The organism is Dokdonia sp., from assembly GCF_039945015.1.
Taxonomy (GTDB): domain Bacteria; phylum Bacteroidota; class Bacteroidia; order Flavobacteriales; family Flavobacteriaceae; genus Dokdonia.
Window position 1 is genome coordinate 57,672 of the sequence record NZ_JBDUXP010000009.1, and the last position, 57,671, is coordinate 115,342.

General features: G+C 33.5%; 47 protein-coding genes and 1 pseudogene (2 of these 48 cut by a window edge). 24 read left to right on the forward strand and 24 right to left on the reverse strand.

All coding sequences use genetic code 11. The annotated features are described in order from the left end of the window. Positions 1-503, forward strand: the 3' portion of a protein-coding gene (locus tag ABJD27_RS07930; protein ID WP_348172438.1) for a rhodanese-like domain-containing protein. 469 nt of this gene lie to the left of the window's left edge; the window shows 503 of its 972 coding nt (coding positions 470-972); its start codon lies beyond the left edge, outside the window; it ends in the stop codon at positions 501-503. A gap of 4 nt (positions 504-507) precedes the next feature. Next, positions 508-1,383, forward strand: coding sequence for a sterol desaturase family protein (locus ABJD27_RS07935; protein ID WP_348172435.1), 876 nt, complete (start codon positions 508-510; stop codon positions 1,381-1,383). 202 nt (positions 1,384-1,585) lie between these two features. Here the strand turns inward: ABJD27_RS07935 and ABJD27_RS07940 are convergent, their stop codons facing one another. After that, positions 1,586-2,077, reverse strand: a complete 492-nt coding sequence (locus ABJD27_RS07940; protein WP_348172433.1) for a hypothetical protein — start codon at positions 2,075-2,077, stop codon at positions 1,586-1,588. Positions 2,078-2,333: 256 nt separating this feature from the next. Beyond that, positions 2,334-3,284, reverse strand: a complete 951-nt coding sequence (locus tag ABJD27_RS07945; protein WP_348172430.1) for a M64 family metallopeptidase — start codon at positions 3,282-3,284, stop codon at positions 2,334-2,336. Between the two features lie 589 nt (positions 3,285-3,873). Between ABJD27_RS07945 and ABJD27_RS07950 the strand changes: the two genes are divergently transcribed. After that, positions 3,874-4,425 (forward strand): hypothetical protein, encoded by a 552-nt coding sequence (locus ABJD27_RS07950; RefSeq protein ID WP_348172427.1) that lies wholly within the window; start codon positions 3,874-3,876, stop codon positions 4,423-4,425. A gap of 173 nt (positions 4,426-4,598) precedes the next feature. On the opposite strand, the gene ABJD27_RS07955 is transcribed toward ABJD27_RS07950, so the two are convergent. From ABJD27_RS07955 to ABJD27_RS07990, 8 genes are all read right to left on the reverse strand, one after another. Continuing rightward, positions 4,599-5,216 carry a hypothetical protein gene (locus ABJD27_RS07955; RefSeq protein ID WP_348172424.1) on the reverse strand — a complete coding sequence of 206 codons (618 nt, stop codon included), beginning with the start codon at positions 5,214-5,216 and terminating at the stop codon, positions 4,599-4,601. A 133-nt stretch (positions 5,217-5,349) separates the two neighbouring features. Continuing rightward, a complete protein-coding gene (locus ABJD27_RS07960; protein WP_348172421.1) occupies positions 5,350-6,015 on the reverse strand; it encodes a hypothetical protein in 666 nt (221 codons plus the stop codon). Positions 6,016-6,604: 589 nt separating this feature from the next. Beyond that, positions 6,605-7,213: a hypothetical protein gene (locus ABJD27_RS07965; protein WP_348172418.1), complete on the reverse strand. Its 609-nt coding sequence runs from the start codon at positions 7,211-7,213 to the stop codon at positions 6,605-6,607. A gap of 11 nt (positions 7,214-7,224) precedes the next feature. Beyond that, positions 7,225-18,531 (reverse strand): RHS repeat-associated core domain-containing protein, encoded by an 11,307-nt coding sequence (locus tag ABJD27_RS07970; protein ID WP_348172415.1) that lies wholly within the window; start codon positions 18,529-18,531, stop codon positions 7,225-7,227. Positions 18,532-18,544: 13 nt separating this feature from the next. Then, positions 18,545-19,261: a hypothetical protein gene (locus ABJD27_RS07975; RefSeq protein ID WP_348172413.1), complete on the reverse strand. Its 717-nt coding sequence runs from the start codon at positions 19,259-19,261 to the stop codon at positions 18,545-18,547. A gap of 1 nt (position 19,262) precedes the next feature. Beyond that, entirely contained in the window at positions 19,263-19,799 is a 537-nt protein-coding gene (locus tag ABJD27_RS07980; RefSeq protein ID WP_348172410.1) for a hypothetical protein, read from the reverse strand. A 16-nt stretch (positions 19,800-19,815) separates the two neighbouring features. Further along, entirely contained in the window at positions 19,816-25,893 is a 6,078-nt protein-coding gene (locus ABJD27_RS07985; protein WP_348172407.1) for a hypothetical protein, read from the reverse strand. Positions 25,894-25,904: 11 nt separating this feature from the next. After that, a complete protein-coding gene (locus ABJD27_RS07990) occupies positions 25,905-26,474 on the reverse strand; it encodes a hypothetical protein (RefSeq protein WP_348172404.1) in 570 nt (189 codons plus the stop codon). Positions 26,475-27,656: 1,182 nt separating this feature from the next. On the opposite strand from ABJD27_RS07990, the gene ABJD27_RS07995 reads away from it, so the two are divergent. The 18 genes and pseudogenes from ABJD27_RS07995 to ABJD27_RS08080 all read left to right on the forward strand — a co-directional run bounded on the left by ABJD27_RS07995 (position 27,657) and on the right by ABJD27_RS08080 (position 43,029). Beyond that, positions 27,657-28,292 carry a hypothetical protein gene (locus tag ABJD27_RS07995; RefSeq protein ID WP_348172401.1) on the forward strand — a complete coding sequence of 212 codons (636 nt, stop codon included), beginning with the start codon at positions 27,657-27,659 and terminating at the stop codon, positions 28,290-28,292. Positions 28,293-28,302: 10 nt separating this feature from the next. Continuing rightward, the gene (locus ABJD27_RS08000) at positions 28,303-29,553 is read left to right on the forward strand and encodes a hypothetical protein (RefSeq protein ID WP_348172398.1); all 1,251 of its coding nucleotides are present in this window, start codon (positions 28,303-28,305) and stop codon (positions 29,551-29,553) included. After that, positions 29,531-29,890, forward strand: a complete 360-nt coding sequence (locus tag ABJD27_RS08005) for a hypothetical protein (protein ID WP_348172396.1) — start codon at positions 29,531-29,533, stop codon at positions 29,888-29,890. The genes ABJD27_RS08000 and ABJD27_RS08005 overlap by 23 nt, the downstream gene beginning before the upstream one ends. Continuing rightward, positions 29,891-30,346 (forward strand): prepilin-type N-terminal cleavage/methylation domain-containing protein, encoded by a 456-nt coding sequence (locus ABJD27_RS08010; protein ID WP_348172393.1) that lies wholly within the window; start codon positions 29,891-29,893, stop codon positions 30,344-30,346. A 5-nt stretch (positions 30,347-30,351) separates the two neighbouring features. After that, the gene (locus ABJD27_RS08015; protein WP_348172390.1) at positions 30,352-31,476 is read left to right on the forward strand and encodes a type II secretion system F family protein; all 1,125 of its coding nucleotides are present in this window, start codon (positions 30,352-30,354) and stop codon (positions 31,474-31,476) included. Between the two features lie 11 nt (positions 31,477-31,487). Beyond that, entirely contained in the window at positions 31,488-31,898 is a 411-nt protein-coding gene (locus ABJD27_RS08020; protein ID WP_348172387.1) for a type II secretion system protein, read from the forward strand. Positions 31,899-31,903: 5 nt separating this feature from the next. After that, positions 31,904-32,395 (forward strand): hypothetical protein, encoded by a 492-nt coding sequence (locus ABJD27_RS08025; protein WP_348172384.1) that lies wholly within the window; start codon positions 31,904-31,906, stop codon positions 32,393-32,395. Beyond that, on the forward strand, positions 32,385-33,797 hold the full coding sequence (locus ABJD27_RS08030) for a GspE/PulE family protein (RefSeq protein ID WP_348172381.1): 1,413 nt from the start codon (positions 32,385-32,387) through the stop codon (positions 33,795-33,797). Before ABJD27_RS08025 ends, ABJD27_RS08030 begins: the two co-directional genes overlap by 11 nt. 41 nt (positions 33,798-33,838) lie before the next feature. Next, positions 33,839-35,752 (forward strand): type II and III secretion system protein, encoded by a 1,914-nt coding sequence (locus tag ABJD27_RS08035; RefSeq protein WP_348172378.1) that lies wholly within the window; start codon positions 33,839-33,841, stop codon positions 35,750-35,752. A gap of 2 nt (positions 35,753-35,754) precedes the next feature. Continuing rightward, entirely contained in the window at positions 35,755-36,954 is a 1,200-nt protein-coding gene (locus ABJD27_RS08040) for a hypothetical protein (RefSeq protein ID WP_348172375.1), read from the forward strand. A gap of 11 nt (positions 36,955-36,965) precedes the next feature. Next, positions 36,966-37,490: a hypothetical protein gene (locus ABJD27_RS08045; protein WP_348172372.1), complete on the forward strand. Its 525-nt coding sequence runs from the start codon at positions 36,966-36,968 to the stop codon at positions 37,488-37,490. Beyond that, positions 37,477-38,439, forward strand: coding sequence for a hypothetical protein (locus tag ABJD27_RS08050; protein ID WP_348172369.1), 963 nt, complete (start codon positions 37,477-37,479; stop codon positions 38,437-38,439). The genes ABJD27_RS08045 and ABJD27_RS08050 overlap by 14 nt, the downstream gene beginning before the upstream one ends. A gap of 2 nt (positions 38,440-38,441) precedes the next feature. Continuing rightward, positions 38,442-38,945 (forward strand): hypothetical protein, encoded by a 504-nt coding sequence (locus tag ABJD27_RS08055; protein WP_348172366.1) that lies wholly within the window; start codon positions 38,442-38,444, stop codon positions 38,943-38,945. Positions 38,946-39,179: 234 nt separating this feature from the next. Continuing rightward, positions 39,180-39,398: pseudogene (locus ABJD27_RS08060) on the forward strand (RHS repeat-associated core domain-containing protein); the annotation flags it as partial. Continuing rightward, entirely contained in the window at positions 39,390-40,271 is an 882-nt protein-coding gene (locus tag ABJD27_RS08065; protein ID WP_348202031.1) for a hypothetical protein, read from the forward strand. The pseudogene ABJD27_RS08060 and the gene ABJD27_RS08065, both read left to right, overlap by 9 nt. 10 nt (positions 40,272-40,281) lie before the next feature. Then, the gene (locus ABJD27_RS08070) at positions 40,282-40,740 is read left to right on the forward strand and encodes a hypothetical protein (RefSeq protein ID WP_348172363.1); all 459 of its coding nucleotides are present in this window, start codon (positions 40,282-40,284) and stop codon (positions 40,738-40,740) included. A 593-nt stretch (positions 40,741-41,333) separates the two neighbouring features. After that, positions 41,334-42,374, forward strand: coding sequence for a tyrosine-type recombinase/integrase (locus ABJD27_RS08075; protein WP_348172360.1), 1,041 nt, complete (start codon positions 41,334-41,336; stop codon positions 42,372-42,374). A 274-nt stretch (positions 42,375-42,648) separates the two neighbouring features. Then, on the forward strand, positions 42,649-43,029 hold the full coding sequence (locus ABJD27_RS08080; protein WP_348172357.1) for an STAS/SEC14 domain-containing protein: 381 nt from the start codon (positions 42,649-42,651) through the stop codon (positions 43,027-43,029). Positions 43,030-43,394: 365 nt separating this feature from the next. Here the strand turns inward: ABJD27_RS08080 and ABJD27_RS08085 are convergent, their stop codons facing one another. Then, positions 43,395-44,717, reverse strand: a complete 1,323-nt coding sequence (locus ABJD27_RS08085; protein ID WP_348172354.1) for a beta-propeller fold lactonase family protein — start codon at positions 44,715-44,717, stop codon at positions 43,395-43,397. A 353-nt stretch (positions 44,718-45,070) separates the two neighbouring features. Here ABJD27_RS08085 and ABJD27_RS08090 point away from each other — a divergent pair, with 353 nt between their 5' ends. Then, the gene (locus ABJD27_RS08090; protein WP_348172351.1) at positions 45,071-46,306 is read left to right on the forward strand and encodes a pyridoxal phosphate-dependent aminotransferase family protein; all 1,236 of its coding nucleotides are present in this window, start codon (positions 45,071-45,073) and stop codon (positions 46,304-46,306) included. A gap of 6 nt (positions 46,307-46,312) precedes the next feature. Here the strand turns inward: ABJD27_RS08090 and ABJD27_RS08095 are convergent, their stop codons facing one another. The 9 genes from ABJD27_RS08095 to ABJD27_RS08135 form a co-directional block, all read right to left on the reverse strand. Next, positions 46,313-47,149, reverse strand: a complete 837-nt coding sequence (locus tag ABJD27_RS08095) for an AraC family transcriptional regulator (RefSeq protein ID WP_348172349.1) — start codon at positions 47,147-47,149, stop codon at positions 46,313-46,315. Between the two features lie 47 nt (positions 47,150-47,196). Continuing rightward, positions 47,197-47,646 (reverse strand): hypothetical protein, encoded by a 450-nt coding sequence (locus ABJD27_RS08100; protein ID WP_348172346.1) that lies wholly within the window; start codon positions 47,644-47,646, stop codon positions 47,197-47,199. A gap of 55 nt (positions 47,647-47,701) precedes the next feature. Beyond that, positions 47,702-48,196, reverse strand: coding sequence for a peptide-methionine (S)-S-oxide reductase MsrA (gene msrA, locus ABJD27_RS08105; protein ID WP_348172343.1), 495 nt, complete (start codon positions 48,194-48,196; stop codon positions 47,702-47,704). Positions 48,197-48,584: 388 nt separating this feature from the next. Next, the gene (locus tag ABJD27_RS08110; RefSeq protein ID WP_348172340.1) at positions 48,585-48,884 is read right to left on the reverse strand and encodes a hypothetical protein; all 300 of its coding nucleotides are present in this window, start codon (positions 48,882-48,884) and stop codon (positions 48,585-48,587) included. A 173-nt stretch (positions 48,885-49,057) separates the two neighbouring features. Then, positions 49,058-49,597 carry a peptide-methionine (S)-S-oxide reductase MsrA gene (gene msrA, locus ABJD27_RS08115; protein WP_348172337.1) on the reverse strand — a complete coding sequence of 180 codons (540 nt, stop codon included), beginning with the start codon at positions 49,595-49,597 and terminating at the stop codon, positions 49,058-49,060. A gap of 41 nt (positions 49,598-49,638) precedes the next feature. Beyond that, the gene (gene msrB, locus ABJD27_RS08120; RefSeq protein WP_348172334.1) at positions 49,639-50,079 is read right to left on the reverse strand and encodes a peptide-methionine (R)-S-oxide reductase MsrB; all 441 of its coding nucleotides are present in this window, start codon (positions 50,077-50,079) and stop codon (positions 49,639-49,641) included. 89 nt (positions 50,080-50,168) lie between these two features. Beyond that, positions 50,169-50,783, reverse strand: a complete 615-nt coding sequence (locus ABJD27_RS08125; protein ID WP_348172331.1) for a cytochrome P460 family protein — start codon at positions 50,781-50,783, stop codon at positions 50,169-50,171. Positions 50,784-50,815: 32 nt separating this feature from the next. Beyond that, positions 50,816-51,910, reverse strand: coding sequence for a cytochrome P460 family protein (locus ABJD27_RS08130; RefSeq protein ID WP_348172328.1), 1,095 nt, complete (start codon positions 51,908-51,910; stop codon positions 50,816-50,818). Positions 51,911-51,914: 4 nt separating this feature from the next. Beyond that, positions 51,915-52,265: a hypothetical protein gene (locus ABJD27_RS08135; protein WP_348172325.1), complete on the reverse strand. Its 351-nt coding sequence runs from the start codon at positions 52,263-52,265 to the stop codon at positions 51,915-51,917. 307 nt (positions 52,266-52,572) lie between these two features. Here ABJD27_RS08135 and ABJD27_RS08140 point away from each other — a divergent pair, with 307 nt between their 5' ends. After that, on the forward strand, positions 52,573-53,016 hold the full coding sequence (locus ABJD27_RS08140) for a heme-binding domain-containing protein (protein ID WP_348172322.1): 444 nt from the start codon (positions 52,573-52,575) through the stop codon (positions 53,014-53,016). Here ABJD27_RS08140 and ABJD27_RS08145 read toward each other — a convergent pair. The 4 genes from ABJD27_RS08145 to ABJD27_RS08160 form a co-directional block, all read right to left on the reverse strand. Continuing rightward, positions 53,009-53,815 carry a helix-turn-helix domain-containing protein gene (locus tag ABJD27_RS08145; RefSeq protein ID WP_348172319.1) on the reverse strand — a complete coding sequence of 269 codons (807 nt, stop codon included), beginning with the start codon at positions 53,813-53,815 and terminating at the stop codon, positions 53,009-53,011. The two genes, ABJD27_RS08140 and ABJD27_RS08145, sit on opposite strands and share 8 nt — an antisense overlap. A gap of 254 nt (positions 53,816-54,069) precedes the next feature. Then, the gene (locus ABJD27_RS08150) at positions 54,070-54,723 is read right to left on the reverse strand and encodes a response regulator (protein ID WP_348172316.1); all 654 of its coding nucleotides are present in this window, start codon (positions 54,721-54,723) and stop codon (positions 54,070-54,072) included. Positions 54,724-54,737: 14 nt separating this feature from the next. After that, on the reverse strand, positions 54,738-56,672 hold the full coding sequence (locus ABJD27_RS08155; RefSeq protein WP_348172313.1) for a hypothetical protein: 1,935 nt from the start codon (positions 56,670-56,672) through the stop codon (positions 54,738-54,740). Between the two features lie 40 nt (positions 56,673-56,712). Continuing rightward, a complete protein-coding gene (locus tag ABJD27_RS08160; RefSeq protein ID WP_348172310.1) occupies positions 56,713-56,865 on the reverse strand; it encodes a hypothetical protein in 153 nt (50 codons plus the stop codon). Between the two features lie 384 nt (positions 56,866-57,249). On the opposite strand from ABJD27_RS08160, the gene ABJD27_RS08165 reads away from it, so the two are divergent. Beyond that, positions 57,250-57,671: the 5' portion of a hypothetical protein gene (locus tag ABJD27_RS08165; protein WP_348172307.1), read on the forward strand. It continues 1 nt past the right edge of the window; the window shows 422 of its 423 coding nt (coding positions 1-422); its start codon is at positions 57,250-57,252; its stop codon straddles the right edge of the window (only 2 of its three bases are visible, at positions 57,670-57,671).

The window sequence follows — 57,671 nt, forward strand, 5'->3', positions numbered from 1 at the left end:
ATGACATAGATGGTAAACTCACTACTGAAATTACACCAATTAAAGAGAGTAATTTTACCCTACCCGATGTCTCGCCAATGACGTTTTATGTCAATAAGGAGCAAGTGTTATCTGCTGTAAATGACAAAACACCTCCGTTAATTCTAGATACAAGAACAGTAAACGAATACACTGGAGTACGACAAAAGAAAGGGGCAAACTCTGGTGGACGCATCCCAGGAAGTATCCTTATGAATTGGGCAGATTGTGTAAACTATGAGAGCGATAAAAAATTTAAAGACTATATAGCATTAGCAACAATGTATGATTCTATAATCCCTAATAAAGAACAACTTGTTATCGCGTATTGCCATTCTGGAGTTAGATCTGCACATACTACGTTTGTACTTACGGAATTATTAGGGTATAAAAATGTAAAAAATTATGATGGTTCTTGGACAGAATGGTCGCAATTTGAAAATTATCCTAAGAAAAAAGATAGTATAACGACTATATTGAAATAACACTATGGAAAAATATATAAATGGTTTTAAAGATGCCTTTATAGGCACTATAGATTGGACTTGGAAATCAATTTTATTTGAAGTTCCTTGGTACACAAATTATTTTTATGGTCTCATCGTCATCTCTTTTTTAGTATGGACACTAGAAATGATATTCCCGTGGCGTAAAGAGCAATCTGTTTTTAGAAAAGATTTTTGGTTAGATGGATTCTATATGTTTTTTAACTTCTTTATTTTTTCATTAGCAATTAGTGGCTTTTATAAATTACTCCAGTTAGGTTTTGCAGAGATTGGAATAACAGATAAATCATTTGCATTATTTGACCCTTCAGGATGGCCTATGTGGACACAACTAGTCGTTTTCTTTATCATACTAGATTTTGTGCAATGGTTTACACATACATTATTACATAAATATCCTTTCTTTTGGAAATTCCATAAAGTACACCATAGTGTTAAAGAAATGGGATTTGCAGCACACTTACGTTACCACTGGATGGAAAACATCTTATACAAACCATTAAAGACATTTGCGGTAATGATATTATTTGGATTTGAGCCAGAACAGGCATATATCGTCCATTTTATCGCGATTACCATTGGTCATTTTAACCACTCTAATATTAAAATTACCTGGGGTCCATTAAAGTATTTAATTAATAACCCTGTTATGCATTTATACCATCACGCTTATAACTTACCAGAAGGCACATATGGTGTAAACTTTGGAATTAGTTTAAGTGTATGGGATTATATCTTTAAAACAAATTATATTCCTGAAGATAGTGGAACTATAGCGTTAGGGTTTCCTGGTGATGATAAATTTCCTACAGATTTTATAGGACAAACTGCCTACGGATTTAAAAAAGGTCAGAATTAATTAGATGAAGGCAACATTTTTTTGAGGATAAATTTCTTTTATACGCTTTCGCGAAAGCGTAATTAATTTTAATGCACGAATCATTTATACTTCATCATGTATAAATATGTGATTTGAGAAAATTGTCAGAAAAAAGAAATTATAATAAAATAGATTGGGCTTGACACCTAGGAAAGATGTCCATTTTAATTACATAACATTCTTATTTACAGCACATTTCATAAATTTCTACTATTATTACAAATAGAAAAAGTGCTCCAAATATAAAAGGGATTCCTTTTTCAACATTACTCATTTTTTTATAGCGCTTTTTATCATTTCCTTCGCCAAGTTTATCCCATTCGAAAGCAAATAATTTTAATGGTAGTAAATTCTCAATTTCATGAATCACTTTAAACTTCCCCGAATTTAATTTTCGATAGTTCTCCAATAAATTTACCCAATATATACATATCAAAATGGCACTAATCGACAAGCCTAAAACTAAATATTCATCATTTGCCAGACTATTTGTTTTGACATAACCAATAACCCCTGCAACTGATGTTGTTAATGTTAGGTAGAATGTATTAACTGTATTCCTTCTATCTGAAGCTTTTTCAGCCGATGCTACATACAACTTGTACTGTTCAAGAACATGCTCTTGTTCTTGAGTTTCGGGATACGTACCGTCTTTAAAATTTGATAGTTCCATGATATTACGTGATTATTTATGCTAACACATTGTTTATGTATGATTTATAGCGTTCGAGAACTAAGTTAACAAAAAAGAAAGGAAGACATCAAAAATTCAAAAAACGCTCTACATCCTTTTTAAAACACTATGAACGATACTTGATATTTTGGCTTGTTTTAATTCAGAAAAACATCTATAAGCGATACATATTATAAGCACTTAGATTCTAATAAATACACAAATTGCACATTTCACAAGGGTTTAAAATGTATAATTAAAGACAGCCAACTGCTTGTTTTATTCTATGTTTCACAATCTCAAACTGTTTTGGTGAAAACGTAGTTGAGGATGCATCACTTCTCATTATTGAGTTTTCCCATTCTCTCCAATAACCAGATGGAACATATCTCGCTCCTAGATGCCATCCACCTGGATCAGACGTAAATACATTTGCTTTAGGAGTTGGCGGTAAATACCAGGATTCATATGTTCCGATGGCACAGTATGTATCTAAATCAACATACTCATCATCCATATTTCCAAAAGAATGTCCAAATTCGTGTCTCACCAAAAACTTGAAACCATTACCGCTATCATATTTTGAAACGATCATATTGGACACTTTAGGGTTTAAGATCGTATTATATTCTGTAACACCTGGAAATTCGGCACCTCCGTAATAGTCAGTTGTATTGGCTATAATTATTGTATAAGCATAATCTCCTGTTACATAATTACCAAACATATATTCTAATGCATCCCTTCTCCAAGGTTCCATTCCTGCATAATACTCAAGACCAACTCTGTTTCCAAATACAGCCCATGGGGTCCTTGTATATGTATTTACACCTGTTGATGCATTACAAATGCTTGTAAACTGTTTTGTTTTAATTCCAGAGCTACTGGACGGTGAATCTACACGGTAAAAATTCAAGCTATTTGAAGCTGAAGTAAAAGGTTCCATATCTAATATGGCTTGCTTGGCAATATCACAGAGGTTTTTAAATTCTGTTAATTCCGATTCTTTAAAGCCTTCTGCTAAGAAAATAATGTTTGCAACACATCCTGTATTTTCTTGTCCTATTATAACAGGTTCTGGGATTGCAGGAGCCCTTTGTTCCAAATCAATATTGCCTTCTATATTCTGATCGGTTTCAAGCAAATCTTCTTTACTACAGCTGCAAATGGCAAAAAATATTAAAATCAAAAAGATACTTTTTTTCATAATTAAATAATTTTAAATAACGTTACTCTGATATGGATTTTAATTTCTATCATACTTATAAACAGACCTTTATTCTCCTTCTTTGCAAAATTAATGTCTAACTAATTTATGATATTTAAACAAATAAACCTATCCGTTAGCCTCGATAATACATAACATCCCCGTCTGACAGATGAAAGAGAAAACATTCTCGAGAGAACTACACTAGATCATTGTGCCTGTTTTATGATACTACTGAGACAAATGTTGTCTTTACGATGTCTGCCCAAGAAATAGGGTATCATCATTTAGGTGGTAGATTTAGAATAAAGTTAATGTGTAAATCAACTTGGTCTGACTGGATTGAGTATACGGGTGTTTTTATCTAAAATTAATACATCAAATAAGATAATTAATGGCATTCAATTATCTTATTTGATGTATTAATAATGTTGTTTTTGATAGGAATAAATATTCTTTGCCAGATAGACAGCAATTATTATCTCCACAACTTTGTCTATTTTTTCATATTCCAAGTCTGTTTCCATGTTATAAATTCATATGGGTTTTAATTTATATCTTGTTGATTATTAACTAAAAACACTTTGTTATGAAAATTTTTAGGCTTGTTTTTATGATGCTCTTAACGATGTTCCTTTTTAATAGCTGTAGTCCTGAGTCAGGTGATCTCGATGAAATCGGTGCTGAACATTTCACAATTCAAGATGCAACTCTAAAAGAAGGTTGCGAAAACCCTGATACAACAATAACTCTCCATGTTGGATTTACAGATGAAGGATATACACTCTTAGAGTCTATTTTTTATTTTAATAACTGGAAAAACTATGATGTATCTCATCCAGTTTATGGCTGTCTTACATTAAGAATTAAAGGAGCTGTAGCACATCCTAATGTTCCCAATAGATGGTATTTAATTTATCAGAAGGTTCTAAAAAATCAAGAGCTTTCAGGTTTTAATCAAGAATCTGTAACACTCTTCTACCCTAGCGATACAGAATCTTGTAGCTGTCGCGGACATGGAATTAGTGAGTTTATCGTAGATTCTAATCTTCCTGTGTATGCCTCTCTCGTTTGTAATGAATTTGTTATTCCAACGCCTGCATATTTATTTCAAGATATTACAAGGGTTTATTGTTTGTAGTCGGTTTTAATATACTAATAAGAAGCACTATTTAAGCAAAAGCCTTGGCATGATATGTCAAGGCTTTTATATTTCTAATTATCTAAGGTTCTTTTCTTAGTATAGTCATCTATCGTCCCATTAGTCCATAGGCTCCATCTGTTTTTCTCACTCTTGATGGTACTTGTTATAGACTAGCGCTGGCGAGAGCGAGGTACTTTCCTTTTACAATGCTCATTGTAATACTCAAAAATAGGTCCTAAGCTTTTAATATTTGTAAAAGAATATGTGGTTCCTATTTGGGAAACCATATCCTTGCAATTAGATAAATATTCTTTAAGTAGTTTGTTCTTGTTTTTAAAGGCTTTTAATAATGGTCTACCATAAGATTTTCCTCGACGCGTAAGAAAATAGTTTTCACCACTTATTCCTATAGGTCCTATCCCAACACTTTTACCCATGACTCCATATAACTTGACATCATCATAATCATAGACTAAACGACCTAAGGTCTTCAACTTTTTCTTGCTTTTACTTTTATAGACAGCTTCCGTTATAAAATAACCATAAGAAGTAGTATCCTTTTTTCCATATATATCAAACTTCTTAACTCCTGAAGTGGTTATTTTTTTCTTAGTACCATCTTCAAACTTACACCAGATATTTCTCGAGCCATATGCTGCTATCTTACACTCTAAGGTTTTACCATTTTTATAATAAATAATGCCTGGCCTATATTTCTTGATAGCAGGAACTTTTTGACCATAACTTAAACTACCTACTAATAAAAAGAGTACTACTATTAATCTCATATATCTATACTTATTTTTTTATTCTTCTTTACAAAAACCTCCACATTTCTGTAAAGGCTTTATCTTCTTGTTCTTTATCTACTACACATCATTAGCCGAAAACATAATGACAATATAGTGATCGTAATACGTTTTAATTAGAAGTTTCTACTCTTAGTCTAAAAACGCCTTCTGTAATGGCTAGAGTATCATTGTCATCTAATTGATTAAATACCGTACAACTAAAGGTCCCACTAACAATCTGCCCATAGGATGTGCCACCAGCAAATAGCGTATTGTCTTCTTCTGAAGATGTAATGGTAAAACTATTACTGTCAGACTGAGAACCACCGCCTGTAGTAAGATAAAAAGGGCTGTCTGGGATGTCTGGCGAATATTCAAAACCAACGCCATTCTCTGCATCTGTACTAGAATAACTATAATTCCCTACAGGAAAAAGGGTATTAAAAACAGCACCGTCTGCAGACGTGCAAAACGCATCTAGAAACCTATAGAAGGATACGCCAGCTTGAGGGATAGAATTGTCATTTACAGAAAATATACCTGGGCTACAGGTTCTAAAGCAACTTGTGCCACTTAAAAAATCTGTATAACTTATAGAGTGTTGAAATGAAGGGTCAAAATCGTCTAGAGCAAAGCCCATTTCTACTAACTCACCATCTGCTTTAAAGGAAATAAAAAAATCAAAATCTGTTTCTATATTTCCTCCGCTATCACCCCCATTATCATCGCTACTACAGCTCGTCATTAATAAAACACTGGCAAATAATAATACACTTAATTTTAATCGATTCATCATTTTTAATTTTTAATTGTTTTTCATTTTTAGATATGTAAAAAGGCACTATGCCTCCTTATTTTTAATATTGATATCTTCTGTAAATGGGTGTGATTTGTAATTCAAAAATAGTACGCTCTTCTCAAAAAAAGCCCTCACATTACTGTAAAGGCTTCATCTTATTATGTATTCTCTTTTTTCTTTTTCATAATGTCACACGTTACAAACGCATGGTAATGGGTTTACTCTATACGGCACTCGTCACAGACGAGCGCTAGCGGGAGTAAATGTAATTCAGTTTTTGTTTGACTCACAAACATTTATTGTCGAGATTTAAGAATTCCGACAACAAATGTTTAAAAAATAGATGTTATTAGATAAAAACCCTCACATTTCTGTAAAGGCTTTATCTTATTATGTATTCTTCTTTTTCATTCATGGAGCAACAAGTAAACTTGTCTCTAAAAACTGGCTTAACACCAACTCATTCTTCCTATTTTTCTCACTCTTGATGGCACTAGAAAAATTCTAGCTGTAGCACATTCTATGGAACAGTGTACGCTTACTCTATACGGCACTCGTCACAGACGAGCGCTAGCGGGGTTGCTCACTAAAAAGACAAACCTCTAAAAGACTCATACCCATCTAACAATGATATTAAACCATACTCTTTAACTAAATTTCTAATAAATTCATGATATTTGATGTAATGATTATTCCCTATTCTTTTAATGAAAAAGTATAATATATCTAAATCACGATTAAAAGATATTTGGGTTATTTCACCCTCAGGATCTAGAGATTTATAGTATTTCTCGATATCTTCTTTCAATTTAGAAATTTGTGATTCAGATAACTCACTTTTGAAAGAAATTGTACTAAAAAAATCAGATGGTTTCAGAATTTTTTTCTCTAATCCATTAAAATCATATATTTCCATTTTATTTTCCCTTAATAATTCTTCCATAATTTCTTCATTAAAATTATCAGGAAGCATTACTAAAAAATTATCCTTTTGATTCTTTAAAAAACTATAATAAAATGAATTATTCCCATAAACTCTAAATTCGCTATCAATCTTAAGACAAGGTACTCTCATTGGGTTTAGTTTATAATGAAATTTTATTTGGTTTATTTTTTTTTTATCAAAAACATTAGCTTTTTCAATTTCACTTGTAAATAAAATAGATTTAGAAATTATTGCATATTTTTTTTTCATAAGAGTAATATTTAAAATTCTGGTGTCGCTGGAATAATTGGACCTAATTTAGAAAAAATTCCAATTGAATATATAGGTATTATAGTTTCGTCCCAGTAATCACTTTTGTTTACAGGCGGGTTTAGAACTTGTTGCTCTATTATTCCTGGGTTAGAATTTTTGAATATTTCCCATACTTCTTTCTTTATTGTAATTGCAACAACCTGATAACCAACAATTTTTCCTGCTCCAGATTGATCGTTGACGCTAGCCCATATTGCTGCCTGAGCAGGATTAGTAGTCATATACATACCAGGTCTCATATTAAGTTGAGGAAAACCGTTCATAGTAAATGATAAATCTTGAGCAGCAACGGATTCAGCTGCTCTTGGAGCCAATGTTCCTCGAAAGAAAGTAATAAATCCGTCATCATTATCATTAGACGGTTTATCTGTAACATCTGTTGGAACAGTAATTGGGAGCGGTTCATAAGCAGTTTGAGAATAGTCAGGAGAGAGAGCAGCGGCAATAATGCCTACTGTAAGTATATCACCTATAATGAGAGGACCATCTGCTGCTGCTGCTGTACCGGCTTTAGGAGCAGCCCTTCTAAGAGATCCAAGTATTACTCCCGTACTCGCTTCTTCATATTTTCCATTTTTATCTGCATAATAATGAGTTACTACTCTATTTGTATTAGTTACTTTTTCATAATCTGAATAATTATACCAACCTTCATCGAATTCTGTTGAGCCATCTCGATTTACAGTTCCACAATGATAAACTGCTCCACAGGCTTCATCTCCTTCATTCCTATTGTTATTTTTAGCTCTTGTAGGTATTGCTTCTTCAAGACCTTCAAGCTCTACCATATGTATAACTTTATTTCCACTAAATTGATATGGTGTATAATGAGGATATTTAGAAGTTAAAGGGTCGACAGCAAAGAACCTCCCAACTCTAGGGTCATGCATTCTATACTTATAATTTAAACTATTCCCTTCCCCTTTAATCTCATTATCGAGTTCTTGTCCTTGGAAACCGTATCTGTAATCACTCGTATTCGCGTGTCTTCCAGGCAGTAACATACCAAAAGGATAGTAATCATTGTATGCTTTTACATCTGGTGTAAAATGTGTCAAAGAGCCATTACTAGCTAAGATAGGAATTTTTTTGTCAGACACTACACTGAGTACATTTCCTAAGTGATTGGAGAGTTCATAATTTTTATCTCCAGTTTTATTGATATAGTTATAGGATACCGTAGCATCCTCAAACAAACTAGGCATCCATATTGAACTGCTAGATAGAGCCTGCATTGTAATGCCACTATTAGATATTAAATCAGTATTCGTGTCTATAAAATCAAATGTGTCACTTATTGTGTTTTCTGTAGTTGTTACCGTATAGACTAGTGCACGTACTTGGTATTTTTTATTATACGTACCTCCTAGGTGTGAAGTAGGAATGTCTTCTATAGTTGTTGTATTACTTTCTTGACTACGATGTACCGTTAAGAGACCATTGCCTTCTTCAAATGGAATTCCATTAATAGTAAGGGTAACTAGATCTTGAGAAGGTGTAATGTTTGTATTAAAATCTGTAATACTAGATGCCTTAAGAATACTTGTTTCGTCAAAACCAATAGTGGTCGTAATATGCAAAACGTCTATAGGATTTCCATCTGTAATAGACTGAATCTTATAAATAGGGTAGTATAGGTTATTTACCTTTTTTAAATAACCATCAAGGATATTCATGTTTTTCTCATTAACCTTGTTTTTTCTAGTAAATGCCAGACGGACAGTATGAATAGAGTCGTTCTCAAACAAAGGCTCTACCAGTCGCATCTGAAAACCTAATTTATAGTTTACAACGCCAAATTGAGTATCTAAAATGTCATCGGAGTGTAACTGCCAAGCTGTACTTTTATTATTACCTAGTTCTAGCGCTAGATCACTATCTTCTGTAAGCCCCTGAAACGTAGGAGTCAATAGATCTAGGTTTTCGTTCTCTATTCCTAACCTACTACTACCATAGATATGGTGTTCTTCATGTGTTAAAGATGCAAATCTTTGATTTTCAAAATTTTCTTCCTCAGTTGCCGTCGCTTTAAATACTCCCAAGACATTACCTTGTGCATCTCGTGCATATCTGGTAGAAGTGACATTACCCGCAGGGTTTATAATTGTTTTAACAACTCTATTACCTAAACCATCATAATTAAACAGGGTACGTTGTATCGTTCTTGAATCAAAACCACCGACATACTTATCGATATAATCGACCTTTCCATCTACACGCCAGAAAATCTTTAAAAACTCCGTATTGTCTTGTATAAGTTGGCCAATCTCATCATACACATAATTATGACTGTCTATATTATTTTCGTCATAAGGGATTCCGATGATTGCACTTTGATCATCAAGATCTTCCTCAAATACGCCAGCTCCTATAGCATCATTTACTAAGGTAAGTTGATTGGTTCCTTCCTTATATTGATAGTTAAAATCATCCATAAGGGTTAGGGTTTGATCCTGTAGCGCTTTTCGCGAAAGCGTATTCAAGTTCCCATTCTTATCATATGTATATGTAGATTCATAACTAGCAGTACCTGTATTTGATGCTGTAGCATTCATCGCTTTAATACGATTAAGCTGATCATACTCATATACATTGACCTGTGAAGGAAGAGTACTTCCGTTCAGTCCCTTGATACTGGTTACCATCTGTTTGATATTCCCGTTGTATAGGTTGTTTATGGATGCATCAGAAAGTGAAAAGTTTGCATCGGTGGTTGTTCCCGTAGCTAAATAATCCCCATTGTAATATCCTAGAGAATAGCCAAAAGCATCACGTGCCACGAGTGAGCCAGTAGCGCCATCGTTTCCAAAATCACTAGTTGGATCATCAATATACTCTCCATTAACAGCTTTGAGCCATCCTTGTAATGTATAGACATAGTCCATACCCTGTACATTTTTATCTCCTAGTTGCATACGTGCCATTGGACCATGCTCATAATACTCATATGATGCTTCTTTTTCCCATAGATATCCGTCACTAGAGGTTTTTACCTCTGTGATTCGATTATCTGCATCATAACCATATGTATGAATAAACTGATCTTCCTGTCCTTTTTGATAGGTGACTTTGTGTACATTACCACTAATCAGGTCATACTCATAGGCTACTTTTTTGAGATGGTTGTCATTATTTCCTGTGACATACATATCTCCAAAAAACGAAACGAGTTCTTTGACATTACCATGAATGTCATACTGATAGAAGAGTCCATGATCAAATGGATTTGTACCATTTACAGGGACTGTATCATCTCCTAGTGTATCATAGTATAATACGGCACTTACACGATTTCTTAGTGTGCCTGCGTTTTGATTAAAATCTTCAAAAAGTTGCCCTGAATCTACAAAATAGGTCCCTGTATTAGCGGGTAACCCTATTGTTGTGTCGTAATGGGTTTGTGTAACTTCATTACGTACGTAGGCGTCAAATCCATTTACGGGAAGTGTTTCCCCTTCTTTTAATAATCTTCCTTCTTCAGAAATACTATATTGTCCATATTGAGGATTGGTTTCTCCTGCTTCTATAATACGTCCTAGATTATCATACGTGGTATAACTAAATTTTTCTGTAGAGACTCCATTAATTTGTGATTCTAGATCAACAAATTTAATACCTCCTACTTTACGATTTATATAACGCATCATCATGTCCATGCGCATAGGAGCGTCTGGTTGTGCTTCATTCACAGAGGCAACCACGTCACCATTGATATAATAGTTGATCACATTATTATTGCGTTCTATTTTTAGAACATCCCCAGGTTGGTATGTAAGAGGAGAGCCTACAATACGAGCACCATTTGCATAAAGACGCAATCCATCTGCTCCAAAGGTGTAAAATTGATAGTCTACATCTATGTATACGGCAGCATCTACGGTTGAGTTTACATAACCCAATCCAAAACTTATCCCAAGGTTTAATGAAGCATCTTCATAGGTGGTTCGTTCTAAATATCCATTCCCATTAATGACTGATGCACTATGTGCTCTGTCTGTGCTAGAAACGAGTTTTGTGATAGTTTCTCCTCCATCAGAAACACTAAAGGAGTTTGGTACATCTTCAATAAGATTATATGAAGTGATAGATGGATTCTGTCGATCATTTTGAGAGGCAATGATTCGCCCCAAATCATCATATGCAAATCGTGTGATGCCTCCATCTGGTGTTTTTTGCCATACGAGTTGGTTGAGACTATTGTATCTATATTGTGTTTCTAACGTATGATCTGGCAAAAGTCCGATTTCTTCTGTCACTTCTCCATCATGTCGATGCGTATTAATAGCTGTATTTAAAGCAGTATTACTTGCATCTAGACGATTTACACCTTCTGGAGAAACAGTTTGCGCTAGGTTGCCTGCTTGATCATAATAATATAACGTATACTGATACTCTTTATCTCCATAAGTCAAGTTGAAATGCTCATTGAGATTAGAAAGAGCATCTTGGAGATAGGCTTCTCTAAAATCTTGTTTGATCTGTTCTAAATAGGCTTCATATGTATCTTGATTATAGGCTTCATAGACACTCAATTCAAAAGTTTGACAAGGTAACTCATCTACTTCAATATAAAGATCTACTGAAGGGAAGAGTGGTGAAGGAGGGCAGAATTCTGGATGATCTGCTAGGTAATCTGTTGCAAATAATGCCCATGCTTGTGGTATTTCTCCTTCATTTAATCCCTCTACATAGTTTGCATACTCATTAACGACAAGTGCCATCTCATTAAATCCATAGTTTAAAGGTGTAGCTCCAAATACATCAATGGTCAAAAATAAAGGATCTCCTGTATGCGTAATTTCCAAAGTTTCTATATACTGACCATAAGCAGCTGTGATATACGCATAATTATAGTTACAGAAATAAGTTTCGTCAAAGAATTCAGGAAGTATATAGGCTCCAAATTCATCTCCTTCTACGGTACCATTACCATCTATATCTCCATTTACCAAAGCAGCCGTATTTTGAAAAATCGGATACATATCTGTACAGCTCACAGGGTTTAATGTCTGCGGGATACAATACGTACATACTTCGTCAGGGCTATTGTCTTGAGTCGTTCCTGTACTTCTAGTCATAACTTGCATAGCTCTAGTGGTACTTAAGCTTTCAATACGGATATTGTCGTATGCAAAATAGCCTTGGTTAGAAACGCTTCCAGGAGCCTGATCAGGATCATCTATAAATTTACCTAAAAAGCGAATTTCTTGTGTAGTGGCAGTAGCTATAAAGGTTATATCCTCTGTTACCCAACTGTTTTGTCCATATCCTTCATCATACGCTACGATAGGCCCTTCCCAAACTTGATCTCCGAAAGTAATCATAGATTGAATAGCAGCATTTGATGAAGTTCCAGATTCTTTAATGGATGAAAAATCATAACTTACAGTATACTCTTCACCTATTTCCAAACAAGGTAATGTCATATTAATCCCTGTCATTTGATCAACCTCTGTGGATATAGATGATCTAGATTTTATAATAGTTGAAAATTTGTTTCCTGATGATTGGCGGGTAACACTATTAGGTTGGCCGATAAGTGAAGCACCATCATTTTGTGTAATTTCTGAACAACCATATTCATCATAATATTCTTTATTGAGTACTACATACGACATCTGTCCTGTCCAATTTGGTCTAAAATTGAAAAAGTCATTTTGTTCTTGATTGGTATCTCGAAATACGCGAGGTAAAGAAGTACAATTAGAATCATCAAATTGATCAAAAAACTCAAACCCTTCTACAAAACTAGTAAATGGAGTCTCGCAGTTTGTACTACACGAACTGGCAGTATTACTAGGATCTGGCGTATTAGGACAAGTATCACAGGCATTATCTATACCATCTCCATCTGTATCTACTCCTGTATTTGCAATATCTGGACAGCTATCACAGGCATCTGGAATCCCATCACCTCCTATCACTTCAATATTGTCTAGACCGAAATAGGCATCATTACCTCCATTGTGACAGTCAGGTAAGGAAGGATAGAGTTCTCCTTCTATAGTAAGTTCTACTTGTGTACTAGTTGCTACAAATGTCATCTCATTAGACATCCATATATTATCATCATTAATTACAATAGGCACACTGGCTCCTTCTTGTACGCTGTTTCCAAAATAAACCCTTGATTGAATTTCATGTCCAGCACAATTTCTCCCTAAACGTGTACGTATGGTTGTTTGATCATATTTTACAGTATATACATTTCCAGGAATGAGGTTAACTAGTCTTGTTTTTAATCTTGAAGGGGCGCTACCAGAGGGGCTTACAGAAGTAAAGCCTGTAAATAAATGCTTTCCTCCTCCAGGACTTCCTACGGGTTTTATCATGCAGTTGAAACATTCATTATATCTAGGATCTGCAGGGTAAGGATTACAGCTTGTTTGTTGAGCGTTTGCTATATTTTGAGTACACCCATCTTCTTCATAATATTCAAGGCTCTTCATAACATAAACAGCAGATCCAGGAGAATTCCATTGTGTTGCATTTATTGTTGATTGCGTAAATCCACAGCCACTAATTACGGTACATGGGTCTACATAACATTCAGGAAAATTTTCAAAAGTACCATCTACTAATAACACATTTATTCCATCTGTATCTGGCCCACTACATTCCTCATTGTCTCCATTGGTATCTATAGCTTCACAACAAGAAAAGTTTATTGCTTCCCCTTTAGTATATGCTATATCTATAGTAACAGGAGATCCAGCACTACTTGTTGTTTGTAGGGTTGTACTATAACCACTTGGTGTAGGAATTCCACTAATACTGATATAGTTGATACCTTCTGGTAATGATAAACTACCTGTAATGTGCAATTCTAAAGAAAATAATGGTGTACCGTTATGCGATAGTGTGTACACCTGAATATTTGAAGAGGTGTATGACCAAGTTACTCCTGTAGCATTCTCTATCCCAAAAAATTCAGGTAAGAATCCATTTGTATAAGCAGGTAGGGTATCTAAATTTACACTAGTATTAAGTGTCCCTTGATCTGCCAAGCTTTCCATAAGATTCTCTAGAGAAGATTCAAAGAGTTCTCTACGGTCACAGTTATATCCTGTGTCGTCTAATACTTCTCCTACCGTATCTCCATCACCATCGGTAGTACTGGCTCCAACACATTCTCCTATTCTAGCAATCGTAGTTCCTGTAAGTATCACTTCTGAAAAACCTGTTTCTCCTTGTTCTTGTACTGTAGCCAGTATTTGAAAAGAAAATAACCCTGAAGTTGCATTGTAGCTTTGGTAAAAGAGTGTTTCAAATTGAGTTATGTACCAATCACCATATGTATTCCAAGAATAAGTACCGCTTGGCAACACAAGAGAGACTGGAGTCGTGTTTCCATCATCGAGTGTCATATTGAGATAGGTAGGGCTTACAATATTTCCTGCCATTACTAAGTCACCAGTAAGAGGTAATACTCCTCCTAGATCTGTAAATAAACCTGAGGATAGGAAAAGATCATTATAAGCTCCTAAACTTCCTGTTAGATTTACAGGAGTTCCATCTGAGGCTGTGAGATGTACCAAACCATTAAGATAGGCTTCCATATCTCTAGCCATAGGGCATTGTCCCGTCTGTGCATAATGAGAATAATCTGTTTCATCCTCTATATCTTCATAGATATCTTGATCAGATTGTTCAGAATTATAAAGATTATCTATAGGGATAAATCGTTTTTCTTTGGTGAGGTATAAAGCAGCTATGGTATCATCACTACAAATAGCATCTGCAGGTTGGTCTACATTAATATCCCCTGATGATACATTGTAATCTCTTACTACTTGATATAAATCATCTTGTGGGTCTTCATCACCGATACAACCATTATAACAGCCTTCTAACATCGTGTGACGATTTAAAAATACATATACAATATTTGATTTGAGTGATTGATAGTTACCCACATATGTTTGCCAAAACAAGGTCTTATCGTCTTCATTAAAAGTTGCTACATCAGACAGTGAGAATCCACTTGGGACCGTACATGGTGTAAGGTTATTACACATAATGGTAGCATAGGTATATTCTAGAAGAGATACACCAAGTCCTTGATAATTTGAATCAAGCCCTTCTTCTATAATCGCTTTTCTTAATTGAAGATCATTATCTATATCAAAACTAAAATAAGGATCGATATCACTTAGTCTTTGATTATTAAGAATAGCGACTCCTTCTTCATAGGAGCTATTTCTAAGGTAAATGTCATACCCATCTGTATTCCATTCGATATTATCTGGAGAACCATCGCCGTCTGCATCTATATCATTTCGCGAAAGCGTAATACCACACAGTTCTTGTAAATACTCAAAATAACAGTATTCAGGATGGTATGTGATTAAAGATGCTGCCCATGAATCTTGCCAGTAGATATTTGTAAAATCATCAAGATTAGCCAGATATTGAGGTTCTGTAACCCATAAACCTGGATTTTCTGGATCTTGGATTACGTTAGTATCCGGCAATAGAACTTCAGGAGTATAGGATCCATTTTCAAAAGTTACTGGAATATAGACTATTGTTCCATTAGTTGTATAGTAATGATTCGGGTCTGTCTGATTGTAGTGATTAGGTGTTCTAAAATCTCCCCCTAAAATATTATCAGTATCAAACACATTTAGTTCGCTACTGTTTTCTATATCTACAGCTTCTCCCTGATCATTGACTAATGTGTATGTTCTACCATACTGACCATTAGGTCGCATGTCATTAATAAGGGCTAGACGTTTTGACTCGCAAGAGACTGATGTCAAAGTATTCCCTTCTCCTGGATCATCTACAATAACAATCCCATCTATAGTACAGGATGCTTGACAAGCTTCTATAAATAAATACCACTCTGTCGTAAATCGTTCTTCTAATAACGCAATTTCATTTGCACTAAGTCCTGAGGTATCCCAATTTTCTAGTTGGGTATCTACATACTCTGCTACAGCTTCTGCTTCAGTAGGATGACCATTCATAAAAATGGCAACACATTCTTGGCAAGTGGAAAAACATGCTTCAGATGATGCTTCTGGAGTAAGATCTCCAGGATTTAATATACATGAATTATCAGTATCGGTAAGTTGTAATCTCCTAATATAGTCTTGCGCATAAATCTCTAAGGTTGCCTCATCTATCGTTATGTCTTTCTTTATATTATATGTTCCAGTATTTAAAACTTGTTCTATCGAATTGTCAAATAGGTTTGTCGAAGCCGTACTGGTGAGATCAACTAGGTCTTCGGTAATAGAAACATCTTCTCCATCTATTTGAACAGTAAAAGTTTGAGGTGTTGTCGTGTAGGACCCTATCGTAGTCTCGATAGTTCCTCCAGTCAGAACAGAATCACCGCACTCATTGGTAACGTCTTCATTAAGAGTATATACAAAGGGATATCCATTGCCACTTTCTAAATCACAATCATCATCAAATGCAGCAGGACCAGATACATCATAATCAAATATATAGTTATATCCATCTGATGTAAATACTTTTTGGCTTTCATATTTTAAGCCATCGTTTAGGTTTCCATAGACTCCAGTAGCATAAAGAATGTTGCTATCTGTATCTGTGTCAACATCATCTATCTGTAGTTTGTTGAGTAAATCTGTTGTAATTGTATTGGTTTCATCTTCTGCGCCATCAATAGGGTCTAAGGTACTTGGGTTATCTGCAACCAGAGCAGTAGCAATAGTACGTCCTTGTGGGTCAATATAGCTCACGCTCACTTGGCCATTTGGATCTATAACGACATTTTTCTTGTAATGAGTGGCATTTCCTACATGATATCCAAAAAGACGATTCAATTCCTCTTGAGAAGGAATAGAATATAGGTATTTCATCTCATGATCTGTACCCAATTTATGGTCAGGACCTACCCCACTTTTACGTTGTATACGTCCTGTGTTATCATTGGTGTATTCTATTTGAGAAAAAGGAAATCCTTGGGAATCTGGTACATAATCTTGATATGTTCCAGCGGTTGCTTTTGGTCCATAGTATAAAGCTGCTCCCGATTGATCGGATAAAGGCGCTGCTTCGACTTCACAATCTTGACCAGTTACATCCCAATCAAAATCATAATTGTTATAGGGGATGTTGTTTGTGTTAAGGTTTGTGTTTTCATGATACCCTAAGATATCATCATTTACAGGAACTGGTAAAATCTCTATAGCAGGCCTTCCTTGAGCATCATACACAACTTCTCCAACAATTGCATTTTCGTCACTATTGATTCTTGTAACGGTCTGTCTATTTCTAAGTGAACCATCAAAATAACTTACTACCTCTTTTTTCTTTCCTTCTTCTGCATAAGAAGCCTGAAACTGCCAATTTTTTCTTTCTTCATGTGTAAGAACTTCGTAATGATCCCAATCTGTAATTGTTGAACCACCTTCATCACTCCAATCTCCATAATTGTTTCTGGTAATATCTTCCATAAACCTACCTACAGCACGTACTCGATAAAGGATAAAACCACGATCATAAATAAGTGGAATCTCATAAAACAAATCACTAGTCTCAGTTCGAGTATGGTTGATCTCAAAATCACGCTCACTCCAATCTATAGCACCAGCGTCTAAAGTGGGTTCATTTGATGGATCAGGACCATAATTATCGATCCATGTCCAAGCTATTTCATACGATAATGCACCAGCAATAGTGGGCCATTCTAATCTTAGTTGATCATTAGTGGTAACGCCTTCTGTAACAGAAAAAGAGGAAGTATTCAAATTATAATAACGTGAGGCATTAAATCCTGTGATCAAACTTATATGTTGAGGAGTATAGACTCCGTCACCAGGGCCATTGGGATCTTGTGAGGTTGTATTTATACTTACAACTTCTATGTTTACACCACGTGTGTTTGCAATACGGTGGTATACCTTATCAGTATACGCTCCAGTGTTTTCATATGGATTATAACTCAATGATAGTACCGTCAAGTAATCATTGCCTATACTACCATCATTTGAAGTAGGTGTTACTTTGATTTTAACATCATAATTATAGGCATAAAAAGGAGTGACTTCTGTATCTATCTTAAGTAATACAAATGTATGGTTAGAAGCATCTACAAAACCTGTTTGCCCAGGGAGTTCACTATCCTGAATGGACGATAGTGCCCCTACTTGTATAGCATTGCCTTGAAGAGGGCTCGATATTTGTTCATGTTCTTGTGCCTGGCCTATCCCTATCTTTATAAAAAAGAGACACAACACTAAAAAATTCTTACCTAAAATACTGTGACGATTGGTCATAATGCACTATTTATTAGAAAGTTATTGATTCGTATGAGGCAAGAGATCCTATCCCTATTGCCTTGTTTTTTTTAATTTGCACATAAGAAGAAAGTAGTAGTTTCTCCTCGTATGTTGAGATGTCTGTTTGTATGGGAGAAAATGTAATTTCTAGTCGGGGAGTTCCTAAAAATTGGTTCCCAGAATCATCTTTAAAGACGCCATTTCCTAAGTAATACAATACCTGTTTCTTTATTTGTAAGGTCTTTTTGTCAATGTGCATAACGACTTTGCCAAAAGGAAGCGGTGTGATCGCTGTACTAGTAAGTGTACAGATATAAGTATTTGCTGTTTCTGTAAGTTTATGTTCCTTAAAAAAATTGAGATAATTATTTATCGTAATCCCTTTTTCTGCTGATTGTTGTTCTTTTATAGCACCATATTGAAACCGTTTCTGATCATGGTTTGCTTTGAGGTACGCTTTCGCGAAATACACATGCTCCGTATGGTGAATACGAGAATAATAGGTGTCTTCTTGTTTAATTAATAATGCATCATATGCCTCATCTATAACATCACTTTCTGCGCCTTGATATAAGGTATATGTCGCATCCATTGCATATGCATTTTGTGCTTCATACACTTCTTGTGATTGATTTAAGATGTCTATTACTTTTGATATGTCTGATTGTCCAAATATTGCTAAAGGCCATAGGCTTAAAACAATGATATACGTCCATTTTTTTGTCATTTTAAAAGCCTTTTGAATTACCTGATCTTGTTTCTTGTATGGTTTTAACACCACGCTCTGTTTCTTTTTTTACCCTGATGAGTCCACCCTCGTAGTCATATTCATAAAAAGTAGCATAGTTATTTTCGTCTAGCTCCGCTACCAAGCGTTGTGTAATAGGATCATAGACAAAGGATTTCATATTACCATTAAAAGGGAATACTCGTATGTCATCAAAATAGGCAACAACACTAGTGTTCGTAGCTTTTAATTTAATAGTTAGTACGGTGGCATCTTCTGGAACCGTAAAGGTGCCTTGTACACGTTGCCATCCATCTATAATAGGGCCAAGAGCACTAAAGGATTCTGAGACCTCAGTTCCATACGTAATTTCTATGTGACTAGAAGCATATGTAACTTGCGGTGATGTATGCTCTTCTTTGACCCAACCACTGATGACATATTGCCCAGGAGTAGGTTGAAAATAGGCACTCGTATTGTCTTGGGCAAAAAGACCAAGACTCCAAATTAAAAATGAGATTACTAATACTTTTTTCATAATTGTTTTTTCATAATTAATTATTAGCATAGGCTATGTCTACATCGATATCACAATCTGCTATCCCACCACTTAGAACATATGTAAATTCAAATCGAATTTGATGTAAAAATGATGGATTAGTACCCTCAATAAGTTCACCTCTGATATATCTAAAGGATAATGTTTCTTCATTTTCGTTAAAATCAAAATACTCAACAGGTTCTTCTATTATTGATGTTGGTGGTCCACCACCTTGATGAGTATAAATAGGATCGATCATAATGTTTGTAGCGTTGTTAGGGATAGCACTTAGATCTATTTCGATATCAATAAAAGGGGCTCCGTTTAATGCAAAATTATCCCCAAAACTACCAACACAAGCAATATCATTAATAGGTGTACAATCTTCTGGTTGCTCTACTTCAAAAACGTCTGCTTGTAATACGGTTGTTAGCATGGCTTCTTGTCCACCATTTACGCGTATACTATATCTCCCTGAATGAGATTGAGTATCTGTAATTGTATTTACAGAAGAAGCCATGGCAAAATGAGCATCTTGATTATTGTCATTGCCGTCATAATAATAATCTTCAAAACTGTCATATCCTATCTGCCCATAGGTACTGTTTGAAGCAACTGCTGTAGGCAGTGTATAATTATAACCATATTGTGCACTTGAGTATCGGTTAAGCGCATCCATGTTTTCCAGTTCTGCACCATAAGGACTATATTGTGTTACTCGACTGGCAAAGGTCCAATTGTCATCATTCACCGTCCACATATCATTATTTAATCGATAATAAGACGTAAATGAATTGAAAAAACCTTGTTGCCTTGGCGATACTTTTGTTATTGTATTATCTAAGGTATTACGCCCCGTTAAATGTGCGTAAGAATTTACAGCACGCCAATCTCCTAACGCATTATATACATATGGGTTAAACCCATAATTTTCTGGTGGTATGTTTGCTACTGCAGCAGCATTACTTCCAAAAGCCGCCCCTACACTTGATGGGAAAGGAGGAAGTCCTTGTTCTGCTTGTAACTCCCAATATCCTTTATAAGCGATTGCGCTCGCATTGATAAATTTTAGACCAGATGCGTCAGTTTCTGATTCTGTATTAGAAAATATCTGCGGGTTTAGTATACTACCGCCGTTTGCATTAATAATAGGATTTGCCTGACTTGTAATAGATGCCATAGATGCTGTATGAAGGTTGCGATACCCTGAGCGTGCAATTCTAAAATCAAGATTGTATTCTTTGGTAACATCAGAACAGGTTTGATTGACTACATCTCCAGTACGATTCATAAGTGTTACCGTATTTCCTTCTATAGCAACAACCCATAGTTTTTCTGCTTCTCCAAGGATATGCTCACCCGTCTCTTCATCGATACCATAGGTAAATAACTCATCACCTAAAGTAAAAATATCAGAAGCTTGCATCTCGCCTACATTTTGTAACGTAAATAGATGACGTCCTGGAATATGAGATTCACTATCTGTAAAATTCAATGTTCCTTTAATACCAATATTATTACTGGCTTTATCCATGCCTTTATAATACCAATGTGCTGGAAAGGAGAAGTTATAGTATTGATCATCATATTCATTGATGGTCTTCGTAAGTAATATTTGCCCAGACGCAGCATCCCACGCTACATTTTCTGTAGATACACTAGCGCCTAGATCGTATGCTATTTTTTCTTTAAGAATCCCTGTTTTATGGATTACTTTTGTTGTAGTAGTTGTATGTGCTGTTTTTTCATGGGTAGAATGACTTGGAAGTCCTAGAGGAATTACAACAACAAAAGGAGGGAAAGGAACTAAAAATGTAGCTACATTGGTATTGATCCCAAAACTTTCTGATTTTGAAAAGCTTTCTCTAAAATCTGTCACGACATCATAATGTGTCCCTACTTCTTTGTCTTCTCTCACTTCGCCATCCTCATATACCACAGGGACAGAACTGTCAAGATCTCCTTGTGGCGTTATATTATATTTATAATCAACTCCTGATATAAAGGCCTCAGATTCACTATAAACTTTCTGACTTCGTTGTTTTCCATTCATATCATTGGTTTCGACAACAAAGCCTTGACTCATCGCCAGCTCTGTTCGTGTACTTACCGTTTGACCTAATAATCCAGCTAGTACAGAAGCTCCAATATCATTTTCATTTGAAGCATATCCTCCTGGAAATAGTTGTGTGTAATCTGTTTTTGTTGGAAAATCATACGAAGTATAAAAGGTGTTTACCACTTTTCCTGTGGCATGTTTTGATATGGCTTGGTCACCGTCAACGCGTTCCAAATTCTTTACGCTAACCTGACGATAGGTTACCGTAGGAGAAGGGAAAAATGATTCTCCAAAAGGTTTTTCTACATAACTTACCTCTCTAGGAGCAACAAGACGTTCTCCAGTATTATAAAAAGGTTCTATAAATGGATTTTCTTTACTTAAATTAGGTTCGTAAGTTGCAACACCGCTAGAGCGACCATCTGCAAGATTATAATCGTATTCTTGTCCGTATTGAGATGTATAATACTTTATGTTTTCTTCAGCTGGGTTGGCATTGAGCATAGCATCCCATTGATCATTAAGTGTGATTTTTTTGACTCGCAAGCCACCTCCTAATTTACGGTCTCCACTATGTTGGAGTCGTATCCACGATTTATCTGGATTGAAAAGACGACCACATTGCTTGTTTCTTAAAGATTCATTAGGTCCTGTAAAGATTTCAGAGATCGATCCTAGACTTGAAATAAGTCCATACGCAATATCTCCTATATTCTCGCTACCTGGATTAAGTTCTAACCCGTAAGCTTGTCTATTTAAATACTGTCTTGCAAAATACCAAGATGCCTTGGATATAGGATTTACATTTTTAGTGCCGTTGACTCCTCCTTCTAAATCAGAAAACTTCATTCGTATGGCTCCATAATGTTTTCCTTCATTAGAGAACAGATAATACCTGTTGTTGGTTCCGTCAGTAGTTTCTAGAGCAGCTTGGGTATCGACCTCAAAATAACCACTTACATAGTCATAACTTTGAGATTCTCCAACCACCATATTGGACAAAAAGCGATAATAGATAGGTTTGTGTTCTTGACCTCCTAGATATTTATCTCTAAAAGAAAATACACTTTCTTCGGCTTCTGGAAGCTCTACAATAAGATAGCGAGCATCTTCATTGTAATTATCTGGATTATAAAGTTTGTTTCGATTAGTAGGTGATAAATCATCAGGATGGGGTATATTATCTTCTTTGGTTACACCCGCAATCTTAAACATCTGCATAGCTCTTCGATCTTGTACAAATTGATAATCATCAGTTTCATAACTTACATCCAATTTTCCTCCAGAGGGAAGATCTATAGCATTAAGAGACCATGCAGCAGCATACATATCCTGTGTGGCTCTATCTTCTTGATTTACAAAAGGGAATTCGGCAGCAGGAATAGTTGCTCCTTGTATGCTACAGTTTCCTAGATTTTCTTTATAATTCCCCCATACATCATATCCTTTTAGATTATAATTTGGATTAAAGTCACTGTAGTTGAATATATATGGAGTATACTTACCCATATTAGAATTACGATAGGTAAAAAACACCTTACGTAAGGAGAGTTTCCCACCTTCGTTACTTCCAGAATAGTTTTCATGCTGGTCTGGTGCTTCTCCAAAGTTATTAGGTACTTCTTTACATAATGAATAATCATATTCAAAATGTGCTACTTTTATAGGAGAGATCCCTTCATCATTTGTATTGTCGTTATCATTTAATAGATTATACTCTGGTTTTGAGTATAATGAGATGGTATTGATTTTGTACATGGGATTAGATGTAGCATTTCCTCCTCCGTTTTCATCGTCTACACCATGACCATCTTTTCTTTCAGAAAGATCAAATACGGCCACATGAGTTTTGGTTTCAATACGGCTAATATATTTTAGCTCTTTTTCACCATATATATAGTTCCCTTTTTGATCAAATATATTTGTTTTTAGACCTTCATTATAAGATGCTCTATTACTATTATATGGAGTTCTCCATTTAAAATCATTGTCCTTAGTTTCATAAATAAATCGTGTATAAGCACCTAAATCATCATCAGTAGGGCCATCACCTGTGATATCTTCATAATCATTAGATAAAACAGCTGTCAATAAATAAGTATGCGCATATTCTGGTGTTGTAATTTTATTAAAATAGTTATCAATTCCTTTGTCGTTGTCTGGAGTATTATCACTATTAGGAGCATAATTAACGAGTCCTGTAGTACAGTTATCACTGTCATTGCTTCCTACAGCAAAGGTTACTTCTTGTTTGTTTATATTATAAGCTGTTTCTCCATAGACATAGGTTGCGCCATCAGGTTGTAGGATATGCATTCCAGCAGTGTGTGCTTCTTTTGCATTTACATTTGGTGTTATTAACGAACTACTACCTATCGCAGTAACTTCAGCATTTGTAAACTTGGTTACACTTCGATTTTTACGTTCTCTATGGGTACGTTTTATCTTGCCGGTAAAACCATTTTCAGGAATTGACGTATATGTAGGTACATTATTCGTATATCCTTTTTTATTAAATTTATTTAATCCATAGCGACCAAATGAATTTGGGCTATCATTTAATGCTACAGAAATAGGGTCATAACCTCCTAGTTTCTCAAAGAATAGTTCTGACTCATCATCAACACGCATTTCTCCTATAGTTTTAAAATAGACATCTTCATAATCCATTTCATTATTAGCAGGGTTTTCAGGTCTAAAAAACGATGTAGCATTTGTATTCCATACACCAGTACGTGTCTCTGATGGAGATATTTTTAAATCGACACCTAGATGGAATCCTGAGGTTCCTTCTACCTCTCCTCCCAAACTCCCGCTAAAACTTGAATCTTGAACAAGTTGATCAAAAACATAAGATGCTTGACCTCTATAAGGGCGAAACATTCCTCCTATTCCTTGACCATTAATACTGTATAAATCATACGTGTAGTTAACTGCTGGAAGTGCTAATGTATTTTGAGATATGATTCTGTCTTTTGCGCGATTAAAATCCAGAATGTCGCGCGAAGTTGCTTTGTGTGTGTATTCATATCCATATCCTCGTTCTTCTTTGAATTCGTCTTTGATCTTTTGTGAAGATCCAAAAGCATCTAACCCGACCTCTGCGTCAATACCCCAAAAATCAGGTCCTATTGATGCAGAAAATGTATAACTTTGATTGACATAAGCATCTCGCTTAGAAGGAGTAAATGTATTGTTTACAAAAGAGATTGTTCCACTCCCACCTATTTTTGAACGGTAATCTTCTGGGAGCTTAAAATGTCCTAATTTTGTGGCTTCTAATCCTTTGACAGACGTGCTTAAATTTAATGAAGTAAGACCTTGTCTTGAGTTGAAGCCTACACCTAGTCCTAATCCTGATGATATTCCGTTAAGGGAAGATTTTTTGTCTGAACTTAATCTACGATCAAGACTTACATGAGGTGATATAGAAACTCCTTCGGCTGTAGATGTAGAAACATCCATGCCCACACTTACATTATCATTGATAGCAAATGATATCCCATAAGATGGTTTAAAAGAAATTCCTTCGTAATTGTTGTACTGTACACTTAAGCCAAAGCTCAATTCTCCTAATGCTTCAGCGCCTACTTCAACACCAACAATTTGAGGATTGATTCTTAAGTTCATTCCTACTGTCGTGTTAGGCTTAGTAGAGGTTTCATAGGTCATTGTATCGCCATCAAAATCATCGGGTAGTCCTCTGACTTGACGACTGATTTGTCCTACATTAAGGTTCCAACCTAGTCCCACCCATGAAGCTTCTTGATCCATGGTAATACCTGAGTCGTAAGCTAGGTTTAAGGGATATCCCCCAACATCCATAATCGGGATGTTGTAATTAAAATCCCCAGAAGCCAAACTGACCATATCTGAGGTTCCAATAGGTGTAAATGAATTAAATTCTGGTTGTGAAGGACCGCTTGTTAATGCAAATAATTGCATAGGTTGTACCGTCATCAGTATCAATTGTAGTGCTAGATAACTTGATAATACCTTAGAAAATCTACTTGTTCTTATAAAATGGATCATACTACTATCTTTTATAGTTTTATTGGATTATCGTCAAAATTGAATCGTAAGGTTCCTTTTCCAAAAAGTTGATCCTTATACACTAATTCTATCTTATCTTCTGGATTAACATCTCCAAAATGAAGTAATAATCTTTTGAAAGGTGCTACATTAAAATTGCGTTCAAACAAAACCCCAGAACAGGGAATTGTATCTTTAGAAGTGGTAATTAATTGGAAATCGTTTTGTATCCCAAAAGCCATATAGCGTACCGATGCATCATAATCCCGACCAGTAAAATCTGACAACAATAAATCTTTGCCAGTATCTTCCTGAAACTCTATGACAAGAACCCGTTCCCTAGACAGGTCTTGTGACATAGAATCTATTACATCACGTTGAAACATCCCTGTTTGTTTCTGAATGTAATATTGTAACGGAACTTCTGCTGCACGATACGCTATGGCATCCATATGCTTGGTACGCTCTATTGAATTCCAATGTTGACCATTATAAGAAAACTCCTTAACCGATAATGGCTTGTCATAGTTGCAACTTAACATACAACATAGAAAAACAAAACCTAAAACGTACTTACACATATCCCTAGTTATTAATCTTTAATATTTTTACTTCGGACTCGTATGAAAAAAACATAGTAATCCTAGCCCGTGTTCTGTAGAACACAGATAATCAATGCGTTAATTGTTTTTATTTGTTGAAAATATTATGTAAACACATAATAATCCTAGGCCGTATTTTTTGAAATACAGCATACAGATATGTTATCTATTTGTTTCAGAGAAAAAAATAGCACTTACGTACAAATTAAATTTGCACATAATAACATAGCAATTAACTATTGTTATATTTATTTGTTTGTTGAAAAAGATAAAATTTCTATATCGACACTTATTGTAACTTGTACAATATGTCTCAGAAAATAATTTTAAGATACTCTTTTTATAATCCAGGGTAGATTACAACGGCAGAGTATGTGGTGGTATTAAAATTACTTTTTGAGCAAATATCTCAAAAGAACTTTTATAATTACGCATCAAATAACTTTATAATATTTCATTTATGCAAATTAAAATATTAAAAAAAGACAAAATATTTTCTTTGTCACTAATAATCAGTTGATTGTGTTAAATTTATTTTGTGCTGTTTATAGATTCATACAATACTTTTTTTAAAAATATCAATTTGAAGTGCATTGTTTTTTAATCCCATTTTATGGATAAAATTCCATTTTAATACTTATATAAGGGGTTCATCGTGAGCATATTTTCGCGAAAGCGTATACCACATAATTGATAAATTTATTTTAGAATTATTTGAAATGAAAATCTACTTTATCATTCTTATTCTTGTGTATTTGAAATTTTATGTGTTCATTTGGGGCTTAAATGGAAAGTGATATAGCTTCTTTTTTTAGAAAAGAAAATATCATGAGATCGATTTTTTGATAAACTCTTATTTCAATTATATACCCTATTATAACTTGAATTTCAAAATCGATCTCTACTTAAAAGTCTATTTGATTTTTAAGTGTTCTCCATCATTACATTCCTAGTTTTTAAATAAAAATGATAGTCATTGTGACCTGTCGTATGCTATAGTATTATCTATAAATTATGACCTATGTATGTGTATGCATGATACATATTATGAATGTATATCTCTGTTTTTAAGCAAATTAAAGTTAATAAAAGAATGTAACTGGTAAAGATATGAATGTGATTTTTTCTAAAACAATATGTGTATACAGCTGTCTGTTTATATTGTTTTTATCATTCGGCAAAGAGTCTATTCAGCGTAAAATTATACGTGATGGAGCTTATGATTATGTCATCTATGTTTCTGTGGGCAAATCAATAAAAATAAATAATTTAAAAACATATTTCTGGTACCGTTCTGGAGAAATTAAAAATACGATAGGAGGCATAGGAGGAGATGTTTTACATGAAGAATTTAATAAATACTATAGCAACAAACAGCTAGCAGAACAGGGTAATTTTTATTACGGACTAAAGGATGGAATTTGGAAATCCTGGTATGATAACGGAAATGTAGAAAAAGTAATCTCATACCATAAAGGAGTTGCTCAAGGTAATTATTATGCATACGATACTTCTGGTATTATTAAAGCCAAAGGCCACTATTCAAAGGGTAAAAAATCTGGAACTTGGATAACATATGATGCGGTAAGTGATACTATAAAATACAAAAAAGGAGAAGTCTTTATAAAGAAAGAAAAGGACACTCTTAAACCTTCCTTATTTAAGAAAGTATCTCTTTGGATACAACAGAAAACAAGTAAAAAGAAAGACAGTTTAAAGGATACTAAAGCAAACCAAAAAAAAGAAAAAAAGAAACGTCGCAAAAGAGAAAAAACAGCCACTCCAAACAATAAATAAAATCGAAGCATTGATTAAAAATAGTACAGGTAAATTAAAAGCAGCAGCACTTTTAAACTCGGTCACAACATGTTTGATTGTAGCCTTGTTTAGTAGTGCTATCATTATGCTATGGTACTATAACCGCGTTCTTGTAGATACGTATAATCAAGAAATTGAACTCATTGCAGAAAATCAATATGCTGCTCAGTTTTTTCAAGCTTCATACGGATATAATGCTGATCAAAATATATCTGAATATAAAGAGGTTTTTGAAAACGGAATTCGATCGACATACCAACTAAAACCTTGGGGTGTCTACAACGTTTTAACTGTGACTAGTCATAGTAAAAGAGATTCTATATCTAAATCTTTTTTACTAGGGAATACTAAGAAAAAAAATCCAAAACTAGGATTATATCTTGTAGATAATGGAAAATCATTAAAGTATGCAGGCAGTACTACTTTATCTGAAAATATAGCGATTCCTAATGCAAATCTATCATCCCATTTCATTCCTAAAAAGAGGAATATGCTAAAGCGACCTAATAAAATAATAGCATCTACAGATAAGATGCCTGAGATTATTATACAAGAGGGGCCATATGACACAAATAATGATAATACACAGTTACTAGAAGAAATTATATCACAAGGAGGAGTTCTTGTCAATAGTTTTCAGAATAAGACTATTGAAGTTTTTGTACATACATCAGAACCTATAGAAGATGTCGTGCTTAAAGGAAATATTATACTAACGAGTAAAAATGAAGTTGTATTTGGAGAAACAGCTCATATCCAAGATATCATTATCCGAGCGCCAGATGTACGTTTCTTAAAAAACTTTGAAGGAAATGTCCAAGTCATTGCTACAGATAATATCACCTTAGAAGACGGAGCCGTTTTAAAGTATCCTTCAAGTATCTATACAGATGTTAAAGAAGATTCTATTACGATAGCTCTTGAAGGAAAATCAAGATTATATGGAAGTCTTGTGATGAATAGTAATTCTATAATATTTGGCAAAAAGGGGCACATATATATTGATACAGATGCAGCAATTATGGGAGATGTGTTTTGTTACGGAGTAGTTGATTTAAGAGGACGCATCTATGGAAGTGCGTATATAAACAGTTTTCAACATAAAACAAAGACAACAAACAATGATAATCTTATAGTAGATGCTCAAATAATTTCTGATAGTATTCCTAAGAATTATATGCGATTGCCTCTCATTGAGGATAAAGAATTTATATACCATGACATTATTAAAGAACTATAAAAAGTTAAAAGCCTCATCATTGGTAGAGACTATCGTGGCCACTGTTATAAGTGCCATTTGTCTTTCTATTGCGGTACTGGTGTTTGTTCAAGTTTCTAGTAATTCTGATGCTCTTATAGAAACAAAAGCTTCTCAAGCTCTCAACAAAAGAGTATATGAAGACTGGCTTCACGCATCTGTAGAAGATGATGTATTTCTTCTAAATGGCTACTCTATTGAACGTATAAAGAATGATAAAAATGAACAAAAAAAATGGATAGAAGTAACCTATAAAACGAGCGTCAATAATAAAACGAAAATTAAAAAACAATTTTTAAATAATTGGAATTTACAATAGATGAAATTAAAAGCATATACACTTATAGAAGTCATGCTTACTCTTGTAATAAGTAGTATCGTCATTGTATTTACATACACCATATTTTTATTTATTGATAAACAAATGATCACCTATCAAGCAAAGACCCAAGCATATCAGAATTTTAAAATAGTTGAGAAAACGTTGAGTCGAGATCTATACCTATGTGATATCATCGAGGTAAAAGAAGATCAAATGGATCTTATATACTATGACGAGACCATCATATCTTATAAAAAAGAAAGGAATCAGTTATTGCGAAAATCAAATGAAGGAAGTTATGTGTCTGTAGACATGCCTATTGTAGATTGGTCTATTACAGATACATACAATGAGACAAAACATGGCACATTAATACAAATTAAAACACAACTACATACCGATACCATTAATCTTGTTTTTACAAAAATGAAGACAGAAATGATTTTGAAATAGAACAAATGAGAATAGAAGTTTCTACACAAAAACAACATAATGCTGTGCCAAAAACGCAGAATACTTCTTTGATAAAGAAGGAATATACTGTGTTTGGAAAATTTTCAAACAAAAGAAAAGAAGCCTTCTATAGAGAATTTTCTTTGTTATTAAAATCGGGTGTTGATTTTAATAAAGCATTAGAACTCTTAATTACTCAAGAAAAGAACAAACATATTTCAAGTATCTATTCGACAATCCTTACTCAAGTGATTAGAGGAAAATCATTACATGAGTCATTACAAGATCTTTCTGAATTTTCTCCATATGAAGTTTTTAGTATAAAGGCAGGAGAAGAAATACGAAGACTTCCAGAAGTACTGGATGAATTACAAAAATACTATGAGCGAAAAATAAAAATAAAAAGACAAATCACGTCCATTTTTGCCTACCCAACCTTTGTGCTTACACTTACCATTGGGGTACTTTATTTTATGCTCAATTATGTAGTCCCTATGTTCTCTAGCATATTCAAACAATTTGGAGGGGAATTACCTTGGATTACTCAATTTGTGATCAAACTTTCTGCACGTTTTAATACAATAGCTCTTGTATTTGTAGGTACTGTGGCTGCTATTATTATAGCTCATAAATTATTAAAATCTAGTGAACGATATAAGCTCGCTTTAGGGCATGCCATTATAAGGATTCCCCTTTTTGGAAAGAATATTAAACGAATTGCATTGATGAAATTTTGTCAAGCTATGACCTTATTACTATCTGCAAAAACATCACTCACAGAGTCCTTAGAACTCACTGCTAGTATTGTTGATTTTTACCCATTAAAAAAGACAATACTTCAAGCAAAAGAAAGCGTCATAAAAGGAGTCCCTTTGTATGAAAGTTTAGACAGAAAGTTCTTTGATACAAAAATAATAACCATGATCACCATAGGAGAAGAAGTAAACGAACTCGATACGATGTTTGATAAACTCACAAAACAACTCAATGATGAGATGGAGTTTGCCACAAAAACCATAGGAAGTATTATAGAGCCATTAATGATATTCATTATAGCCATCATTGTAGGATTTATACTCATAGCAATGTATTACCCTATGTTTAGTTTAAGTCAAGTCATCGGAAATTAATAGCAATTGATATGAAAAAAGCAAAAAAAATACTTTTAAAAGCCTATTCCCTAACAGAGATTCTAATCGTGTTATGTATCATAGGAATTATCATATACCTAGCAGTACCAGACCAAACATCGACCATAAGTAGAGCCAAAGCAATTGAAGCTCAAAACATGCTTAATATGGTGTACGGCCTTGAAAAAAGCCACTTCTATAGATATGCAAAATACTCTTCAGATTTTGATGAAATAGGATTTGAACAATCTTTAACAACAGATAAAGGAGGCCTTGCAATCTATAAAATATCCATTATAGAAGCCTCTTCAAATACCTTTAAAGCACAAGCAGTTTCTATACAAGATCTAGATGGAGATGGACAGTACAATACCTGGGAGATTGATCAAGATAGAATTTTAAAAGAGACCATTAGAGATTAATACATATGGCAAAATATATCCTTTTAGGGATTTTAATAATCCTCATCGTAATTATATACCAAGACCTTAAGTATAGAGTGTTGGACCTCAAGTATGCTGTTATCCTATTACTATTATGTATTTGGTATAATAGCATACATCCTATACTAGATTATAAAAACACATTCCTAATAACAGGATTTATTCTAGTAAACGTTATGTGTCTTACGCTTTATTTTAGTGCAAAAAAGAGACAATTTATAAACCCTATAGATTCAAAAATAGGATTAGGAGATATTGTCTTCTTTGTAGTTATTGCACCACTTTTTTACCTAAAAGCATACATCTTATTTTTCATCACAGGATTACTATTTTCATTACTTCTATATGGTGTTGTTATACGCTTTCGCGAAAAGCAAAAAACAATTCCACTCGCAGGATATCTATCCATATACTTAGGTCTGATCTTATTGTCTAACACGATTTTTAATACCACCATTTTCAATCTTGGCATCTAGTGATTACATAGAACTCTCTGTAGAATTGCAGCAGCTCATAAGTGCTGAGGAAGCAAATCATTTTTCTATTGTACCCAAAAGTATTTTAGAGAATACCTATGCCTTTTATATAGATGACTCTAGAATTCAAGAAATAAATACAGTTCAACAAGACTTAACATTACTCTATGATAGATCTGTTTCTTTAGAACCTATAGATAAGAATGTGCTACAAAAAACACTGTCTATATACTACAGAAGTGGTAATGAACATATAGAATTACCTACAGGAAATACTAATTTTCTAGAAGGGCTCATTCTGGAAGCCAGAAAAATAAATGCGAGTGATATCCATATAGAAACATATAGTAAAGATGCAAGAGTTCGTATGCGAATTGATGGACATCTTATCGAAAAAAATAAGATTGACAAAAGTGATTATGCAGAGCTGATTAATCAAATTAAAATCAAATCCAAACTTAACATTACAGAAAAACGTTTACCACAAGATGGACGTATAGAGTATGAAGGGTTTGACATAAGAGTCTCTATCCTACCTACGCATTATGGAGAAAATGTCGTGATGCGTATTTTGGGAAAAGATGCATCAAACTTAAATATAAAGTCATTAGGATTGGGAGACAAAGACCTATCTGTATACCTAGAAAATATAAAAAAACCAAATGGTATTATCTTGATAAGCGGTCCTACAGGCTCCGGAAAAACAACCACCTTATATGCAACACTCAAGCACGTAAATGTAACCGAAAAGAAAATTGTTACAGTAGAAGATCCTATAGAATATACCCTTAAAGGAATTAATCAAGTACAATTAAGAGAAGACATAGGGCTTGACTTTACAACAGCATTAAAATCTTTTTTAAGACAAGACCCAGATATCATTATGTTAGGAGAGATCCGAGATGCAAAAACAGCCCAAATGGCTATACGAGCATCTTTAACTGGACATTTGGTGTTATCTACCATACACACAAATTCGTCTATAGGAACCATTTCTAGATTAGAAGATATGGGGATCCCATCCTTTTTAATTGCAGAAACATTAAACCTATCTGTCGCACAACGCTTATTGAGGCTTTTATGTAAAGACTGTTGTGTAAAAGTAAATACAGATCCAAATGATTTTCCATCCTCTTTTAGAGATACAGCGATAGAATTACCAGCATATCATTATCAGGCAAAAGGATGTTCTTCATGCTATTTTACAGGCTATGTAGGACGAAGCGCTATTTACGAAGTTTTAAATATAAATGGAGATGTTGCAAAGCATATAAAAAACGGAACAATAGAAAAGGCATCAGAACATATAGCCTTAGAAACATTGCCATTTAAAGCTTTTGAATTATTAAAAAAAGGAGAAACATCTCTTGATGAAATATATCCATTATTAATACAAGCATAAGAAATGCTTTGAATTGATGTATGAAAATGAAATTATAAAAAATGAGACAATTAATTTTCTTAGTATTTGCCCTTTGTTCCTTACAGATATTTGGACAAATAAACACAGATAAAATAAGTCAAGAACTAGACAATATAGCCGCTTCTAGAAAGGGGATGATGGAAACATTGCGTATTGATGTAGAAGGACTAACGCTACAAGAACTTATCGCTACTATAGGGGAAGAACATGAGCTTAATTTTAGTGTATCAAATGATCTAGATCAAGTGGTGGGTAGTAATTTTTACGATGTTGTTGTAAAAGATGTACTCCTCTTTTTAGTACAACGCTACCAGTTAGATGTTCAATTCATAAATGGAATCATCGTCTTTGAAAAAAAGAAGCCTCAAGAAAAAAAGGAAATCCCACCACCACCCAAAGTGATTGATGTAAGCTATAATGATAAAAACCAGTTCTTGTCTATTAAATTAAAGAATGATTCCTTACCTGCAGTTGCAAAAGCAATCATTGACGCAACAAATAAGAACATTGTCTTATCTCCAGATATCAAGGACAAAAAAATATCATCCTATATCATTAATAGACCCTATGAGCAAGTACTAGAAATGATGGCAAAATCAAATGGATTGATATTGACCAAAGATGAGCACGATTTTTATTACCTAGAAAAAGACAATACACCTGTAGTAGAAAAATCAAAACCATCTCCGAGACGTCCTAGAAATAGTTCCAGTTCATCAAGACAAGCAACAAATCCTGGAGAAATCAAAATAAGCTTGGATGAAGCAGGATTTATTAATATCAAAGCAATAGATGCTTCTTGTATGCAAATCATAGATCAAATCTCCGAAGAGCTTCATATAAATTACTATATGTATGACACCCCAGCAGAAAGTATAAAAACAACAATAGTTGCAAATGGTATCTCGTTTGATGACCTGCTTGAGAACATGTTTAGAGGGAAAGAATACACGTTTAATAAAGAAGGAGAATACTATTTTATAGGAAAACACAAAACCGATGGCTTGATAGAAACCAAGCTTATCCAGCTAGAAAATAGATCTATAGAAACGGTTCTAGAAACACTACCGCAAACATTACTCGAAGATATAGAGATTAAAGAATTTGTAGACTTAAATGGTTTTGTCGTTACAGGATCCAAAACTCAAATCAAAGCCTTTAAAGATTTTGTAAGAGAGATAGATGTTGTTGTCCCAGTAATACAAATAGAAGTGATGATTGTTCAATATCAGAAAGGATATGATATTAACACCGGACTTCAATTAGGAATCGATCAACAAGAACGAACCACGACAGGGACCTTCCTTCCTTCTTCCGATGTAAGCCTCAATTCAGAATCTGTAAATAGTCTTATAGATTCCTTTAATGGTCTTGGTTTTATAAACTTAGGAAAGGTGACCAAAAACTTTTATGCCAACCTACGCGCTATGGAAAGTAACTCTATGGTGAAGATAACTTCCACCCCAAAACTAGTCACGCTAAATGGGCATGAAGCAAACTCTTCTATAGGAGAAACAAGCTATTATTTTGAACAAAATAACACCCTTATTAACTCAGGAATTAGTGATAATATATTACAATCAGGAACCTTTAAACCTACCGAAGCAAACCTAAGTGTAAAAATAACGCCTGTAGTTTCAAAAGATGAACATGTTACTCTTAGTGTCGAAGTAGAACGGAGTTCCTTTTTAGGAAGAGCAGGAGAAAATGCTCCACCGGATAAAGCAACACAACGATTTGGATCTTCTATTCGAGTTAAAAATAATGAGATGGTTCTTTTAGGAGGTCTAGAAGAATTAGAAAAAGAGAATTCCGGAACTGGAGCTCCAGTACTTTCTAGAATCCCTATTATTAAATGGTTCTTTAGTAACAGAACCAAAAGAAAGGATAAATCAAAATTGCACATCTTTATAAAACCCACTGTTATCTATTAAGTATGACTTCTTCTATAAACATAAAATCACCATTACAAAACACAAAACGGTATTACGCCATCAGTGTGATCCTCTCTAAAGAAACGGTGACATATCATGGCGTTTTGATACGAGATGAATCCCAAGGTGATTTTTATATGGAAGATCAGTTTACAGATGTTTCATTTTCTGAGGTGATCTCGACCTGTAAAAATGACTATCCTATCCTCCTCAACTTTGAAGGCGATCCTATTGCTTCAAGACACACGACATATCAAGAAGGATATATAAAGAAAATACTCTTTAGAGCAGACCTTCAAGATTTCTATATCTATGAGATGATTCAAGATACAGACGTTTTTGTTTCCTACACAAGGAAGAATATGATAGACCCCATACTTGAAGATTTTACACAGGCAGACTTTCAGGTAATACGATATACTTTAGGTCCTTTTGTCGTAAAAAATATACTGCCATATATAGAAGAAGAAGTATCTGTGATTACTACAGGGTGTAGTGAGGTTACGCTTTCGCGAAAGCAAATAACTTCTTTTAACAAAAGTCAAGACATAAAAGAAACGATATATACAGTTCTTAACGAATCAATCTCTCATCAACATCTTACGGCGCTTTCTCTTTTTATAGAAGAAAAAATAAACGCTTCTTATGTGATAGGAAGTGAGGCAATTATTAAAAAGAATAGAGAAGATAGTTATTACAAAAAGATATTTAAAAAAGGGGGTGTTATCGCAATCCTCTTTATTATTTGTTCGTTGCTTATAGGCCATATTTTAAAAACACGCACCTCAAAAGCCTTTTTTGAAAAGCAATCAGAGATATCATATCTACAACAAAGTCAAGCCACGATAGACAAGCTTATTGAAGACAAGAAAAACAAGGAATACATTCTTACACATAGTGGGTTTAATAGAAATGCCATGTTTACAGAATATATTTCTGGAATCACAAATTCGGTGCCTTCGGAGATTGTACTTATCTCCTTAGAAGTACAACCGCCAGAAAAGAAAGTAAAACCAAATGAAAAGATAGACCTTGACTTTAACCTCATAAAAATATCTGGAATAAGCAATGATGATACCGCAGTAGATACTTGGATAGATGCGTTAAAAGAGATGTCATGGATAAAACGTATTGAGGTGACAGATTATGAGCGAAATAGATCCCTAGATGGAAGCTTTGAACTTACCGTTGAAATATCATAAAGCTATAGATTATGTTTAAAAATATACCTTATAAAAAGAAAGTCATATACGCATCCATACTTACGGTATTGATGCTTATGGCTTCTTATAAAAAGAATTTTAAGAAGGTATTGCATATTGATAAACAACTAGCAACACTACGATCTAATCAGCTCGAAAATAGAAATTTTACTTCTGATATCCAGTATCTGAAACAAGAAATAAAGGTGATAGAAAAGTACATAGGAGATGTAAATGTAAGTCCCGAAAGTATACAACAACAGATTATTAAATTCATTTCAAAAACAGCTTCACATATTGAAATTGTGGATATAGAAGGGATTCATCATGCCTCTTTTAATCAGTTCAAGGTGTATACCAATCAAGTAACCGTTTCTGGAGATTATAAAAATGTAATGACACTCTTACATACAATCGAAAAAGAGTTTTCGAGCTCAAAAATAACAAGTACTCATTTTTTTGTCAAAACAGATTATAGGCGTAATCGCAAAGAATTGTTTCTTAAAATAATATTTCAAAACTATGAAAAAGTATAAAATAATAACCCTTATAGGATGCATGCTCATGGCTATATGTATAAGCTGTGATGATGTTTTAGAAGAAGATATTTCTGATGAAGAAGTTGTCCCTTTTTCTCCTTTACAGGGAAATCAGATAGACGGAAATACGGTTAATTTTCAATGGAGTTTTGTAGAAGATGCAGACGCATATAGACTACAAGTACAAAATGATATTCAAAATATAGGTCTCGTATTAGACTCCCTAGTACCAGCCACTTCTTTACAAGTAAATCTACCTTCAGGAAATTATGCCTGGACTGTACGCGCAGAAAATTTTGCCTATGTCACGCCGTTTTTTGAGTCTACATCGTTTAGTGTTGTTTTTTCTGATGATCTGGCATCGCAAAGCGTGACGCTTAGTACGCCAAGCAATAGCCTATTTACAAACAATACCACATTGATTTATACTTGGGAAGCGCTAGCAGCAGCAGACTCCTATGATTTTGAATTACTAAGAGTTTTAAACGGAACAACCACCGTGACTCAAGAAAATACAGTGATGACCTCTATTCAAGTAGATAATAATGTATACGAAGAAGATGCGCAATACTTATGGCGTGTCAAAGCGATAAATGATGAGTCACAAACCACCTTTAGTGAACGCTCCGTTTTTATAGATCGATCTGTACCCGAAGCACCCACGTTAGGTACACCAGCTCAAGATGCCATGTTTGATACAGATACGATAGATTTTGATTGGTCGATAGGTGCAGACACAGGGAATGTACAATCAGAAAGAAGTAGTGTCATCGAGTTTTCAGAAACCGAAGATTTTGAAACCCTAATAGATACGGTAACAGTAAATGTTTCTGAGACAACCTATACATTTACAAATACAGGAGTTATCTACTGGCGTGTACGTGTAGATGATGTCGCTGGAAATATGAGTGCATATAGTGAGATAACCTCTTTTATGATTAACTAGTTGTGAAAAAGAAAATAAACATAGCGTTAATTGTAGTCATGGTAATTGTCTATGGAGGGATTGCCTATAAATATTTTGGAGGCGGTACTTCTAATGAACAAACTGACACAGCTACATATACTGGAGAGCAATTACGCCTTCCAGAAAATAGGGCAGAGAAAGAAAATGTGTTTGCACTCAACCTTTCCAATAGAGATCCATTTTTAGATAAAAAGTATACAGCAAAAAAAAGAGCCTCTTCTATAATTGGAGAAACAACACCAAGAATTAAAACAAATAAAAAACCAATGTCGATACATTGGCCTACCATCACCTATTTAGGATTTACAAAAAGTAACAGTCAAACAAGAAAAACAGCAGTTTTAAGAATTGATGGGAAATTATATAGAAAGAGAGAAGGAAGTACCATTGATCATATCAAAGTTTTGAAAATAGTTGGAGATTCTATTTATATCATGTTTAATAAAAAAGAGAAGCAGTATTTTTATAAAAATAAGGAACAATAACTATTCGGATACTGTATATTTATAAGTAGAAAATTACTTGAAATGATGATTAAAACGGACTGTTTTTTTAGCATTTTTTGACACAATATGGCAAAAAACAGCCATTATTTTAGCTTTTTAAAAACAAGTGATGTGTTTGAAATTTAATATGTAAATTTCTGATTTTCAACAAAAAACAAATGATATAGGTAACTATATTCTTGATGTTCTTACACATAAGATTACTATCCTTTTGGTATGCTTTTACCAGGAAGACACGCTAATACCAGTGATTATAGGTATGGCTTCCAAGGACAAGAACTCGATAATGAGATCAAAGGGGTAGGGAATAGCCAGAACTATACCTTTAGAATGCATGATCCGAGAGTTGGGAGGTTTTTTGCTCAAGATCCATTGTTTAAAGAATATCCTTGGAATTCTCCGTATGCTTTTTCTGAAAACAGAGTGTTAGATGGTGTTGAATTAGAAGGATTAGAGTTAGGGAGATTGCCAAGTACTTTGAATCCTTTCACAATATTTCAATCTGGACCAGCGACTGCCAATTTTGTAGTTGGAACTTCAGAAGATATTGTTGATGGAGTTGTTTATACATCAACCATCATTGTTTCGGGATTAGTAGGAGGTTTCACATTTGGTTATGGAGAAGTAGTTTATGGAGATAAAGGCGGATATCAAACTAAAGTTGAAGTTCCTCAATATGGATTTAGTTGGAATAGAGGTATCTTTGAAGAAGATTATAATGCAGGAACTGGAACTCCAAGTTTTGAAGACGGCATGAGATTGTTTGAAGGGGTTACAGCAATCTATACATTTGGAGAACTTAGTGCTTATAGAAAAGCAGTTTTAGAAGCGAGTAAAGCTAGTGCTAAATCAGAAAGTAGTACGGGTATAAGTGCTATAATTGCTATGCTTAAAACTAATTCTCTAAAGAATAGAGCTGATGAAATAGTAGTAAACTTTGTTGACGAAACTGGTAGTGGTGTATATAGTTTATTAGAAGCTGAAGGAGCAGCCATTATTGAAGATGCTTTCCAAACAACATTAAGAGCTGTTAAGAAAACTGATCCAAAATCTGGTGATTTTATATTTACTACTGGAAGATATAAAAATAAATCTATTGATATGATTAGTGCTCCAAATCACTCAGGCTTTAATATTGATAGCTTTATAAAATCAATTGACTCTCATTTTCGTGATAAAGGGGCTACTACAGATTTTTTTAACATTGATATGAGAGCACTTGATAATGCTGGCAAAAAAAGAGTACAAGATCATGTAAGTAAAATGAGTAAGAGTAATCAAGAGAAAGTAATTTATACACAGTAATTTATAAAAAATGTCAACAAGTATTATTAGATATAATGATAAATATATCGACCCTAATGATTTTATTTTAATTTTAGGCTTGTCTTTATTTAAAGAAAGTGTAAGAAATAAGGGTGTATTGTTATGGTTTGAAAATTATTTAAAAGATATAATTGATCCAATTATTGATATAAAACCAGTAGGATGGGTTACACTATCTTTAGAAGATAATCTTAACTCTAAAGAAAGGAGAATTTATTTAATTAAATTATTAGATGATAGTATAAAGTACATAAAAGAAAATTATGAAGAACAAATCAATGCTACTCAAATAAATCGATTAATGAAATTGGAAGGAAGAGAAAAAAGACCTGAAAAAGCATTTATAACAAGAATTAATATTACAGATGTTCTAGAGGATATAATTCTTTTACTAAACGATGATATAATTGAAGATCATCCACGTATGAATATTTACGAAAAGAATTAGCCCCCCGCTAGCGCTCGTCTGTGACGAGTGCCGTATAGAGTAAGTAGGCACAAAGAATAAAAGCAGTTTTTATTGAGCTATTTTAAAAGAATTAAAAGTATTACTTACTAATACACGGGCTACAATTATTGTAGTAATAAGGGGATCTGTATTATTAATTAAGTATAATTAAGAGGCCGAGTATCGTTGTAAATATTCGGTCTCTATAAAAGTTTTAATTATTATCATTTTAAAGAATACTCATAAACTCTACCCTAACAAGCATACCAAAACATAGTAATCTTAACATATTGTAAAGACGTTATTTGAAAAGTAACTGAATACGTCATTCTGAACTCGTTTCAGAATCTCAGCATTAGTTAGTAATGCTATGAGAAACTGAAACGAGTTCAGTTTGACAGCAGTTATACTTTTTAAATAATCTCTTTTTAACTCATTGTATACTAACCCAACGGTTGTTTACAAAAGAGATGACCTATGTCTATTCGAGTCTGGCTAAGAACTGTTTTCTTCTATCAAGATAAATGCTGTTACCTATTCACACAGGTCATATATCCTCTTTTGTAAACAATGCGATATTAATTTGATTACTCATGAAAAAAACACAACCATTACTTCCTCTTTTTAGGCAGTTTATAAAAGATACACAAACAGGAAAACGCTTAAAAAAGAATGGAGAGCGTATCAAAAAACAATCTATAGACAACTATAGGTATGTACTTCATAATCTAGAGCAATTTACAGAAGGAACCTCTTTTGAGTTACGCATTTGTGACACAACCAAACTTACCAAACGAGAACGTCTTTCAGAGAAAAATTATTGGAAAAAATTCTATAAAAACTACACCAATTTCCTCTACAAAAAAGGATGTCGGGATAATTATGTAGGTTCTAATATTAAAATCATTCGAGTATTCTTAAACTATCTCTCCTATGATAAAGACATCTATACAGGAGATTATCACAGGCTTTTATATGTGCGTAAAGAAGAAGTAGATATCCTGGTATTATCTCCAGAACAGCTTAAGTTTTTAATTCATGATCGGGGGTTTCATGATTCTTTAAAACCGATGCATAAAAAGGTGAAAGATATTTTTGTATTTGGTTGTACTACAGGACTTCGGTATTCGGATATTTTTACATTGACCATCAAAAATTTTGAGTTACAAGACGATCAATGGTATCTTAAAATCAAATCACAAAAAACCAAAACCTATAGTTTTATCAAGCTTCCAGAATATGCCGTTGCTATTTTTAAAAAGTATAGAACCCGTAGTTCTAAAACGTTCCTTTTTGGATCTTTGACACTATTCAATTATAATAAAAACTTGAAACACATAGGCGAACTTGCTGGTTTTACCAATGTGATAGAGCAAACTCGTGAAGTACAAGGCAAGGCTGTAAAAAATAAAAACCAAACCAAGCAAACACGCTTTTGTGATAAGATGAGTTCGCATATGATGCGTCGTACTGCTATCACTACCCTACTCATCTTAGGCATGCCAGAACATCTCGTAAGAAAGATAAGTGGTCATAGCAATATGAGTGCTTCCTTTAACCGCTATGTACACTATGCACAAGCCTATGTAGACAGAGAGATAGACAAGGTACACGAGAAATTAAATACGTACTGACTCTCGTTATTTTCCTCTTTTGGGCAATACGTATTGCATACAAAGCAACCCCTAGACCGGGTACAAAAAACAACTCTGAATACCTCTATTTTCAGAATGAATACGCTTTCGCGAAAGCGTACATATTAAGAATAGAATAATCCATATTCTTCTAGAAAAATAAGAAGAGGTCCAGATCTTATTTATTGAATACATAAAACACTATTCAATTGATAATCATTAAATTATATTCCCGTATCTTTACCATTATAATTAATTGTCATTCCCTAGTGATATGTTTATAGATTTTAGTTTTGCAGATAACACCATAGGCTACGTTATAGAAGGCACTATGGACAAAAAGACCATTTTAGATCTTCGGTCTCAGATTTTAAAAAAACTTGAGATACACGATAAGATTAACCTATATCTAGAAGATAGTAATATTAAACGCTTCTCGTTAAGTGCCGCTACCATAGGTACTTTATTCCCTTTAGAGTATGCAAATCGTTTTAATAAAATTGCGCTAGTAACAAATAGAAAATGGATTCATGCCCTTGCTGCTTTTGATAATGCATTATTAGTAGAAGCGACTTTAAAATACTTTCCTATTAAAGATAGGATGTCTGCCATTTCTTGGATAGTTGACAACGGTCAAATAGGTCAAAATACTTAAAAAATATTCTTCTTTAGTTCGTATGCACATTAACTAGTAAAGTTAATGAGTGCTATTTATTTCTCATTGATATCTGTAATCATCACTTGATCTTTAACAGGATTAAGATCGTGGGTTACGCTTTCGCGAAAGCGTATATATTAAAAATTAGAAGTATGTTGATTGTAATAGATCGTATTAAAACTTTTGAAAAACAACTTAATTTACCTCTTGATTACCAATAAAAGATACCTTTTCTTATAACTGCACATATTTCTAATAGCACTTAGTATATTGCTAAAATCACTTCTTATTTTAAAAATAGCCTATAGCATAAAAGCTATAGGCTATTTATTAATGTTTAATTACATTTAAAAGATGTATTCCTATAGTACAATTAATCCGTATGCGCCAACTGCTGGTAAACCAGATGCTGTATAAAGACCTATTTCTTCTAGATCACCTTCTGGCATGATTTTAAAAACCATAATCGCTCCTTTATTACTTATCAACTGGTTAAGGTAACGTCCATCTTTACTAACAAAACTATCACCAAAAAATAAGCTTTCGTCACTCATTTTAAACGCTTTTTCGTTTTTAAGAGTTAAGCTGCCATTGTTTCCTATATCATAAGAGGTTACAGAACTAGAAAGTGCATTGGAAGCCCAAAGATACTTTTCATCTGGAGAAACTTCTACCCAGCAATTTGCAATTTGTCCTCCTTCTTTATTCTCTCCTGTCATAACATCACCAGAAACCATTTTTATCTGCCCTGCTTTATCTAGTGTATATGAAGACGTAGATCCCGTTTGCCATGAATACTTTGGAGATTGAGGTACCTTGTTTGCTTCTTCTCTGAGCATTCCTGCATTATCCAAAAATCTAGCTTCAGAAACCAGTATCACATGTTTATTTCCTTTTTTGACTATATCAAATCCAACAGGAATAGGCAACCATCTACCATTCTGAACATCATGAGGAGACTTTGTCATGGAGATAGGTTCTGTTGTTAACATCCCATTGGCTTGAACCCCATACACCTTGATTAAACCGCTTACTAATTCTGCAACAACAAGATATTTACCGTCAGATGTAAAAGCAACGCAAGTAGGACGTGCTTTTAAGTCCCTTGTTGAATTTGCAATAGGTGTTAACTTCCCTGATCCATCTATACGATATCCCGTAATGTTTCCGCTAAAGGGAGGGGTTTTTACATTCCCAGAGCTAGCCACATAAACTACTCCTCCATGTGATGCAATACTTAAAGGATGTATATCTCCCGCAGCTACCGTACTTGCAAGAGTAAGACTCTTGTCCTTATTTACATTAAAAGAACTTACTGTTGCATCTCCAGAGTTTACGACCAAAAGATGTTTGCTATCACTGGTTTTAAAAATTCCATACGCAGAAATTAATGGATCTACACCATCTGCAAGAGGGTGAGTAGGGTCATATCCTCCATCAAATATTTCTATATTTCCGGTTCCTGTTCCTCCACTTGCATACTCGCCAATAGCTTCCAGAGAACCATCATCATTCTGTATAAAACCTACAACAGAATTGCCAGAAGTTTTATTTGTTGCAACATAAATCGCACCATCATTAGCGATGGTTTCGCTATTTGGCTCGGTTGTTTTGTTTACGACGGTAAAGCCCAATAATACAGCTGTAACAATTACCGCGACGATCATTTTACTTAGTGTTTTCATAATAAATTAAAAATTTAGTTAGCATTAAAAAAAGTTCTCATTAAACTTGAGAAGTAGTAATTTAATATGCTAAAGCCTAAACGTATTGGACTCTTTTCTTTTTTGAATACAGATCAAAAATAGAGTCCTGAAAATAGTAGAAGTATAATAGAGGGTTACGCTTTCGCGAAAGCGTATATCTTAAAAAGATCGCCTAAAAAGATATTTTAAGAAACTGGATAATTTCTTTTATTCACACCATATAATCTCCTGATATAGATATAATTTAATAACAAATTACATATCTTGAGAGAGATTACAACACTATATATTTAATAATCAACACCCTATATCTCACCTATCTAATACTAATTATGCACGATATTTTTAAAAAAACATATGAAAATAAAGGTCCTATCGGAAATTGGAAAAACAAGATAGAAGGGTCTATTACGTTTCCCGAACTCACAGGAAAAGTGTCAAATAGGATGTTTTACAAAGGTCAAGAATGTATTAATTGGTCTTCTAATAATTATTTAGGATTGGCCAATCATCCAGAGGTAACCAAGGTCGAGATTGAAACTGTTAATGAATGGGGCGGCAGTTATCCTATGGGCTCTAGAATGATGACGGGAGAAACATCATATCATAAAGAATTAGAAAGAAAACTAGCAACCTTTGTAAATAAGGAAGCGGCATTTGTGACAAATATTGGGTATCAAGCGATGCTTTCTTGTATTGATGCATTGGTAGATAAAAATGATATTATAATATACGATGCCGAATGTCATGCGTGTATTGTAGATGGGGTTAGATTGCATGTAGGACAACACTATGCTTTTTCTCACAATAATGTAGATGCTTTAGAACAAAACTTAAAACGAGCAGAAAAGAGAGTAGACAAGACAGGAGGCGGAATCTTAGTCATTACCGAAGGGATTTTTGGAATTCAAGGAGAACAAGGAAAATTAAAAGAGATTATCGCTCTAAAAGCATCGTATAATTTTAGGGTTATGGTAGATGATGCTCATGGTTTTGGTACGATGGGACACGATGGATCTGGAACAGGAACCGAGCAAGGGATACAAGATCATATCGATATTTATTATTCTACGTTTACAAAATCAATGGCTAGTATGGGTGCTTTTATTACCGCAGACAGCAACGTTATAGACTATCTAAAATACAATATGCGCTCTCAAATATTCTCTAGAACATTACCACTTCTATATGTTCTTGGGGCTATTAAAAGACTTGATATCATGCGTAATACTCCAGAATTAAGAAATAAACTTTGGGCAAACACACAAGAATTACAAACTGGATTTAAAAATTTAGGGTATGATATAGGAAAAACTAATTCCTGCGTTACGCCTCTTTATTTATCTGGAGATATTGTTAAAGCTATTCATCTGGTTGAAAAATTAAGAAAAGATTTTTCTATATTTTGCTCAATGGTAGCTTACCCGGTTGTGCCTAAGAAACTTGCGCTCTTAAGAGTAATTCCAACAGCTACTCATACCAAAGAAGATATAGAAGAGACCTTATATGCTTTTTCTAAACCGGAAGTAAAATCAATGGCATTTACAGAAGAAATCAAGCAACAATAATTGCTATTATGTAAATTTTTTCTCTCTAAATTTTGACGGTGAAAGTCCTACTTTTTTCTTGAAAAATCTTGAAAAATGCCCAGATTCATTGTACCCGAGTTCATATGCAATTTCTTTTGCTGTTTTATCAGAATAAAGTAATAATCGTTTTGCTTCTAGTAATATCCTGTCATTTATGATTGTTAATGGTAGTGCATCACCCATCTTTTTAAATAACGTAGATAGGGTTTTGGGTGTTTTATGTAACATATCGGCATAGTCTGCAACTTGATGTTTTTCTCTAAAATGTTTTTCGACCAATACATTATAACGCCTAACAATATCTAGTTGAGTAGATGGAATCGTAACATCATTAAGTTCCTTTCTTATGAGTCTGCTTGATTTTATAAGTATCCTTTTAAGCAAGACTCTAAGCATCTCACCTTGGATGTGGTCTTTTTCTTCAAACTCTTCTTCTAAGATATAAAACATGGCTTGAAAGCATGTTGTATCTTTTTTATTTAATGTAATAATTGGAGGTGTAGACGAACCAAAAAACAGAAACCCATTACATGATACTTCTTCATCATGATCCCTAATACAATAAAATTCTCGATTAAAAACTATCGCTATTAGACCATCTTCCTTTGGAATATCAAGCACGTTTAATGGCGTGCAAAAAATCATTTGATCCTTTTTTAGAACGATTTCATATCCATCTATACCGATAGTGACATCTTTATCGTTACTCCATACAATTTTATAGCTTCCTTTTCTCTTAAGTAAATATTGAGATGGATCACAATTAAAATTTGTTACAACAAAAGAACTCTCATCTTTAAAATCTTCATATTCTAATCTCATACTCAAAGAAAGGAAATTAAATTAAATGTTTTAGGTTCTTTCCTGTTTTAAAATTCAAATCCGAGATGCATTCCTAGTATAATTTCTGAGTTCTCACCTAATATAAGCCCCGAGACTGGGCCAAAATGAAACCATTCTGAAAGACGAATATTACCTTCTGCTTCTACATACGCAGATACTTCAAAATCCCTTTCTTCTCCAGACAAGCCAAAATTTGGTCCTACGTTAAGTGTCATCCATCTAGTAACATTCCAACTACCAAGTAGTGCTATATCATGTAATGTTTCTTCATCTTCAAACTTTGCTGTATATGACAATCCACCACCCCATTCTTCATTATGCCAATATGTTAAGTGTATCTCAGTCCCATAGGCACTTTCATCCTCTTTTAAAGAAGAAGAATAAATCCCTGATGTGATAATCTCTATTACAGGTTTTTCTTCTTCTTTTTCAATATCCTCGTCATGTTGTGCATACAGTGATAGCGAAGCAAACATGAGTACTATTAAAACGAAATATTCCTTTATCATCTTTTATATAAGTGGTTTATATCTATTTAATAAAACTACCAAATCTTTCAAAATGGCAAGTATATCCATTAGGTTTCCTAACCAAGTAATCTTGATGTTCTGGTTCTGCTGGCCAAAACTTTGTAAATGGCTCTAGCGTAGTAACAGCATCTCCTCCCCATTTACCTGAATTATCTACAAGTTTTATAACCTCTTTTGCGTCACTTACCTCTTCTTCATTTTGGAAAAATATAGTAGATCGATAACTCGACCCTCTATCATTTCCCTGTCTATCTAATGTTGTAGGGTTATGAATTCTAAAGAAATAATCTAAAATGTGTTTAAATGATGTTTTATCTGAATCGTATGTTATTTCGATACCTTCTGCATGACCTGGGTGATTCCTATAGGTTGGATGATCATTTTCTCCTCCTAAATAACCTACTTCAGTATTCTTAATCCCTGGTCTTACTCTAAACAAGTCTTCCATTCCCCAAAAACATCCACCTGCGATATATGCTTTTTTAAAATTTCCCATAATCTAATTTTTTAATAATTGTATTTAATGTACTGTAGAAGAACGTTCATACTGTATTACATTCAAATCTTTATCTTTAATAATGCTCTTTGACAACCATACGTATACCTTTTGTTTAGGGTCATACCCGAGCATTGAAAACTCCTCTCCATAAGGACAATTAGGGAAGTCTGGAAAACCTCTTCGCAAAACATAACAATTAGTATCTTCTGTAAATTTGTCTTTATAAATTCTTGGTAAATAGCCAAATTTTAAATCTGTAGAAGAGTTCTTTTCCCCACAATACTTACGTTTATATATGTTATAAATAAAACAAGTTATACACTTGCCTTATGACAACAATTTACAATATAACGCGTATTATTTCTAAGACAAAAACAAGTTGTATTTATCGCATTCTACAAGCAATGGCCGCTTGATATTTTAAAGTCATTGCGCGATAAAGAGTTGCTTCTCCCTTAAGCTCTTGTCCTTCTTTAGAATTTGGATCTTGAGCAAATAAAAGAGTTGCTTTCTCATCTAAGACATTCGCTTGTTCTAACTTCATCTGTATAATCTGATTGAACGTTGCAATCTCTTCTTGTGATTCTTTAGAGATCTCTTTTTTACTAGAGTCTATAGTCGTCTTGTTAGGATTTATAAATCCAAAAATTATAATAATCGGTACTAAAATTAAGTGCTTTAACATCGTTGACATATTTTAATTAATGATTCATTTTTTATAAGGACAAAGGTACTTTGTGAGTCCTTTATTTTTATTGCACATTCTTCTATTTCTCTTACCCATTTCACCTCTCAAAGGTTATTATCATATGATGAAACATTAACAAATGTGCGTTATACGTATGCTTTTAAAAGAGATTATGTGATCGACTTTACTTTTGTGTTGTGTCTTCTTCTAAATTTAACAAGTTTAGGTTCGATTACTGCTATACTATAGCGAGACTCTTTATTTGATTTATAATACTCTTGATGTTCTTCTTCGGCTTTAAAGAAGCATTCCTGTTTTTTTACCTCTGTACGTATGGGTCTATCAAAAAACGTTTGATATTCAGAGAGTACTAGATCTATTATCGCCTTCTCTCTTGTATTCTCATAAAATATAATCGACCTATATTGTGTCTCTTGTTTTGCCTCTTCTTCATTAAGAAGTGTTGGGTTATGAGTTGTCATAAATATAACAAGTAATTCTTCAAAAAGAATAACATGAGCATCATATATTACTTGAATAACTTCGGCATGACCTGTGGTTCCCGAACATACTTCTTCATAGGATGGGTGATGATCTGTAGTTCCTCCGCTATATCCCGATGTCACTTCTATTACTCCTTTTACTTCTTGAAATATAGCTTCATTACACCAGAAACAGCCTCCTCCAAAAGTGACTAATTTTGTGTGCATTGTTATGTTTCTTCTTTTGCTTTCGCGAAAGCGTTATTATCTTATAAGTGTAGCGTTATGGCTTCTGAATTAATACAAAATCTTAGTCCAGAGGGTGCTGGTCCATCGGGAAAAACATGTCCCAAATGCGCATCACACGTACTACAAATTGTCTCTACCCGAATCATCCCAAACGTGGTGTCTTTAATAAAGCTAATCACATTATCCTTTATAGGCTCTGTAAAACTAGGCCATCCCGAACTTGAATTAAATTTTCCTGAAGAATCAAAAAGCGTTGTATCACAACAAACACAACCATACTCTCCACTTTCAAAAATACTACAGAGTGCTCCTGTATGAGCTCTTTCTGTTCCTTTTAAGCGGGTGATTCTGTATTGTTCTTCTGTAAGCTCTTTTTGCCATTGTTCATCTGTTTTTTCGACTCGACGATCTGGCGTAGGGCTTCCGTTATTTGCAAATTTTATAACATCATTCCAGTTCATATCCTCTTTTTAGGATTCTATTATATACAAAATGAGGCCTAGTAAGGACCTCATTTTTAGTAATAATAATCAAGAAATAATTAAGGTCTCTATCTTGCCGAAGTGTTTTCAGGAACGACCCCAGATCCTACACTTTTTGCTGCACGTAGTACTGGATAATGTTGTGTAAACACAAAATCATCTTTTGCACTATTTGCGTGACAAGAATTACAAGCATTTGTAGGGAATGGCGCTGCTGAAGATTTTAGATCTTCATTTGCAGGCGTTGTAAAGCTGAAGTATGCCCAGTTTCCTGGTTCACTTGCAAAATGCTTACTACTTTTAATGGTTGCCTCTAAACCAATGAATTCTCCCATAAAATAGCCATTACCACTTACTGCAGCTTTTCCTCCTACACTAACAAGTTCTTTAATCAGAATAGTTCCATCTCTCCACTTCCCTGTTGCTTTATACTCATCATAACTCACAGGGTCGATATATACATTATGAAATTCTGGAAAGGCTGCCTTCCCATTATTGAGGTCGTTAGGGGTTAATGGTGTTCCTACATATACCCAACTTCTATAATCTGTTGGACGTTTTAACTCATTTCCTTGCATTGTAAAATAGGTCACTTCTTCATAAGAAGCTTCACTATTACCACAGGACATAAATCCTGCTGCAATACATACGAATGCTAATACTTTTACTATTGAATTTTTCATTTATGGTTGATTTTTATTATAATTAATAATTTTTAATCTTGAAAAGGAAAAGAGGTTCTTACCATATCTCTGTTTCCTATTTGGTGACAACTTATACATCCATTTACTCCATTACCCATCGCTGCTAAGGCACTCGAATCTTCAGTACTTGTTACTTCATACCAAAACCATCCTAGTCCATTATCTGATCCGTCTTGTGTTTTTACCATCACAGCCCATCCAGATAATTCGCCGTTTTTATTAAACATTTCCTTTACAATACTTGCTCCCATTGGGTGCTCATCTCTATTTGATGCTAAAGAGCTTGCTATCCCATCATTCATAAAAACTCTTACAGGCAGACCTACTTGTGTGTGTGGTCCTGTAGATGGATGCTTTTCTTTTTCTTGAGTTTTAAATTCCTTATATGCCCCAGATTTTAGGTACGCAAATAATGCTTCTTTTTCTAAAGGTATTTCTAAGTCCAAGTTTGCTGGTGTCGGAGCAGACGGCTCCCACTCTCCTATAACCATAGTCTTAGGTCTACTTGATCTGTTTTCTGGAGTAATTCCTTCACCAGCTCCTTTTGCTGCTCGTAATACAGGATAATGCTGCGTGAACACAAAATCATCTTGCGCATTCCCTTCATGACAACTATTACATTGGTTTGTATTAAAGGCAGTTGCTGTATTCTTTAAATCTTTAGATCCTGGATTTGTAAAACTAAAGTAAGACCAATTTCCAGGCTCATTAGGAAATAGTTTTTTGCTTTTTATAGTAGCTTCTAATCCTATAAAGTCTCCCATAAAATATCCGTTACCACTCACCGCAGCTTTTGTACCTACACTAACAAGTTCTTTAATTAGAATAGTTCCCTCTCTCCACTCTCCTGTAGCTTTCCAATGTTTGTAACTAGTCGGGTCTATATATACATTATGAAATTCTGGAAAAGCCGCTTTTCCATTATTCATATCATTAGGCGTTGTTGGAGTACCTACATACACCCATTTTCTATAATCTGTTGGGCGTTTGAGTTTATCTCCTTCCATAGTAAAGTATGTTACTTCATCATAACTAGATGTAGCATCACTACACGAGGTTATAATACCAAGAAATACTGCTAATACAAGAATGCTTACTTTTTTCATAATTTTAATATGATATAATCGTGTGAATATGTTTTGTAATTTTATTATTGTTCCAAGAACTAGTAACTGTATGCTCTGTTAAATCTATACTGCCTCCTTTATCTTTTGTAATCATAAAAATCTGAAAAGCTAAGGTGTCATTCTCAACTTCAATATTTTCCAGCTTACATTGCACTATGGTGACTTTTTGTAAATATTTACAAAAAGGAACAAGTGTTCTATATTCTTTTTTGCTATTACACAATCTAGTAACCTCAACAATGGTTTTTGATGTAAAGTATTGAGATAATATTTGTGCCAAATTTCCATTTCTAACGTGAAAAATAAAATTGTGACCTATGTCAATAAATTTCATATGATAAAATTACAGGAGTTATATTGATAAAGAATGGACTTTTTTCTTTTTTGATAATCCGCCCTCAAAAACGAGAAAAACCAGTTATTTGTTTATGTTATTCATTCATATTTAAAAAACATCATGGGTATTTGTTTTAAAACAAAAAACACAAACTATTTGATTGTCAGATATTTAACTCTACTTGTTAAGTAAAGAAAAAAGTCCAAGTCTTTTATCTGTTTATTTTATTCTTTTATTAGTTTGAACAGAACATATAATTCAGACACATACACGAATGAAAAAAAATCGTAAAAAAAAGGTCATATTGACAAAAAGCATCCTCTTACTTCTTGCTGTTATTTTTATTGGAATTCAATTTTACAGGCCCAATAAGAACATTCAAGATGATGCTACTTATAGTGATTTTCTCGTAACAGAAAATGCTCCTGAACACATTGCTACTCTTTTTAAAAATTCTTGTTATAATTGTCATTCAAATACAACAGATTATTATTGGTATGATAATATCAGTCCTGCTTCTTGGTATGTTGATAATCATATTAAAGAAGCTAAGAATGAACTTAATTTTTCTAAATGGAAACATATAGACTATAGAACAAAAAGAGTGCATTTATCAAATATCATAACAAACATCACAGAAAATAAAATGCCCCTTCCTTCTTATACCTTTATGCATCCAGAGGCTAAGCTTTCTAAAGAGCAAGTAGCACAAATTGTAGAGTGGGTTGGTACCATAGAGGTTAATTAAAACCTGCATTATATTTTACTCTAAATTCCTTCATTGTCATTCCTACATTTTTTTTAAAAAATCTAGAAAAATAAGCGGGGTCGTTAAACCCTACATCAAAACAAATAATCTTTATACTCTTATCTGTATATATTAATTGTCTTTTGACTTCAACTAGAATTCTATTTTTAATAAAAGCATGTGGGTTTAATAATCCTTCTTTATAAAACTTCTCTGTTATCCCTTTTGACGTTATCTCAAGAAGATTTGCATAATAAGAGATTTGATGATACATCGTATAATGCTCATGTACCGAGCTCACAAAAGAATAAACTAAAGGAAGTTGACTATTATTAGGGTTATCAGAATATGTTGGGCTTAGTTTAAAAATTTCTTCTATAACAGAAAATGCTTTTTTATTCCATTCCAAATGTTTCTCTGTAATTAAAGTGTTTAACTTTTTTACTTGTTCTTTAATGCTCTTATAATTTTGGTTTGTTAAAGGGAATAATTTGTCAATATTCCCATATGCATAATCAAAACCATATACTTTTTTAAGAGGAGACATTTCATCAAAAGATACTACAGTCACGTGTTTATAATCTTTAATTCTAAAGATTTCTCCTGGACACAAAAAAAGAATATTAAAATCTGAGCTTTTTGTTTCATCAAAATTAACTTCAATAGTTCCTTTATATTCTAAAATGACAATTGAAAACCTATTAATATCACATACAACAAGAGGAGAATTTGTATATGATTCTACGTTAACTTTGTCATTATTTTCATCAGGACTTTTGTTAATTATATTTGAAAACATATCTGTATGTATTAGAACACAAATATATTTTCTAACCTATTTTAACATAATGGACATTTTTCTTTAAAGATTGGACATTTTTCTCAATAAGCTGTACGTTTTCCAAAAAACGAGAAAAATTGGCTATAATCTGGTTTTTTATATATTATTTTAACAGATTAAAATGACATCTCAGTTATAGTACAACTATTACTATTGAGAAAATCTTTTTCTGTTATACGCTTTCGCGAAAGCATATAACAGAAATATTACATTCATATAATGCCTCGATCCTTTGCTAAGGAAATAAGTTGTACAGGATTTCTTGCATTTAAGAGCACTTTTAATCTACCTATATTTTTTTCGACGCTACTAAGGCTACAAGAAGGAGTGAGTGTTTCGGAAATTTGTCTTTGAGACAATCCTTTAGAAAGAAAATCTAATATTTTAATATCTTCTTCTCCTATTTCGTCAATATCATCTACACTTCTGAGGAGTTGTTTTATTTTTGGAGTACAATACGATTTTTTGGCATAAACGGCTTCCAGAGCTTTTTTAATATGTAAAGATTCATCTCTTCCTTTTGCTACAAAAGCGTGGATACCGTACTCATCAAAGAGTTTCTTAATCCTTCCTATTCCTTTCTCTACTGAGAAAACTATGATTTTTATATCTGGTATGATCTTTTTTACTGCGGCAATTAATTCTTCGCCACTGGTAATCTCTCGATCTCTATGATCCTCTTCAAATTGAAGATCTGTGATAAGTGCCTCATATGGAGCATTTTCTTGTAAAGATGCTTTTATTTTTATGAATGCATCATCACAATATTTAGTTTTTTGAACAGATGGAACTACTTCTTTCAAGATACTTTCTACTCCACGGTGAGTTGTATCTTGGTCTTCTGCGGTTATTATTTTTTTAAACATAAGAAAAGGGAGATTTAATTTAAAAAATAAAGGCGGGCTTTAAAACCGTTTCCTTTTGATGTTATAAAAGTAACATTCCCTCCGATGTTTTTTATACGGGTTTCCACATTTTGGAGTCCTCTTATAGGCACATCGTCTATAGCAACCCCTATCCCATTATCCATATAGTTTATAAAATTCTTATTTTCTTCTGATTTAAAAATAACGGTTACCTCTGTGGCTTTGCTATGTTTTTTCATATTAACAAGCAACTCTTGAAGACTTCTATAAATATTAATTTTTTTATGATCTGATACGATATCCCAATTAATTCCAGTCATCACATTAGTAATTACTTTGACACCCTTTGTACGGTGTTGTGTGATCAAAAATTTAAGGTTTTTGGCAAAGTCTTTACTTTCAAAACCTCCTATCTCTGCAGAGATATCTCGTGTACGGTCGTATATATCATCTAGTTTATTTACCAAATGCGTTTTTATAGTAGTGGGAATTTCTGTGTGATTATCTACATAATTTAACGTATCAGACATGTCATTTGCTAACTCATCATGTATTTTCTTAGATAACCTACGCTCTGTCTGAAAGGTTTCTCGTATAACCACTCTTGTTTTTTCTTTTTTGTGTTTCCGAACAAGAAATAATGTAAAAAAGATTCCTATAAGCCCTATCATTATAGCAGTTATAATACTAATAGTTTTTTTGAGTTTTTCTTTAACATTATCTACTTCAAGTGCTTGTATTTCTTTTTGATTTTCGTCGTTTTCAAAACGAGTAATAGCATATATATCTTGAGTTTTTCGTCTCAATTTTGTCAATTCATTGTCGATTTCTTTAAATAGTCTTGCCTCATATATAAGATTATCTTTCAAATCTATAATATACCCTAGAGATTCTTTAATAGAATAAAGGCTTTTTACTTGTTTTGACTTCATTAATGCTTCTTGAGCATATTGTAGTGATTTTTCATTATTAATACCTTTATAATATTGTGTCAAATGAATATTGCTGGCAATAAGACCGTTTATATCTTCTATTTTTTGACGCTCTTTTAAAGCATCTTGTAATAATTTTTCAGATTTAAGGTTTTCTTTATCTTTTAACCATAACGTATAACCAAGATTACTTTGAATTCTAGCTTTTTCCTTTTTGTTTTCTATTACAAGAGAATCTGATAATAGTTTATTAAAAATAGTTGTCGCCTTACTATAATCTCCTTGGTCTTTATGAATGTTTGCTTGCGTAATTTCACAAGTTAAAAGGTTTTTCCTAACTATCTTCTTTATACCTAATGGGCTTTGAGATAATGTTATTGCTTTTTCAATATATTTTTGTGCTTTCTCATAATTTTCTTGTTCTCTATATACGGTTGCTATAGATTGATATAAACCTAAAATAGTTTTTACATCATCTGTGTTTTCTGAATATTTAAGAGCATCGGTTGCTGTTTCTAAACTTCCTGAAAAATCTCCAATTTTCTTTTGAATTTTAGACATCTCAAATAAAGCCCTACCAGCTTCAATACTATCAATACTTCTAAAAAAACTAAAGGAATTATTATAAGAATCAAACGATTCTGACAACCTTTTCTCATCCTTATTGTACTTTCCAAGTTTTAAGTAAGCTTTTGCTATATAAAAAGTATCTCTTTTTTCTATTGCTTTATCAAGAAAGTAATTAGAATAATAAATAGCGCTGTCTAATTCTTTTTCCTTTGAGTGCAAAAACGTTTTCAATAATAAAGTCCTGTATAATAATGTATCCCTGTTTGTGTTTTTTACTTTCTTGAAATAAGAATTAGTTAGTGATAACATATCTACATTTGATATAGAATCATTGTTAAATATGTTTTGAAGTTGAGTATATAGTTCCGTATTATCTTTAGAAGATTCATCATTAACTGTTTTACAAGAAATAATTAAGAAGAGGGATGCTACAAGTATATGTTTCATCCCTCTAAATTAGTGAATTAAGTGTTTAAAAAAGAATCATTTATCCATTTGATCCATCATCATCTTCTCCTTCAATTTCTCCATCTTCTCCTTCTGTAAATTGAAGTTCTAATTCTTCGGAGAGAGGTTCTGGATTACAAGAAGTAAAAAATATACTACCAAAAACTACGGCTATTAAAAATAACTTTTTCATCATTAAAAATTTTGAATTTTGAAAAAGGAGAGCCTGTCTGAGATTATCTCAGATCTACTGCACGGGTTCTAGAATCCCGTTACTCACAAGTGAGTTCTCCTTGGTTTTTGGAAAGTTGAAATCCGTATCACAGTTACACTAGGTAACTTTCCGATCGTCCATAAGTAGACTGTTTTACGGGTTTCCGTAAGAAGTAGTTTTGTACAATTGTTATGTTAGCAATACATAACAGCAACTATCCCTGATACAAAGAAAATTGAAGATGATAAGGTTATTGCAGACAGAATATGGACACGTTTAAGACAAGTTATAGACATCAATAAATACAGGCAATGACAAGGCATAAAGTCGAGTATTTGTCTAATGTATAATTCTCATATCCCTATGAATCACAAGCAAATAGAAAGAATCGTTCAAGAAGTATTTGAAAAAGCGAAAAAAGGAAGTGTCTCTCATTCTAAATATGCTTTAGCAAAGCAAGTTGTTAAAGAAATAGGAGATTTAAATGCAAAAACCCTAGAGCGGGCTTATGCCAGGTATATTAAAAAAAATGATACTATAAGTACTCCAAATCCAGATACCGTAAATTTTTTATGTAAGTATATTGGGTATGATGATTATCAAAATTATGTGATTACAAATTCATCTACAGAAATTGCCAACATAGATAAAGAATCACTCAAAAAGAGTTCAAAGAAGATAAACAAGGGGGTTAAAAAAAATCATACATTCAAAAAGAAATATCGCTGGTCATTAACTTTAAAAATAGCGATCGCGTTTGGAATTGTTATACTGGCAACAAACTA

Bases quoted from the DNA above. Each gene is read 5' to 3' on its own strand.
- ABJD27_RS08100 (WP_348172346.1), bottom strand. From the start codon at position 47,646: ATGTTTGCTTCGCTATCACTGTATGCACAACATGACGAGGATATTGAA.
- ABJD27_RS07935 (WP_348172435.1), top strand. From the start codon at position 508: ATGGAAAAATATATAAATGGTTTTAAAGATGCCTTTATAGGCACTATA.
- ABJD27_RS08085 (WP_348172354.1), bottom strand. From the start codon at position 44,717: ATGAAAACACTAAGTAAAATGATCGTCGCGGTAATTGTTACAGCTGTA.
- ABJD27_RS08130 (WP_348172328.1), bottom strand. From the start codon at position 51,910: ATGAAAAAAGTAAGCATTCTTGTATTAGCAGTATTTCTTGGTATTATA.
- ABJD27_RS08045 (WP_348172372.1), top strand. From the start codon at position 36,966: ATGTTTAAAAATATACCTTATAAAAAGAAAGTCATATACGCATCCATA.
- ABJD27_RS08075 (WP_348172360.1), top strand. From the start codon at position 41,334: ATGAAAAAAACACAACCATTACTTCCTCTTTTTAGGCAGTTTATAAAA.
- ABJD27_RS08010 (WP_348172393.1), top strand. From the start codon at position 29,891: ATGAAATTAAAAGCATATACACTTATAGAAGTCATGCTTACTCTTGTA.
- ABJD27_RS07955 (WP_348172424.1), bottom strand. From the start codon at position 5,216: ATGAGATTAATAGTAGTACTCTTTTTATTAGTAGGTAGTTTAAGTTAT.
- ABJD27_RS08110 (WP_348172340.1), bottom strand. From the start codon at position 48,884: ATGTTAAAGCACTTAATTTTAGTACCGATTATTATAATTTTTGGATTT.
- msrA (WP_348172343.1), bottom strand. From the start codon at position 48,196: ATGGGAAATTTTAAAAAAGCATATATCGCAGGTGGATGTTTTTGGGGA.
- ABJD27_RS08155 (WP_348172313.1), bottom strand. From the start codon at position 56,672: ATGAAACATATACTTGTAGCATCCCTCTTCTTAATTATTTCTTGTAAA.
- ABJD27_RS08125 (WP_348172331.1), bottom strand. From the start codon at position 50,783: ATGAAAAATTCAATAGTAAAAGTATTAGCATTCGTATGTATTGCAGCA.
- ABJD27_RS07965 (WP_348172418.1), bottom strand. From the start codon at position 7,213: ATGAAAAAAAAATATGCAATAATTTCTAAATCTATTTTATTTACAAGT.
- ABJD27_RS08135 (WP_348172325.1), bottom strand. From the start codon at position 52,265: ATGAAATTTATTGACATAGGTCACAATTTTATTTTTCACGTTAGAAAT.
- ABJD27_RS08035 (WP_348172378.1), top strand. From the start codon at position 33,839: ATGAGACAATTAATTTTCTTAGTATTTGCCCTTTGTTCCTTACAGATA.
- ABJD27_RS07950 (WP_348172427.1), top strand. From the start codon at position 3,874: ATGAAAATTTTTAGGCTTGTTTTTATGATGCTCTTAACGATGTTCCTT.
- ABJD27_RS08150 (WP_348172316.1), bottom strand. From the start codon at position 54,723: ATGTTTAAAAAAATAATAACCGCAGAAGACCAAGATACAACTCACCGT.
- ABJD27_RS07940 (WP_348172433.1), bottom strand. From the start codon at position 2,077: ATGGAACTATCAAATTTTAAAGACGGTACGTATCCCGAAACTCAAGAA.
- ABJD27_RS08070 (WP_348172363.1), top strand. From the start codon at position 40,282: ATGTCAACAAGTATTATTAGATATAATGATAAATATATCGACCCTAAT.
- ABJD27_RS07980 (WP_348172410.1), bottom strand. From the start codon at position 19,799: ATGAAAAAAGTATTAGTAATCTCATTTTTAATTTGGAGTCTTGGTCTT.
- ABJD27_RS08080 (WP_348172357.1), top strand. From the start codon at position 42,649: ATGTTTATAGATTTTAGTTTTGCAGATAACACCATAGGCTACGTTATA.
- msrA (WP_348172337.1), bottom strand. From the start codon at position 49,597: ATGCACACAAAATTAGTCACTTTTGGAGGAGGCTGTTTCTGGTGTAAT.
- ABJD27_RS08145 (WP_348172319.1), bottom strand. From the start codon at position 53,815: ATGTTTTCAAATATAATTAACAAAAGTCCTGATGAAAATAATGACAAA.
- ABJD27_RS08090 (WP_348172351.1), top strand. From the start codon at position 45,071: ATGCACGATATTTTTAAAAAAACATATGAAAATAAAGGTCCTATCGGA.
- ABJD27_RS08020 (WP_348172387.1), top strand. From the start codon at position 31,488: ATGAAAAAAGCAAAAAAAATACTTTTAAAAGCCTATTCCCTAACAGAG.
- ABJD27_RS07975 (WP_348172413.1), bottom strand. From the start codon at position 19,261: ATGACAAAAAAATGGACGTATATCATTGTTTTAAGCCTATGGCCTTTA.
- ABJD27_RS07945 (WP_348172430.1), bottom strand. From the start codon at position 3,284: ATGAAAAAAAGTATCTTTTTGATTTTAATATTTTTTGCCATTTGCAGC.
- ABJD27_RS08025 (WP_348172384.1), top strand. From the start codon at position 31,904: ATGGCAAAATATATCCTTTTAGGGATTTTAATAATCCTCATCGTAATT.
- ABJD27_RS07970 (WP_348172415.1), bottom strand. From the start codon at position 18,531: ATGACCAATCGTCACAGTATTTTAGGTAAGAATTTTTTAGTGTTGTGT.
- ABJD27_RS08015 (WP_348172390.1), top strand. From the start codon at position 30,352: ATGAGAATAGAAGTTTCTACACAAAAACAACATAATGCTGTGCCAAAA.
- ABJD27_RS08095 (WP_348172349.1), bottom strand. From the start codon at position 47,149: ATGAGATTAGAATATGAAGATTTTAAAGATGAGAGTTCTTTTGTTGTA.
- msrB (WP_348172334.1), bottom strand. From the start codon at position 50,079: ATGAACTGGAATGATGTTATAAAATTTGCAAATAACGGAAGCCCTACG.
- ABJD27_RS08160 (WP_348172310.1), bottom strand. From the start codon at position 56,865: ATGAAAAAGTTATTTTTAATAGCCGTAGTTTTTGGTAGTATATTTTTT.
- ABJD27_RS08050 (WP_348172369.1), top strand. From the start codon at position 37,477: ATGAAAAAGTATAAAATAATAACCCTTATAGGATGCATGCTCATGGCT.
- ABJD27_RS07990 (WP_348172404.1), bottom strand. From the start codon at position 26,474: ATGTGTAAGTACGTTTTAGGTTTTGTTTTTCTATGTTGTATGTTAAGT.
- ABJD27_RS08005 (WP_348172396.1), top strand. From the start codon at position 29,531: ATGACATTATTAAAGAACTATAAAAAGTTAAAAGCCTCATCATTGGTA.
- ABJD27_RS07960 (WP_348172421.1), bottom strand. From the start codon at position 6,015: ATGATGAATCGATTAAAATTAAGTGTATTATTATTTGCCAGTGTTTTA.
- ABJD27_RS07985 (WP_348172407.1), bottom strand. From the start codon at position 25,893: ATGATCCATTTTATAAGAACAAGTAGATTTTCTAAGGTATTATCAAGT.
- ABJD27_RS08040 (WP_348172375.1), top strand. From the start codon at position 35,755: ATGACTTCTTCTATAAACATAAAATCACCATTACAAAACACAAAACGG.